Origin of the sequence: Massilia sp. CFBP 13721 (genome assembly GCF_014842025.1) — a bacterium.
In the GTDB taxonomy this organism is placed as follows: domain Bacteria; phylum Pseudomonadota; class Gammaproteobacteria; order Burkholderiales; family Burkholderiaceae_D; genus Telluria.
In genome coordinates this window covers 170,856-227,902 of record NZ_JACYUY010000007.1, presented here as the reverse complement: position 1 = coordinate 227,902, position 57,047 = coordinate 170,856, and the positions used below count along the sequence as shown (strand labels likewise).

Genomic DNA, 57,047 nt, shown 5'->3' with positions numbered 1-57,047 from the left:
CCCGACGATCGTCGCCGCACTACTGTTTCTTATCTGAGGAGTGAGCATGGACGACACCGTATTGGTCGGCAAGACCGGCATCATCGAACGCTGCTGCCGCCGCGCCCGCGAAGAGTACGAAAAGGATCCGACCACCTTCGTGGGCGACCTCACGCGCCAGGACGCGGCCACGCTGAACGTGATCCGCGCCTGGGAAGCGGCGGTCGAGATGGGAGATTATGTGATCGCCATGGCCGACCTGGGCGAGCCGTTCAACGAGCGCGAGGTCATCAGCATTTTGGCCGACAACGGCTGGATCGACGCCACCCTGGCCGAAGACCTGAAACGCACCGGCGAATTCTGCCGCGCCGAATGGGATTACCAGGCCGCGCCGCTGCCGGCCCTGGTCACGATCATCAAGCGCGGACTCGACGATTTCGCGGCCTACAGCCAGGCGCTGGTCGCGGGCGCGGCGACGCTGCCGGATACAGGGCAACCGGATTAACAATCAGAGCCTATCCCAGTAGCCCGGAGTCGCTGCAAGCGCGCCTGACAAGCGGGTGCTGCGTTGCTCGTCGGTTGCATGGCCCACCATGCGTCCTCCTCGCGCCTTGCCCGCGCTTGCCATGCATCGCTTGCAACTTCCCCCGGTCTACTGGGATAGGCTCTTACACAGAAAAGGCTGCCCGAGTCCCGATGCACAGTCTCGCAAAAAAGATCCTGCTCATTAATCCGCCCCATACCGCCATCGGCAGCCGCATTCCGCGCGAACAACTGCCGCCGCTCGGGCTGCTCAGTGTCGGCGGTCCGCTGATCGATGCCGGTTTCGACGTCGAATTGCTCGATGCCGAATTCGGCCCCATGCCTTTTGACCGCATCATCGAACAAGCCCTGGCGAAAATACCCGACCTGGTGATGCTGGGCCATTCCGGCTCCACGTCAGCCCACGACACCATCATGCGTATCGCAGCGGCCCTGAAAGCCGCCAGGCCCGGCCTGACAGTCGTGTATGGCGGCGTGTATCCTACCTACCACTGGGAAGACGTGCTGCGCGCCCATCCGTACATCGATTACATCGTGCGCGGCGAAGGCGAACGCACGGCCACGGAACTGGTGCAGGCATGGGCACGGGGCGATGACATGACAGGCGTCGACGGCATCGCCTTGCGTGTGAACGGCGCCCCGCGCGATACGGCGCCGGCCGAGATGATCCGCAACCTCGACGATTACCGGGTCGGCTGGGAATTGATCGACCACAGCCGCTATTCGTATTGGGGCGGCATGCGTGCCGTCGTCGTCCAGTTTTCGCGCGGCTGCCCTTACCTGTGCAGTTATTGCGGCCAGCGCGGTTTCTGGACCCAGTGGCGCCATCGCGACCCGGTCAAATTTGCCAAGGAACTGGCGCGCCTGCATCGTGAGCATGGCGTGGAACTGATCAATTTTGCCGACGAACTGCCCACCGGATCGCGCAAGGCATGGAAAGCTTTCCTCGAAGCCTTGATCGCCGAAGACGTGAACCTGACACTGGTCGGCTCGACCCGTACCGGCGACATCGTGCGCGACGCCGACATTCTGCACCTGTACAAACAGGCTGGCGTCGTGCGCTTTTTATTGGGAATCGAGAGCTATGACGAAGCCATGCTCAGGACGATCAGGAAAGGCGGCAGCACGAGCGAGGATCAGCAAGCCATTCAATTGATGCGCCAGCATGGCATCATTTCGATGGCGACCTACGTCGTCGGTTTTGAAGAAGAAACCGATGCCGATTACTGGCGTTCGCTCAAACACTTGCTGCGTTACGATCCGGACCAGATCCAGATGCTGTACGTGACGCCGCACCGCTGGACCCCGTATTTCGAAACCGTGCACGAGCGTAAAGTCATCGAAACGAATTCGGCGAAATGGGATTACAAGCACCAGGTGCTGGCGACGGCGCGGGTGCCGCCCTGGCGCATTCTCCTGTGGGTCAAGTCGATCGAGGTCGTCATGCAGATGCGGCCCAAGGCGCTCATGCGGGTAGTATTCGGCAAAGACCGTCATGTCCGGCATGGCATGCGCTGGTATACCCGCATGGGGCGCCGGGTCTGGTTGCACGAAATCGTCGAATTCATCTTCAGCAAGCGTACAACCGACAGCGCCCTCACCCTGCGCCGTTTCTGGGGCGCTTCGCTGGCGGAGAATGAAGCCTCGATGGTCAAGCGCAAGCGGCCGGTGGTGCCAATCAAGGCAGCATGACCGACAACTATTTCTATCGATCTGACCGGGCGGGTAGAAACATGGCGCACATTTTTATGGTGATCGCAGTGCTGTTATTCGCAATCCTCGTCCTGCTCTACGCCGCAGGCGATCGGCCCCTGTTGAATTTCATCGATGACGGCGCCGCGGGACCGGTAGCGTGTATCAACCGCCATGCGGCACGGCGCCTGCTGCTGCCGGTCGCCGTGAACCTGGCATGCGCCCTGGTCGCCGCGCGGCATCCGCAGCTGGCGGTGCCGCTGCTGTTCCTGACGCCGCTGTCGATCCTGGGCGCGGTAGTCTGGATCGCGGCCGGCGTATCGCGCCTGAAAACGGTTGCGGCGAACTGAGGACAAGGAAACCGGACATGGACCAATACAGCGGCGGCTGCCTCTGCGGCGATATCCGCTTCGTGGCGACGGGACGCCCGTACCGGGTCGGCCTGTGCCACTGCCTCGACTGCCGCAAGCACCACGGCGCGCTGTTCTACGCAGCCGCGATTTTCCCGCAAGACGCGGTGACGATCAGTGGAGAGACGCGCGCCTACGCCGGGCGCCATTTCTGCCCGCGCTGCGGCTCGCCCGTGTTCGGGCGCAGCGAGGACGAAATCGAAATCCACCTGGGATCATTGGACGCTCCGAACCAGTTCACGCCAAGCTACGAGAACTGGACCGTCCGGCGCGAATCCTGGCTGCCGCCGTTTCCGCTCGCGCATCATTACATGCACAATCGCGAGACCGCGGGCCGCAGCGAAGAATAAGCACCTGTACCTATTGTATTTATGTTGCCGACAGCAGGATGCAGACCCGTAAGGTGGGCGGCTATACCCGAACATGTGTCTACTCACTGCCTGAATGCCGTCCACGCGTTCACCACACTCTGAAACTTCGCGACGAATCACCCGCTGGTTGAACGCGTGGGCGGCGTGAACATCGCTGGTTCGCAAATTGAAGAGGTGGAGCCGCCCACCTTACGGGTCCACGCATCGTTCTCGAAATGAGTCCGTAGGGTGGACCGGGCGGCGAACCGCTCCGTCCACGCGGTACCACGCCCGCATATCGAAACGCACGGACAAGCGTTGCGGCACACAAGGCACAAGTGTTCAAAGAATCGTTGACCAACGAATCCCACGGTCCGTAGGGTGGACTCCGTCCACGCGGTACCACGCCCGCATGTCGAAACACACGGGCAAGCGTCACGGTATGCAAGGGAACGGCCGTGGCGGAGCCATTCGTGGCCCGGCCCACCTTACGGCATCAGCCCGCAGGCCGCATGTCCGGCGCCGCCACCGTCGAAATCCCCTGCGCGATAGCGGCACGCTCCTGCGCCGCCATCGCGCGCCCGAAACCATCGCGCGTGCGCAGTCGCTCCCAATAGCGCGCTACCTCCGGCGTAAACCGTTCGCTCAACCCCAGGTGCTGCGCCAGCAACAGCGCATAGCCAACCGAGACATCGGCTGCCGTAAACCGGCCGGCGGCCAGGAAGTCGTGTTCGCCGAGACGCGGCTCGAGCGTACGCAGACGCGCCAGAAACCACTTCGCATAATCCTCGGCCACCTGCGGCGCGCGCCGCTCGGGCGATTCGAAATGGGTGTAGCGCAGCACCAGCGTCTGCGGGAAGGTCAGCGTCGCCTCGCCGAAATGCAGGAAGTTCAGGTAGGCCGCGTAATCCTGTTCCCCAGGCTCGACATTCATCGCGGAGCCCGCGCGCACCGCCAGGTACTGGCACATCGCCGCCGATTCCGTCATCCGCACCGCGCCATCGAACAGCGCCGGCACCGTCCCCAGCGGATTCACCGCCAGATACTGCTTGTCGAATGCGCGCGGCGGAAACGGCAGCATCTTTAATTCGTAGGGCGGGCCCAGTTCTTCCAGCATCCACAAAGGGCGGAACGAACGGGCGCTCATGCAATGGTAGAGGGTGATCATCGGCGTGTATTCCTGTTGGACTGCATGGGCAGCGAGGATTTAGTATAAATAGGTACCTGATCATAACAACGACATGGAGACACAGATGCAGCAGAGCCTGAGCTATGTACATGGCGCCCACGACGTCCCCCTCATCGGCGAGACCATCGGCCACTTCCTGGCCAACATCGCCCGTGAATACGGCGACAACGAGGCGCTGGTCGTGCCGCACCAGAACGTGCGCTGGACCTATACCGAATTCGATGCGCGCGTCAGCCGGCTGGCGGCCGGATTGCTGGCGCTGGGATTGCAGCCGGGCGACCGCATCGGCATCTGGTCGCAGAACTGCGCCGAATGGGTGCTGGTGCAATTTGCCACCGCGCGCGCCGGCCTGGTGATGGTCAACATCAATCCGGCCTACCGCCGCTCGGAACTCGAATACGTGCTGGACAAGGTCGGTTGCGCCGCCCTGATCCTCGCCCCTGCTTTCAAATCGAGCGATTACCTCGCGATCCTGCAGGACGTGGTGCCGGAAATTGCGCACAGCGCCGCCGGCAAATTGCAATCGGCGGGTTTGCCGCAGCTGCGCCACGTGATCCGCCTGGGTGCCGATAAAACGCCGGGCATGCACAATTTCGACGACGTGCTGGTGCCCGAAGGCGACCCGCGCCTGGCGCAACTGGCCGAACTCGAAGCGACGCTGCAATTCGACGAGCCGGTGAATATCCAGTTCACCTCGGGCACCACCGGCGCGCCGAAAGGCGCCACGCTCACCCACCACAATATCCTCAACAACGGCTTTTTCGTCGGCGAAGCGATGCGCCTCTCCAGCCGCGACCGGCTCTGCATCCCGGTGCCGCTGTACCACTGCTTCGGCATGGTGCTGGGGAACCTGGCCTGCGTCACGCATGGCGCCACGATGGTCTTCCCCGGCGAGAGCTTCGAGCCGAAAGCGGTGCTGGAGACCGTGCAGATGGAGCGCTGCACCGGCCTGCACGGCGTGCCGACCATGTTCATCACCCTGCTCGACCATCCGGATTTCGCCAACTACGATTTGTCGACGCTACGCACCGGCATCATGGCCGGCTCGCCCTGCCCGGCCGAAGTCATGAGCCGCGTGATCGAGAAGATGCACCTGGGCGAAATCACAATCGCCTACGGCATGACGGAAACCTCGCCGGTCAGTTTCCAGAGTTCGGTCGACGATCCGGTGCCGCTGCGCGTGGCCACCATCGGCCGCGTGCATCCGCACCTGGAAGTGAAAATCGTCGACGCCGACGGCAAGATCGTCCCGCGCGGCGTGAAGGGCGAACTGCTCACGCGCGGCTATTCGGTGATGCTTGGCTACTGGGGCGACGAAGAGAAGACGCGCGAAACGATCGACGCCGCGCGCTGGATGCACACCGGCGACCTGGCCGTGATCGACGAGCAGGGTTTTGCGACGATCGTCGGCCGCGCCAAGGACATGGTGATCCGCGGCGGCGAAAACATCTATCCGCGCGAGATCGAGGAATTCCTGTACCGCCACCCGAAAATTCTCGACGTGCAATGCGTTGGCGTGCCGGATGCGAAATACGGAGAAGAACTGTGCGCCTGCATCGTCCTGCGGCCTGGCATGGAAGCGAGCGAAGACGAGATCCGCGACTTTTGCAAAGGGCAGATCGCGCACTACAAGATTCCGCGCCATATCCGTTTCGTTGCGGGCTTTCCAATGACGGTGACGGGGAAAATCCAGAAATACCTGTTGCGGCAACAGGTGACGACGGAATTGGGATTGGCGGGTTAGGAATGCCCGGCGACACTGTTCGGCTTATCTTCAACAGATAAGAGAACTGGCCAGCGAGAGAAATACCTCAGCTGGCCAGTCGGCTCGAGGAAACGCAGTATTAGTGTTTATCGCGCAAGCGCTGGCGCAGCAGTTCCAGTGGTACGACGCCCTGCTCATTTTTCATTGGCAGCAAATCGATCCCATCGACCTTGGCCCAGGACTTCGGTAGCAACAGGACCTCGTCGCCGGAATAAGTGGCACCGATATAGCTGGCAAATCCCTGCTTGTCGATTTCAGCGACCACCAGCCGCGTTTCCATCGGTATCGTCGGCCGATTGAATTCACCCAATTTCGATTTGCCTACGACAGTCGCACCGAGGTCGGCGCCCGCCAGTGTCTCGATTACCCGCAGATTCACCAACTGGCAATCTCCATGGCGCGACAAGCAAATTCGCGTCACGCCGTTCTCCGTTGTTTCGAGATTCGGACAGGTTACCGGGCAATGCTCCGTGCCCTCCTTGACGAACTCCAGCTTATCGATTGCACCGAGCAGGATCGTCTTCTGGGCCAGCGCAGGACCCGTGCCAAGTAGTGAAAGTAGAGCAACGGCCACCAGATTAATTAATCGCATCAACACCTCCATTTAATTAACGTTGTCAACATAGCAGTTTTTCGATGTCCACAACTAGGTTTTTTTGCCAATGGCTGAAGGCGGCTATTGGGCTCAGCTATTATTCAATTGCTGCACCCAAGTAGTACAACTACCCCACGCGAGGATGAAGTCGTGATGGTTAAAACAAATTAGGTAGGTCGCCTGAGTATCGCAAACGTAAAACTCAAAATGTGGTGTTTCGCGCAAAAATTTCAGCAGTTCTTGGCCGTCTGCAAATCTCCACACTGCGGTGGCTAGGGGTGAGAACACCAAGCACGGTAAGTCACCTACAAACTCCGGTATGAGTTCCCAACCACGTACGTTTTGTATGCCGGCTGGTGCATCTGCAGTGTTCCATGGCATCGACGCCTCAACGTTGACGTTCAGTCGCTCTTCGAGTAATTGAACTATTACATCCCGCTCAGATGGCGCCAACCTAGCAGGAATAACACTCGTCTCGTTAAGGAACTCCGCTATTTCGTCGGTCTCCATTTCGTCCTTGTTGATTATCAAAGTAATGGCCAGACATCCGCTCATGGCCGATTGCCGTCGCTCATAGTACGGCTTCTACCGACCGACCCAAAGCAGAGCCGAACGACAGTCAGGATGAAGGCAATCTACCCGACTCGACTAATAGGAAGATCGAGTTCCCTTCTCGTTCTGGCCCATGTACCAGCGATCGTAGAGAAAGCAGGAAGCCAGCTAGATCCATTGGGTTTGTGTCGAGTGCCTTCCACGGCATGAGTTGCGCCCATTGTGCCCCAGCATCCATTAAGTCCTCTGCCGAAGCCTGCCGAACTGCAGCCTGCAAATGGTCACTGAGTTCAAAAAACGGTTCGATCGACAAAGACACTGGCTTGGTCGCAAACGTTTTGCTTCCGGTAAGTACTTCACTCAACGAACTTAACCCATTAGCGTTTGGGAATGTCATGCCAGTAAATGGGAATCTGTCGCACGCCTCCTCAAAACCGCAGGTAACGATCTGCTCTTTCTTGCATCCAAAAAACCCGACTGAGATCATGAGCGTACCTATACCTCGCAGTAGATGTTTTCCGAAACGGGCCTTCGTTATCGTCGTCTTGCGCCGTTTGGATTGACTGCTTCCAACGGCTCCTGGCCGGACCGGACTGTCGTGCCAGCATAGCAGTTTAACGCGCAGAGAAATCCGCAGAATGTTACGACCGGCTGGAATCTGCCTGAAACCGTCGCTTGTTACCGCTGTCACTATTAGACATCGAAATCAAAACAAAAGATTGCAAAATTACCAATTAACGCTACTATAATAAAATCAATTTCACTTTCCAATCCACAACATGAACGCTGTCGAGCTTGCATCCGTCACCCACCGTTACGGCAAGGTGCAAGCCCTCGACGGCTTGAATCTCACCGTGCGGCAGGGAGAAATGTTCGGCTTCCTCGGCCGGAATGGCGCCGGCAAGACCACTACCCTGAAACTGCTGATGGGCTTGCTACGTCCGGACAGCGGCACCATCACCGTGCTCGGCCGTTCCGTCAAACGCATGCCGGCCGGCCTCAAGCAGCGTATCGGCTATGTCTGCCAGGAGCCGAATTTCTATCCCTGGATGACGGCCGACCAGCTGGGCGCCTTTGTCGGCAGTTTTTATCCGACCTGGGACGGGCCTGAATTCGGGCGCCTGCTGCGCATGCTCGACGTGCCGCGCGACCGGCGCGCGTCGGAGATGTCGGGCGGCACGCGCACCAAGCTGGGCCTGGCGCTGGCGCTGGCGCCGCGGCCCGAACTGCTGCTGCTGGACGAACCGACCGCTGGGCTCGACCCGGTGGCGCGGCGCGAGTTCAACGACCAGCTGCAGGCGCTGCAGCGCGAACAGGGCACGACGGTGATGTTTTCGTCGCACCTGGTGGGGGAAGTCGAGCAGCTGGCGCAGCGCGTCGGCATCGTCCAGGCCGGCACTTGCCGCTTCGAGGGGGAAGTCGGCGCCCTGCGCACGCGGGTGCGCAGGGTTGTCGGCGATACCGCCCAGCCGCCCGGCGAAGGCTTTACGCAACTGCGCGGCGATATCTGGCAGGCCGAACCCGCGCTGTGGAACCAGGCCGGCTGGCCGCCCGGCACCGTCGTCGAGACCCTCTCGCTGGAAGACATTTTCCTGGCCTTTGCCCGTACCGACAGCGTGCCCGCCTGATGCGCGCCCTGCTCTACAAGGAATGGCGCGAACACCGCTGGGTGCTGCTGGCCATGCTGCTGTTGCTGGCGCTGGCCCAGGCCGGGGCGCTGCGCGCCGCGGGGATGATGGGCAGTCCGATGGTGGCCTACCAGAAAATCGTCGTGCTGATGGCGCCCTTGCTGGCGCTGGTGCTGGCCAGCCGCCTGGTCGTGCGCGAATACATGGGGCGTACCCAGCTGTTCCTGGAGACCTTGCCGGTCAGCCGGACCCAGGTGCTTGCGGTCAAATGGCTGCTGGGAGGCGCGCTGCTGTTGCTGTCCATGGCAGCCTGTTTGAGCGCGACCCTGCTCGTTGCGCGCGGCCAGGTCGTGCTGACGCCGCACTACGTCGCCATGGTGGCCATCCGCAGCGCGAGTTTCGTTTTTTTCGCCTACGCCCTCGCCTTTGCGGTCGGATTGACCGGCCGCTACCGGTACGTCATCTGGGGCCTGCTGTTCGTGTGCACGGTGACGGCCAACGCGACCGGCCAGCTGGCCATCGAGAACTGGGCGCCGTTTTACCTGGTGCAGGAATCGATGGTCTACGAACGGCAGACGCTGCCCTTGCCGGCGGTGCTGGTCACCTGCGCCATCGGCGCCGCTCTGGTGGCGGCGACGCTCGTGCTGGCCCTGGCCGCCGAGGGCTCGCTGGTGGTGGCCCTGTCGCGCCGGATGCGTCCGCGCGAAAAATCCGCCGTTACCATCGGCTTCCTGGCGCTGCTCATGGCGTTTACCGTGATCGAAACGCGCAAACCAAAGCCGCCCTTCGAACTGGCGCATGCAGTGCGCAGCGCGCGAGGGCCGGCCGTTGCGGTCGGCCTTGCCGGATCGGCGGATGGGGCGCAGCAGCTGGCCGATGCGCTGGCATCCGACCTGGCGCGCATGCAGGCCTTCCTCGGCCTGCGCAATCCCCCTGCGTTGACGGCCTTGCCCGACGACGCCCTCGATGGCGACGCCTTCCAGCGCGCCGTGTTGCCGAACGCCGATGGCGTGGTGGTGCGCGCGGCCTTCACCGACAGCGCGTTCGACAGCGCCGGCTTCCGGGCCTATGCACTGGCGTCGTGGATGCAGTGGCATTCGCGCGAACGCGCCGCCGAGGAAGAGCGGCGCTGGCTGCTGGACGGCACCGCGCAATGGCTGGTCGCGCGCGATCTGCCGCAGCAGCAGGAGAAGCTGGCGCTGCGGGCGGCCTTTGCGGCGCGCCTGTTGCAGGCCCGGCCGGATGGCGCCCGGCGCGCACTCAACGCGTGGCTGGGCGTGCGCGAGGAGCTCGGCCCCTGCCTGGCCGACGCGCTGGCATGGCGCATGGTCGGGTCGCTGGCGCAGCACATGGGCGAACCCCGCTTCCAGGCGCTGGCGCGCTCCGTGCTGGCCGAGCGCCCGCCCGGCGACGCGCGCGCTTCGCTGCTCGCACCCGGCTTCGCCACGCTGCTGGCTCGACACGGTGCGCCGGACCAAGGCATATTGACGCAGCAGTTCACACAGGTGTTCGGCGCCGAACAGGCGCGCCTGGCGGACACGCTCGACCGCATCGCCATCCCGCAGGTGTACTTCAGTGCGCAGCGCATGGCGGGCAAGGCATTCGAAGTGCATTACCGATTGGGGCCGGCGGCCGGCGAGGTGGCGCCGTTCTCGGTCCTGTACCTCGCCCTGGGGCCGTGGGATGGCGAAATCCGGCCCGAGTCGCTGGCCCGGGTCGACAGCACGCGCGCCGGTGTGCTGCCGGCGTCGTTCGCACGCGGCACGCGCCTGTTCACCGCGGTGGAGCGGCGCGAACCGCTGCTCGGCTGCAGCGTCAGGCTGGCGGCGCGCCGCTGGGAGGTCAAATGAACAGCCCCCTGTTTCGCAAGGAGTTGCGCAGCCTGCGCCCCTTCGTGTTCGTCGTGCTCGCGCTATTGTTGATGGACGTCGTCGACGCCTTCGTGGTCCCCTTCGGTACGCGCGCTTTCCCCGAGCGCATGCAGACCCTGGCCGACGAGCTGGCGAACCTGCAGATCGTTCTCGGCTTCGCCCTCGGCGTCAACCTGCTGGTACGCGAAATCGACGACGGCACCCTGGATTTTCTCGATGGCCTGCCGCTAAGGCGCAGCACCATCTTCGCGGCGAAAATCCAGGCGGCGCTGCTGGTGCTGCTGATCTTCCCCGCCGGCGTCCTGCTGCTGCACGCGGCGCTGCACGCCGCCACGCGCGGCTCGCTCGACCAGGACTTGCGGCCATCCTTGCTGCTGACGATGTTCGGCCTGTGCTGCCTGGCCACGACGGTGGCGCTGACGGCCGGGATGCTGCTGGGCTTCCTGCGTCATGTGGCCTGGCTGGTACTGGTACTGTGCGCGATCGGGGTCCGGCTGCTGCAGTACACGGCGCCATCGGCGGCAGTCCTGGACACGTCCGACCTGCTGACCCTGCGCTTCACCGGGACCGCCTGGCAACTGCCGATGGCGACCATCTGGACCCAGCTGGGCGCGGCCCTGCTGTTCGGTTCACTGGCCTTCGCCCTGTTCTGCAGCGCCGGCAAGGTGCGCGCGCGGGTACAGCGTAGCGGCGCGCTGCGGCGCTGGTTCGCCCGGATCGGCATCGCACTGATGGTGGCGGCGGCACTGGCCGGGATCGCGCTGCTGATCGAGCGCAGCAAGGCAGGCCGGGATGGAAATGACGGCGCCGCCAACGATCGCGCCGACGCCCTCGAGTTCGCACCGATCGCGGGCGCGCATGCCACGACGGGGCACTACAGCTTCAGCTACCCGGCCATGAGCAGCGCGCGCGTGCGCCCCCTGATCGACGAGGCCGACCGTACCTTCGAAGCAGTCGCCGCCCTGCTCGGCATCGACGGCGGGGCGCCGATCGACGTCGACCTGTCCGGCACCATCGAGAACCACGCCGGCACAGCCTATCTCGACCGCATCCGCATGCGCGTGAACGCCGGGGGCGCCAGGGACGCAAGGTCCACCCTGGCGCACGAAACGGCGCACGTGTTCGCCATGCGCCTGGCCGGCGGCGCCCGTGGCCGCCAGCTGGAAGGGATGATGGTATTGAACGAGGGGCTGGCGGCGTGGGTCGAAAACAAACTCGACACGCAGACCGGGGTAACCCAGGAGCAGGAACTGGCGGCGGCCATCGTCTCGGCACGCCGGCTGGTCACGCCGCGCCAGCTGACCGACCAGATCGCCTTCATCGGCGCGGTCGACGAAAACCTCAAGTATCCGCTGGGCACGATCCTGGTCGACCGCCTGGTGCGACGCTACGGCGCGGCGGCGCCGGCAACGCTGCTGCGCACCCTGGCACGCGAGGATTTTCCGCGCGACCTGGAGGGCTACGTGTTGTGGCAGACGGCCTTCCAGCTCGCCCGCTTCGACCTCGACCTGGTGCTGGACGATTATGCGCGCCACCTGAAAGCGCTGGAGTCCACCCATGCGCGCCGCATCGCCCAGTTGCCGCGGCCGCGCGGCAGCCTGGTCGACGAGGACGACGAGTTCGCCATTGCGCTGCGTTTCGACCTGCCCGTCCCCGAAGGCGCCACGCCGCTGGTGCGTTACCGGCCCGGCAAAGTCGGCAATGCGGCCAACTACCGTGTCCGCATTGGCCAGCTGTCCGACTCGGGAACGTATCTCGCCGAGGTGCCCGACAACATCATCACGCGCGGCGAGGTCTGTTTTCAGCCGGGCTTGGTCGTCGATGCGCTGGTCATGTACGAGCCGTGGGTGTGTTTGCCGGTGGATGCGGCCGAAGGCGACTGAAACGCAGATGCCGGTGCTGGCAGTGTCAGTTGGCCACCGGCACCGTGCTGTTTACCCGGTAGCTGCCGTACACCGGCGTGGCGCCGCCGCAGACATGCTTGAAGTCGACCGCCAGGCGCGTGAACGTGCCGTCCGGGGCATAGGCGACTTCGCGCACGTCGTAATAGCCGGCATGTGTCGTGCAGGGCATTGCATACAGGTTGTACAGCGCGATGGCGCCCGGCTGTTCGTAATGGCCCGGCGCCAGCGGCGCGCCACCCTGCGTGGACAGAACCAGGTGGGCGCCGATGCTGGGCGTGAGCGCCACGGTCCTGAAGGTGTATTTGCCCGGCTCGTACAGGGTCGTCAGGAACGGATCGTTCGCAGGAGTATGGAAGTAAGTGGCAGCCGGGAATCGATAGGCCAGGCCGCCTTCGCGCTTGAGGAACAGGAAGACCGGCAGGCTGGCGCCGTCGACCGACACGATGCTCATGCGCGCCGCTTCGGTGTCGCCGGTCGAATCCGTCACCTGCAGCTCGACGACGGCCGCTTCGATGCCGCCTGGCCGGGATGCGCCCCACTGTACCGTCGTCGCTGCCGTATCGGTGGCGCCGAACCGCAAGGGCGTGCCGCTCACCTGGGTCCAGCGGTAGCCGGTGATGCTGCGTCCGTTCTCGAGTTTGACTTTGCTGGACAAATGCAGCAGGTCAGCCGCCGTTGTCAGTTGCGGCCGCATGTCGCTGTCGATCGACGCCAGCAGGCTGCCGGGAGTCTGGAAGTTGCCAAGCGCGCCGTTGTAGAACTTGAACTCGTGGCCCTGGACATCCGCGACCACGATGTCCGGCGCCAGCGTGCCCGGTCCAGTCCAGGTCGTGCCGTCGCGCGACGCCTGGATGACGTAGGTGCGCCCGTGCCCCAGGGCGCGCTCTGGACGCAGCAATAGCAACGCACCGCGCATCTCGGCGCTGGCGCCGATGCTCGGCAGGGCCGGCGGTTCGCCCGGCGTCATGTCGGCGAAGCGGTAGACGAGCTGCGGGAGGACGGGCGGCCGGGTGAACTGCACGCGGAACACGGCATCCGGCAAGGTGACCCGGGCCGGATCCGGCGTGACGAGGTAGTGGATGAAGGTATGGTCGAGATAGTCCACCGGATCGAACACCGGCTGCAGCGTGGACCTGTCGCGCCGCTGGCCATCCCACCACAGGAAGCCGCGGGCGAATATGGACCACGGATTGCTGATGCGCTGGGCCGCGGTCGTCGCGTTTCCGAGCAGCAGATCGATATTCGCCACCGTGGTTCCCGACGTACGCGCGGTCGTTACCACCACCTTGCCGTTTGCGCCCAAAAACTCGACCATCCCCGTCTCGGCAATACGGTTCAGGTATGCGGACAACGGGACCGGTGTCGAGACCAGCACAACGTTGGCGCCGGCCTCGTAGCGCATCGCCAGTGCGACCTGGCCGCGCGCCGCCGCGTAATCGACGCTCTTGGTCAGCACCGGTGCGCGCAGGAAGGTGGCGCTGCCGTTCGGCGGCATGACCTTCAGGTCATCCTTGCTGCTTGCGCTCACGCGCCAGGTCTGGGCGACGACCGACCGCTCCCAGCCGATCGTGAAGGAGCCGCCCAGGCTGATCGGCTGGCGCGCCAGGCTGAAACCGTCGTCGAGCTGGACCAGGGCGGAGAGCTTGTCGCCGCTGACGAGCGTGCCTGCCGGAAGGTCGACGCTCAGCTTGCCGCTGACGATATCGTTGAACGGTCCTTCCTGGCAGTTGCTTGCCTGCGCGCTGATACGGTCGCCGGCGCCGGCAGTGCCGTTGCCGTCGTTGTCGGCGAGGGTCACGACGAGTTGGCCCCCGCCGGGACAGCTGGTCGTCCGGGTCAGGGCAGCGCCACGGGCCTGGAACTGCTGGACCAGCTCGACCGCAAACTGGCCGGCCGCCAGGACGGCGTCGCTGGCGGGCAGGACCTGGTCCGGCAGCGCGTAAAAGTTCACTGTTGACAGGGTCATCGTCGCGCCGGCCGGCGGAGGCGGTGCCGAACCGCCACCCCCGCCGCCGCCGCCGTTACCACCACCTCCACCACCACCGCCACCACAGGCAGTCAGGGCAAGAAGTGTCGTCAACGCGATGTACCTGATCCGATCAAAAGCCAGCATGGTCGCCTTCTATTGCAATTTGAAAAATATCTAGTATGGCGCCGGGTGACCTGAACAGCCAAGCGTTATCGGCAGGGACCAGCAGGACGTATGCATCATGATTACGCCATCGCCTACCCTCGCGCTGGATACATCGCGGGCAAAATCGGCATGCCAGGGTCAGCGTTTATCCGGTGCTATCGCGCCGCCGCGATGGCCTCTACGCAGCCGGCGCCATGCGAAATAGCCGACGCTGCCAGCCAGCGCGAAGGGGATTGTCGAGGCGACGAAGGTAATCAGCACCGCTACGCCTTTCAGGAGATCGTCTCCGAAGTCCTCCAACGCCGCCCTGACCTCCCTGCTGCGCCCCGCCTTGGCGTGTTCGTGGACGGCCACCGTCAGCAGTTCGGTATCCACCCGCCTGCGCAGCTGCGCCTGCGATGTCGCCGCGTTGTCGATTTCGCTTTGCACCTCGGCCAGCTCGCGATGCAGCTTGATCAGCGCGTCCGCATCGAGCGCGCGCTGGCGCGCCAGCGTTTGCAGCTGGTCGCGGTAACCGCTCAGCATGGCCAGCTTGCGTGCGGCATCCTCGATGGGTTCGGCCAGGTCTTCGCCCTTGCTCGATTGTTCGAGTATCTTGCCGCGCCCATCCAGGGCGCCCAGCACCTTGTTGACGCCGGCGGGAATGACGCGCATGCGGACCGTGGCGCCCGCATCGGCGCCGCTGCGGATGCTCGCTTCCAGCAGCGTGCAGCCGCGCTCGGGCAAGGCCGCGCCTGCGAATCTTCTTTTAGCGAGGCTGAGCAGAACAGGACGCTCGGCCATGACCGCGATGCGTCGAAGGTCACCGGCATCGAAGATTAAGCAAGCCAGTGCAATGGGGCCCTGCTCTGTATTTACTATCCAGCTGTCGGACTTAAGTTGCATTAATTCGCAAGGAGAAAGGCGAGCAAGACGGTCAACCTCTTGGTCAACAGCATTCTGATAAATTGCATCCAAATGATCCATTTCGCCTTCGCTATAGATAATGTGATGGATCTCGGAACATCCGCCCCTGATCCAGTTGCTGCTTGTTGTGACTCGCCGTTCTCGTCCCTGACTAGGCATCGCATCGCGCCAGGCCGAAAATCGCTCACTGCTACGACCGGCCGAAATCGGCTCATGGCTCAACGGAGAACAGCCGTCTTCACCTAGTCGCGCGCCACGCGTGCCTCGATTTCCTTCGACAGCCTGTCCAGATAGCCGCGTCCATGCCTTGCTTCGAGCGCCGCCACGGTGGTCCGATTGAACCTTTCCCGAAACATCTCGAACGCTTCAACGTAGACGTCCCCGGTGATCGACCATTCGATACCGTGCCGCGTGTATTCGCTGACGCGCTTCAGGTCCTGCCGGCTTGGCGGCAGCCCGAACACCAGGATCGCGGGCGTCTTGTTCGCCAGGCAGAGCTGTGCCATGGCGGCGCCATCACGGGTAGCCGGACGCTCCCTGGCTTCCATGACCGCCAGCTCGGTGCAGGGAATACGCGCCCGGGCATCGTCGAAATCGGTCAGCTCGACGCAAGCGAGGCGCGCTTCGAAACTTGTGGGGGCACGTGACCAGCATCGCGCTGCGTCAGGACGCTTGGCGAGTCCAGATGCGCCCTTGTCCAGTGCAGCGCCAAGACGCTGCATGGCCGTACGCCGTCCACTGATCGCTGCCCGAAACAACAATTGAATACCTTCGTAGGGCTGGGCTTTCGCTGCGCGCGCATGCGGACCGAGGAGCAAATCGGCCAGGCGCTCCTGCTTTTCCGCATCGCCCGACATGGCTTCGCCACGCCAGGAATGGGCGAGCGTTTTGTAGTCGCCGACGCGGATCAACCAGTTTTCGTAGGCGAGATCGTCGTTTGCAACGGCTGCGCATGACAGGGCACTCGCCAGGACAGCCGTAAACAGTTTCGATCTTGCGCGCATGCGGCGCTCCTTGTTCTGTTCTCCTGGCCGAACCCGACCGTCGGACCCAGCATAGCATCTTGCCAGGCCAGAAAAATCACACACTGTCACGACCAGCCGAAATCGACCCGAAGCCGACCCTGGCCGTCAGAACGTGTGCACCATACCCACGCCATACGTCGACGCCGCACGCGCCGGATACACCTTGCGCGCGAAGTCGGCATACACGCTCGTCCGTTTGGACAGCGCCCGCTTGACGCCCAGCCCCAGCATCTTTTCCTCCCTGACGCCATCGACGTCGACGCGGCCGACGCCCGCCCGGTACGTCATCGGGCCAACATTGACGCTGGCGCCCAGCGTCAGCGCCCTGGCGGTCGACGCGCCGGACTTGCTCAGGTCATACCCGCCCATCACGCTCCATGCCGACCGGATCAGCTTGAGTCCGACGAAACTGACCGTATCGCCGGCACTGTTGCGGCCGCGCGCGATCATGGCGGCGCCGTTGGCGTGCTGGTAGCGCAGCGCCGTCATCAAGGCCTTGTTGCGGTCCCCCGGCGCGGATTCGGGCGAGCCGCTCAGGTGCAGGGTGAATCCGGCCAGGTCGGGCGAATCGTAGAAGATGCCGTTGTTGAGGCGTCCCCAGTCCGGCGTGCCGCCACGGTTGGCGGTCGGGTCGGAGGCGAAATTGCGGCGCCACAGGTCCCAGCCCGGCGAGGCGATGCGGTCGTAGTAGTTCCAGGGGTCGAAGATCCAGTCGTTGGCGTACAGCGCATCCATGCGCCGGCCCACCTGGATCGAACCGAATGCGCCGGTCAGGCCGACCGTAGCCTCGTCGTGCCATAACGGTTTATTCGATTCTTCGAGGGTGCCGGTGTCGGTCTCGAAACGCGTGCTCAGCCTGAAGGTGAAGGCAACGCCGCCGCCCAGGTCCTCGCCCCCGCTGAAGGCGAGATTGCTGCGCTGGATGGGGCCGACCTTCCAGGCCTGGTCGATGTCACGGTAGATGCCGGCGTCGATGAATCCCGACACCTTGACGCCGCCCTGCCCCCAGGCCGCGGCCGGGGCCAGCGCGCATGCCAAGGCAAATGTCCGGGCGAGCGAACGCCGCTGGTTCGTGGTTCTCATGTTGTCTCCATTGTGGTGCCCCACGCGCACAGGCGTGGGTGGCCCCGGCCCTCTCTGGATGGCGGGCTTCAGGACCGGGACGAGGGGCAGCTAAACGCTAGGCGGCGACGCGCTCGGCGCGCTTTGCGCGCGTCGCCAGCCAGCACAGGATGGCGCCGCCGCTCACCATGGCGGCGCCCTGCCAGAAGGCCAGCGAAAGCGGGGCGCGCAGCAGCAGCGCCGACAGCGCCGCGGAAAAGACCGGGATGAAATACGAGGCACCGGCCAGGATCGCGACGTTGCCGTGCAAGATGCCGACGTTCCAGGCGCCGTAACCAAAACCCATGGCGCCGGCGGCCAGCAGCAGGTAGACGATGGCATCGAAGCTGAAGTCCATGGCGCCCCCGCCCTCGAGCAGGTACTTGATCCACAAACTGGCCGATACCAGGATGAAGAACAGCGTCACGCCGTTCTTGCCGCCGGCGATGCGCGCCGTCACCGTGCAATACGCCGCCCAGATCAGCGCCCCCGCAAAGGCCAGGCCATAGCTGAGCGGGTTGTCGCGCACGTTGTCCAGCATGCCGGCCAGGTCGAAGCCCTGTTCGCCGCCCAGCACCCAGCAGATGCCGACGATCGACAGCAGGAAGCCCGGCACGATCAGCAGGTTGGTCTTCTGGCGGTTGAACAGGATCGCCGCGACGATGGTGAAGGTGGGCCACAGGTAATTCACCATGCCCACCTCGATGGCCTGGCGCGCGCTATGGGCGTAGCCGATCGAGAGCGACAGGCACAGTTCGTAGGTCACGAACAGCAGGCTGCCCCAGGCCAAGTAGCGGCGCGGGAAGTCGCGCAGCCTGACGTGGCCGACCGACAGCAGCAGGAAGACCGAGGCCACGCTGTACATCATGGCGGCCCCACCGGTCGGGCTCAGGTGGTCGCTGACGCTGCGGATCAGGCCGACGATCGAGCTCCACAGCAGGACGGCCACCAGGCCGATCATGGTCGCCTTGTTCGTGTTTTTCATGGTTCGGTCAGTTCAGTCAATCAGGTTGCGTCGATCCAGATGGTCTTGATCTCGGTGTACTGGTCGTGCGCCCACTGGGATTTGTCGCGGCCGCCGAAGCCGGACTCCTTGTAGCCGCCGAACGGCGTCGTGACGTCGCCTTCGCCGAAGCAGTTCACCGTGACCACGCCGGCGCGGATCGCGCGCGCCACTTTGATGGCGCTGCGCAGGTCGTCCGTGTACACCGAGGCGGCCAGACCATACACCGAATCGTTGGCCAGGGCGATGGCTTCGTCGACATCGGTGAAGGTCGTCACCGACAGCACCGGGCCGAAGATCTCTTCCTGGAACAGGACGCTGCCCTGCCCGACGCCGTCGACCACGGTCGGCTGTACGTAGACGCCCTCCTCGGTCGCGCCGCCAAAGGCCACCGTCAGCTTTTCCGCCGCGGCCTGATCGAGGTAGGAACGCACCTTGTCGAAATGGGCCTTGCTGACCATGGCGCCGAGGCGGTTGTCCGGGTCGAGTGGATTGCCCATCTTCCATTCGCGCATGGCCGCGCCGACGCGTTCCAGCAGGGACGCCTTGATGCGCTCGTGGACGATCAGGCGCGACGAGGCCGAACAGTTCTGGCCCATGTTCCAGAACGCGCCGGCGACCAGGTGCCGGGCCACCGTGTCGAGGTCCTCCACGTCGTCCAGCACCACGGCCGGGTTCTTGCCGCCGCATTCGAGCACCACGCGCTTGAGGTTGGACTCGGCCGCGTAGTGCAGGAACAGGCGGCCGGTGGCGGTCGAGCCGGTAAAACTGACCATGGCGACGTCGCGGTGGCGGCCCAGCGGCTCGCCCACTTCGCGTCCGCCGCCCGGCAACACGTTGAACACGCCGGCGGGCACGCCGGCCTGGTCCGCCAGTTCGGCCACGCGCAGCGCGGTCAAGGTGGTTTCCTTAGCCGGCTTGACGACGATCGAGCAGCCCGCCGCCAGCGATGGGCCGATCTTCCAGGCCAGCATCAAGAGCGGAAAATTCCACGGCAGGACCAGGCCGACCACGCCGATCGGTTCGCGCACGACCAGCGCCAGCGCGTTGGAGCCGACCGGCGCCGTGGCGTCGTAGATCTTGTCGATCAGTTCCGCATGCCAGCGGATGGTGTGGATCGTTTCGGGCACGTCGGTGAGCTGGCATTCGCGGATCGGCTTGCCGCTGTCGAGGCTTTCCATGACCGCCAATTCGTGCGCGTGCTGCTCGAGCAGGTCGGCAAAGCGCAGCAAGGTCTGCTTGCGCGCGCTTGGGGCCAGATCGCTCCAGCGGCCATCTTCGAAGGCCGCCTTGGCGCGGGTGACGGCCACGTCCACGTCTTCAGGGCCGCAAGCGGCGATCTGCGCCAGTACCTTGCCGGTGGCCGGATTGGTGGTCGCGAAAGTCTCGCCCGACAAGGCGGGGCGGAAGGCGCCATCGACAAAGGCCTGAGTCGGCAGTGCGATGTTGTCGGCGAGGGCCGCGTATGCGGCAGCGCTTAAGAGTTCGGCGGCCATCAGGCGGTCCCTCCGACGATGGCGGCCACGTCGGCCTTGAGCTGGGCGACGACGGCCTGCAATGTCGCGCCCTCGGTTTCATCGAGACCCTGCAGCGGCAGGCGCACGCCGCCCGGACGCAGGCCAGCCAGCGCGCAGCCGTGCTTGATCGACTGCACGAACTTGCCGCCTTCGAGATAATCCATCAGCGGCAGCATGGCCGCCATGATGCGGCGGCCCTTGTCGAAATCCTTGTCGATGGCGCAGGCCTGGTACAGGGCGACGTGCTCGCGCGGCAGGAAATTCGAGCCGGCGCAGACCCAGCTGCGCGCGCCCCAGGCGAAGAATTCGAGGGCCATGTCGTCCCAGCCGCACGAGAGACCAATGCCGGGGAATTCGCGCGCCAGCATGTGCAGTTGCGCGGTCGATCCCGAGCTTTCCTTGATCGCGACGAAGTTGTCGGACGCCGCCGTGACGATGCGGAAGAATTCGCGGCCCATCGACATGCCCATGCGGCCCGGATAGTTGTACAGCATGACCGGCAGGCCGGCAGCCTGATCGATCGCCAGCGCGTGCGCCGCATTTTCCTGCTCGGTCGGCAGCGCGTAGGGCGGCGTACCCACCAGGATGGCGTCGGCCCGGATCTCTCGCGCCAGTTTTGCGTACTCCACTGATTCTTCGGTACGGACTGCGCCGGTGCCGACGATAAGCTGCGAACGGGTGCCGATCACCTGCTTGGCATAGCTGGCAAGTTCGATACGTTCCTGCGTGGTGTGGGCGTAATACTCGCCGGTCGAACCCGCGATGATGATGCCGTGGATGCCTTGCTCGATCAGGTATTCCAGCACGTCGGCGAATGCCGCCTTGTCGATGGCGCCGTTGGCGTCGAGGGGCGTGATCGCGGGGGTATAGATGCCTTCGAATGTCATGATGATCTCTCTGATGTGGATTGAAGATGAATTAGCGCTTGAGCGAGGCCGCCTGTTCCAGGCTCATGCCGCGCGTTTCGGGCGCCAGCAGGATCGAGGCGACCAGGCCGACGATCGACACCGCGGCGGCGGCGTACATGGTGTTGCCGATGCCGATGTTGAGGAGGGACACCGGCACCAGCCAGGTGCCGATGGCGGAACCGACGCGGGTCATCGACGAGCCGATGCCGACGGCGAAGGCGCGGATCTCGGTCGGGAACAGTTCGTTCGGGTAGACCAGTTCCAGCACCTGGGCGCCGCCGATGAAGAGCGCATAGGCGCCGAACATCAGCAGCACCGGAATCTCCGAACCGTTCGAAAAGGCGCCCAGGCCCAGCAGCGCCAGGCTCGACCACAGGAAGCTGTGGATGACGAGCGGGCGGCGGCCCATGGTGTCGATCAGGCGGGTGGCGATCACGCAGCCGACCACGAACAGCAGGGTAATGAGCACCGAGCCGTAGGCGGCCCAGTTGCCCTTCAGGTTCAACGCCTGCAAGACGACCGGCGCGAAGGAATACACGGCGAACATCGGCACCACGGCGGCGGTCCAGAACACGATCACGAACAGCATGCGCTTGCCGTACCGGGAGTGCAGCAAGTCACCCAGCGACACCTTCTTGTCCGCACCCTGCGGCGGCAGGTTGGCGATCGAAAACGTGGGACCATACACCTTCTTGATGACGCGGTCGGCCTCGGCATGGCGCCCCTTGCTCACCAGCCAGCGCGGGGATTCGGGCGTTCCCAGACGGACCAGCAACAGCAGCACGCCGAGCACCGCGGAACTGGCCAGCACCAGGCGCCAGGCATCGTCGCCACCGCGCGCCAGGATGAAATTGCCGACCATGTAAGACAGCGCGGCGCCGATGAACCACAGGATGGTCAGTCCGGCCAGGCGCGGCCCCCGGTTCTTTTGCGGCAGGAATTCGGTCAGCAGCGAACCGGCCACCGGGTATTCGAGGCCGACGCCCATGCCGACCAGGAAGCGCAGGATGAACAAGGCCATGCCGGACTCGACCCAGAGCGAGCCGACCGAACCGGCAATGAACAGGATGGGACCGACGAAAAACAGGCGCCGCCGTCCGACCTTGTCGGTCAGCCAGCCACCGAGGAAACCGCTGCAGAAAGTGCCCAGCATGGCCGACGCGGCCACCATGCCCTGCCAGAACGAGTCGAATTTCAGATAATCGGAAAACTGCACGATGGCGACGCCGATAATACTCAGGATATAACCATCGAGAATCCATCCGCCGCCCGCGCGCAAGGTCATCAATTGGTGGAATCCATTGAGTGGCACGTCTTCGATGTATATGCGCGGACTATTATTAACTGGTATATCGTTGTTCGTCATGGCAGATGTCTCCTGTTATATGAATGATTCCGCATGCCCCAAAAGTCTTTTCGAATCACGGGTGTAATTCGACAAGCTCTTAATTATTTATAATGGCTGGTGGCGCGCAGACGGTTTACTGCTTGGTTTGGATAATCAACATCAGCTTTCCTGGCCGGCCTTGCGCTGCCCCCACCAGAGCGTGGCATTCACGCCGGCGGACAGGAAGGGTTCCGGAGGCAGCCGGTTGGGGCCGGAACTGGACAACAGAAAATCGATCAATTCATGGCGTTCGCCGGCAATCATGTCTGCCAGCAAGGTGCCGGTGACCGTGCCGCGGGTGATGCCCAGGCCGTTGCAGAACAGCGCGCCATACACGTTCGGCGCCAGCTGGCCGAAGAAGCCGTTGTGGTTCTGGGTAAGCGCCAGCGAGCCGCTCCAGGTGTAGTCGAAGCCGACGTCCGGCAGCATCGGGAAGCGCCGCTGGAAGGACAGGCGGTGCTTGCGCGCAAAGCGTTCCAGGCAATACGGCTTCGATTGCTGGTCCGGGTTGAAGCTGAAGCTGTTGCGCACCAGGATGCGGTTGTCGTGGGTACGGCGCACCGTACTGCCGAAGGGGTCGGCGGGGATCACGCCCCAGAACGGCTTGCCGCCCAGCTGCGCCTGTTCGGCTTCGGTGAGCGGGCGCGACAGGCTGGCGTAGAGATACATCGGCAGCACCGTTTGCTTCAGGAAGCCGAAGCGGGCGCCAAAGGCGTTATTCGCCAATACCAGCTTGTCGGTAACGATGCGGCCGCGGGCGTGGCCGAGGGTCACCTTGTCGCCGTAGTCCACCGTGGTGATCGCCGTGTTTTCGTACAGCGTGACGTTGGCCGACAGGCTGTCGGCCAGGCCCTTGACCAGGGCGGAGGGCTGGAGCAGCATGGTGCCCGGCGTGAACAGCCCTTGGCGGTAGAACGACGTGCCGATGTGTTCGGGCAAATCCTTGCCGTCAATGACCTCATACGGTTCGCCCAGCTTGTCCAGGCCGCGCCGGTAGGCGTCGAGCACGGCAATGCCGCGCGGCTCGACGGCGGCCTGGTATTTGCCGCTGGGGCGCATGTGGCAATCGATCGCGTGCTGTTCGACCAGGCCATGGAGAATGGTCTGCCCGAGCCGGTTGAGCTTGAGGGTGCTGCGGGCGATGGCAATGTCGCCGATATAGTCGTCGGCGCCGATATCGTGCGGCAGGTCGATGGCGAAGCCGGCATTGCGGCCCGAGGTGCCGAAGCCGACTTCCTGGGCGTCGACCAGCACGATTTCATCGTCCGGATAATGCAAAGCCAATTGGCGCGCAGCGGCCAGGCCGGTGAATCCGGCGCCCACGACTGCCCAGCGCGCCGTTTTCTCGCCGCTGTGTGCCGGCTTGGCCTGGCGTGCGGGGGCGGTGTGATACCAGCCGCACATCGCATCGTCTTTGGGCGTGGTGTTAAACTTGATCATGTTTGTCTCCTCTACTGCTTTTGAATATGGATAAAGCGCTGGACAATTGGCTATCAATTCCAATTGTCTAAATTCACCATCCTTCAGGCTATTTTCATCTCATTTAAAAATGGATGAAAATAATCGGGTGGTGAATGGAGACGCTCTTCTTATAATTTTTTTATTTGCAGTGAGTCTAAATTTGCGGGCAAATGCGCACAACCGACTTTTCAGCCCGAAAATTGATAACATGGCGTTATGAACAAGCCTCCCTCGACCGATCAGACCCTGCTCAAGATGCCTTCGCTGCGGGCAGTCAAATGCTTCGTGGCGGCGGCGCGCTACCAGAGCTTTACCCGCGCCGCCGAAGCCCTGTGCGTTACGCAAGCGGCGATCAGCCGCCAGATCCGCGAACTGGAAGAACACCTCGGCACGATGCTGTTCGAGCGCGTCGGACGCTCGGTGAAACTGACGCCGGCCGGGTCCATCTTCTTCGAGGCGGCCCAGCTGTCGTTCATTAACATCGCCCAGGCTGCGACGCGGGTGCGCAAGGACTACGGCAACAGCGCCCGGCGTACGCTGACGCTGTGCTGCTCGCCCGCCTTTTCGGCCTTGTGGATGGCGCACCGGCTGCCCAGCTTCTTCAGCGCCAATCCCGACATCGACCTCGACCTGGTCACCACGCAGAACTTCCTGTCACTCGAACCCGGTATCCACCCGGACATCTTCATTACCAAGATGGCGCGCGTGCGCGATGGCTATGTGAGCGTGCCGCTGTTCCACGACCGCATCTATCCGGTCTGCACCCCGGCTTACCTGGACGCGCATCCCGAGATCCGCAGCCTGGAAGGCCTGAGCAACGGCGTGCTGCTGAACCTGAGTCCGTACGGGCGCTCCCAGGTGGCCGAGCACGTCGATTGGGGCGTGTGGCTGGCCATTCACCGGCTGGACATGGAAGACCGCCCGCACAACGGGGCGCACTACTTCAATGCCAACGACTACAACCTGCTGATCCAGATGGTGCTCAACGACCAGGGCGTGGCCCTCGGGTTCGACCACCTGGTCAGCCCGCTGATCGACAAGGGGCAGCTGACCCGGCCGGTCGGGCAGGAGCTGGTGCTGGAAGAGACCCGGCATTACTTCGCCTATCGCGAGGAGAAGGCGGACGACAGCGCATTGGGGCGGTTTCGCAGCTGGTTCCTGGGCCAGAGCGGGGTGCCGGGTAGCTAGTCCGGCGTCGCGGACCCGTAAGGTGGGCGGCTATACCCTGGTGCGTGTCTGCCCGCGGCGTGGATGCCGCCCACGCGTTCAACCACACGTCGAAACGTCGCGACGGATCACCGGCTGGTTGAACGCGTGGGCGGCGCAAATGGCGCTGATCCGCAAACTGAACAGGTATAGCCGCCCACCTTACGAGTCTGTGCATCGCTCACGAAACCAGGCGCGTGCGCAGGCTGTCTGGAACGCCGTGTAAGATCTGCATATCCCTTTCAACCCAAGCACACCATGACCGCCAATTCGTCCCCTGCCCTGCGCCACGTCGTCCTGTTCGCCTTCAAGGACGACGCCACTTCCGAACAGATCGATACCGTCGTCAGCGACTTCGGCGCCCTCGCCCAGGCCGTGCCCGGCAACGTGGCCTACGAATGGGGCACGAACGTCAGCCCGGAAGGCCTGAACGACGGTTTCACGCACTGCTTCACGCTCACCTTCGGCAGCAACGAAGACCGCGACGTCTACCTGGGCCATCCGGCGCACACCGCCTTTGTCGCCACGCTGGGCGTCTGCCTGGCGCGATCGCTCGTCGTCGATTATTGGGCAAAATAATTGGGCAAAAAAAAGAGCGGGCATGCCCGCTCTTTCCAAGATACAGCCGCCGCCATTCAGACTTTCGCGGCGCGCTTGCGGGTCGCCATTCCCGCGCCCAGCAAGGCGATGCCGAACAATGCCAGCGAACCCGGCTCCGGCACTTCGGACAATTTGAACTGGCCGTTATTGCTGACGAAGAAATAGGACGAGGTATTCGCGTAGGCCGTGCCATTGCAGCCATTGCCGGAGAACTGGGCGAATTCGCAGGCGACTTCGCTCACCAGGGTGGTGGTCGGCTCGGCGACGGTGTTCGCGTTGGTAAAGGCGAATGCCATGATCGTTTCCAGCGCCAGGTCTTCGCCGTTTTCGCGGAAGAAATATCCGGAATCCACAGAGCCTGCGCTTGCCCTTGCCATCACGGTGACCTGGCCGTTATTGACTGGCGATCCGCTTGCATCGACCATGCCGCCCCCGCCCGCCATCACGGTAAAGGTGGCGAACTCGTTGCCAAGATTGGCGCCGTAGATGCCGTTCGAGCTGCCGTACTGACCGGGTGTCGGATTCTGGAACATGCGGATGGTGCCGCCGGTGAAGGTGAACGCGCCGCCGAAAGTGCCGGTACCGGTCGCATCGAACATCGCGGTAATGTTGCCGGTCGGGTAATTCACAGGGAACAGCTGGAAGTTGCTGTCAGCCTGGGCAATGTTGAACACCGCGTGTTCGGTGAACGAAAAGCTCGTGCCGCCTCCAGGGGTAAGCTGGATAAACGCATTGCCGTTCACGTCCAGATATTCGTTGATCCGCTGGCCGCCGGCGAAACCGCCGCCAGTCGGATTGAATACCCAGTTGTTCAGCACCGATTCCGCATGGGCAACGCCCATCGACGTTGCAAGCACGGCGGCACACACCATTTTCTTCAAAAGTTTCATGACTGAATCCTCTTAAGTGGTTGATCAGGCACAGCACGCAACTACAAGCAACCGGCATACCAGCGTATTTACATCATTTAAAATCAATCACTTGCGGATTATTGTTAACTCAGCAGTTAAAAAAATGTAAAGAAAATCGACGCGACAGGCGGCTTTCATTCCTTCTTGCCGGCCTGGCTCGGCCAGCATGGCGATTGCAAAAAAACCTGGCCCGATGTCGAATATGCGGGGATGTATTCGTCGTACTGCCAGAGGGACGTCCTCTGCCTTTTCATAAGGAACCGATCATGTCCACGAATACCGTCGAACTGCACCGCGTGCTCAAGTCGACCGCGGACCGCGTCTACCGCGCCTTTACCACCCCGGATGCCTTTGCCAAATGGCTGCCGCCGCATGACTATTTCGCCACCGTGCATGCCATCGACGTTCAGCCAGGCGGGCGCTACCGTATGTCGTTCACGAATCTCACCACCGGCCACAACGAGGTGTTCGGCGGCGAGTACCTGGAACTTGAACCCGGCAAGCGCCTGCGCTACACGGCCGAGTTCGACGACCCGAACTTGCCGGGCCGGATGCAGACCACGGTGACCCTGCGCGACGTGTTCTGCGGCGTCGAGCTGCACATCCGCCAGGAAGGCATTCCGGCGGTGATCCCGGCCGAAGCCTGCTATCTCGGCTGGCAGGAATCGCTGCAGCAGCTCGGGCAACTGGTGGAAGCCGAGATCAAGGATTGAGTTCTGCCCTGTCCTGAATTAACCAAAACAAGGAGATACACCATGACCAGCAAAAACACGATCTGCCTCTGGTTCGACGGCACTGCGCTCGACGCCGCCCGCTTCTATGCCGAAACCTTTCCCGACAGCGCCGTCACGGCCGTACACCACGCGCCGGGCGACTTCCCGTCCGGCAAAGAGGGCGACGTCCTGACGGTCCAGTTCAGCGTGCTCGGCATCCCCTGCCTCGGCCTGAACGGCGGCCCGCTCTTCCCGCATACCGAAGCGTTTTCGTTCCAGGTCGCCACCGACGACCAGGCCGAGACCGACCGCCTGTGGAACGCGATCGTCGGCAACGGCGGCCAGGAAAGCGCCTGTGGCTGGTGCAAGGACAAGTGGGGGCTCAACTGGCAGATCACGCCGCGCGTCCTCACCGACGCCATTGCCAACCCCGACAAGGCGGTGGCCAAGCGCGCGTTCGAAGCGATGATGACGATGCGGAAGATCGACATCGCCGCGATCGAAGCGGCGCTGCGCGGCTGAGATTTTTCCTTCCTGCCTGCACGGCCGCTTTGGGCGGAAGCGGCCTGCTTGCCAATCAGGCATTGCATTCCTCATCTCGGGCAGCATATGGAGGAGAACGCCGGTTGCCGCGCAGCCGCCGTGCGCGTGCCGCCCTGTGGTCAAACTGGTATCATTCGCGTTTGTCCGGACCCAGGCTCCGACGCTCCCTACCACTACAGAACATCAAGAATGAGCACACCGACCCAACTGCCCTCTTTCTGGAGCCGGCTCTCCCTCGCCTTCGGCACCTTTTTCAAGACCGTCGGCGACGCCGAATTCGCCGCGCGCGTGCGCGATGACCAGGTCGGCCCGGTCTCCGCACCGCCGCCTGCGCCCGTCGTGACGCCAGCCCCAGCCCCGACGCCTGTCCCGGCCGCCGCGCCCGCCCCGGTCCCGGTCCAGCTGCGCGAAGCCACCCCGGACGCCGCCCTGCAACTGCTGACCCTGCTGCAACGCGAAGCGCGCCTGATCGACTTCGCCCACGAAAACCTGGCGGCCTATGCCGACGCCGACATCGGCGCCGCCGCCCGCGTCGTCCACGAAGGCTGCGCGCGCGTCCTGAAAGACCACTTCACGATCGCCCCCGTGCGCGGCGAAGCCGAAGGTGCGCGCGTCACGCTCGAAGAAGGTTTCGATGCTGCCAGCGTGCGCCTGACCGGCAACGTGGTCGGCAAGGCGCCGTTCAAGGGCACGCTCTCCCACCGCGGCTGGAAAGCCACCGAAGTACGCCTGCCGCAACTGGCGAAAGAACACGACGCCAACGTGCTGGCGCCGGCGGAGGTGGAACTGTGAGCGCCCCGATGAACGCTCGTTACGCTATCGGCATCGACCTGGGCACCACGCACAGCGCCTTGTCGTACGTCGACCTGGAAGCGAGCGACGGCGAAAACACCGCGCACGGCGTGCTGCCGATCCCGCAACTGAGCGCGCCCGGCACCGTCGAGGCGCTGCCGCTGCTGCCCTCCTTCCTCTACCTGCCGCACCCGGACGAACTGGCGCCGGGCGAACTGGCGCTGCCGTGGAACAGCGATGGCGACACGACAGTCGCCGGCGAAATGGCGCGCAGCCGCGGCGCCACCACGCCGATCCGCCTGGTGTCCTCGGCCAAGAGCTGGCTGTCGCACCCGAGCGTCGACCGCCGCGCCGCCATCCTGCCGTCGGACGCGCCGGAAGAAGTCACGCGCGTCTCGCCGCTGGACGCCTCCACGCGTTACCTGCAGCACCTGCGCCGCGCCTGGGACAACGCTCATCCGGAAGCGCCGTTCGACCAGCAGCAAGTCACGGTGACAATTCCCGCCTCGTTCGACCCGGGCGCGCGCGAACTGACCGCGGAAGCGGCCCGTAACGCCGGCTATGCTTCCGCTACGCTGCTCGAAGAACCGCAGGCGGCCCTGTACAGCTGGATCCAGGGCAGCAACGGCGCCTGGCGCAAGCAGGTGAAAGCCGGCGACATTGTGCTGGTGGTCGACGTCGGCGGCGGCACCAGCGACTTCTCGCTGATCGCCATCCTCGAACGCGACGGCAAGCTGGAACCGCACCGCGTGGCCGTGGGCGACCACATCCTGCTCGGCGGCGACAACATGGACCTGGCCCTGGCGCACCTGGTGGCGCGCAAGCTCGCCGCCAACGGTACCCAGCTGGACGCCTGGCAGATGCGCGCGCTGACCTATGGCTGCCGCGGCGCCAAGGAACACCTGCTGGCCGACGCGCAAGCCACCACCTGGCCGATCGTGGTGCCGAGCCGCGGCTCGAAACTGATCGGCGGTTCGATCCGCACCGAACTCACGCGCGAGGAAGTCACGGCCTTCATCACCGACGGCTTCTTCCCGCGCGTGGAAGCGTCGGCACGTCCCGCCGTGCGTACCCGCGCCGGCCTGACGCAACTGGGCCTGCCGTATGCGCAGGATGCGGCCGTGACGCGCCACCTGGCCGCTTTCCTGGCGCGCCAGGCCGGCGCCACCGCCGAACTCGAAGGTTTTGCAGGCCGCGTCAGTAGCGAACACACGTTCCTGCATCCGAGCGCGGTGCTGTTCAACGGCGGCGTCTTCAAATCCGAGCTTCTCGCCCGGCGCGTGATGGACACCATCAACGACTGGCTCTACATGGAAGGCGCGGAACCGGCGCGCATGTTAGAGGGTGCCGACCTCGACCTGGCCGTCGCCCGTGGCGCCGCCTACTACAGCTATGCGCGGCGCGGCGGCGGCGTGCGCATCCGCGGCGGTACGGCGCGTTCGTACTACGTCGGCGTCGAATCGTCGATGCCGGCGATTCCCGGCATGGAGCCGCCGATCCGGGCGCTGTGCGTGGCGCCCTTCGGCATGGAAGAAGGCAGCGAACTCGAACTGCCGGGCCAGGAATTCGGCCTGGTGGTGGGCGAACCGGTCCACTTCCGCTTCTTCGGTTCGACCACGCGCCGCCAGGATGAAATCGGCGAGGTGCTCGACTTCTGGGGCCCGGACGAGCTGCAGGAGCAGAACGAGATCCAGGCGACGCTGCCGGCCGATGGCCGTACGCCGGGCGACGTGGTGCAAGTCAAGCTGCATGCGCTGGCGACCGAAGCCGGCACCCTGGAACTGGCGGCGGTGGCGCGTGACGGCCAGCGCTGGAAAGTCGAATTCGACGTTCGCACCACGACCGAACAGTGACACCCTACCTGGTCAGTATCGACCTCGGCACCACCAATACGGTGCTGGCGTATGCCGCACCGGGTGCGGCGGAGGTCGAACTGTTCCCGATCGACCAGTTGGTGGCGCCCGGCGAAGTCGCCGGCGCGCCGCTGCTGCCGTCGAACCGCTACCACCCTGCGCCTGAAGAACTCGGGCCGGGCCAGTTGCAGCTGCCCTGGCAGTTGGGCGACGTGGCTGGCCTGGAGCGCGTCGCCATTGGCCGCCTGGCGCGCAGCCTCGGTGCGGCGACGCCGGGCCGGCTGGTGGCCAGCGCCAAGAGCTGGCTGTCGCATCCCGGCGTCGACCGCATGGCGCCGATCCTGCCCTGGGGCACCGAACCCGAGGTGCCGAAAGTCTCGCCGGTGGCCGCCAGCGCCAGCTATTTATCGCACCTGCGCGCCAACTGGAATATCCGTTTTCCCGGCCAGCCGCTGGAACAGCAGGAAGTCGTGCTCACCGTGCCCGCCTCTTTCGACGAGGGCGCGCGCGCGCTGACGCTGGAAGCGGCGCGGCTGGCCGGCCTGCCGCGCCTGCGCCTGCTGGAAGAACCGCAAGCCGCCCTCTACGACTGGCTGTACCGCCACCGCGCCACCCTGGCCGACGACCTGGCCGATACAAAGCTGGTACTGGTGGCCGACGTCGGCGGCGGCACCACCGATTTCAGCCTGGTCAAGGTCGAACTCGTCGACGGCCAGCCGCAGCTGACGCGCATCGGTGTCGGCAACCACCTGATCCTCGGCGGCGACAACATGGACCTGGCACTGGCGCACCTGGTCGAGGCGCGCATGGCCGAACAGGATGGCGCGCAAGTGCCGGCGCGCCTGTCGGCCGCGCGCCTGGCCCAGCTGACCGAACGCTGCCGCGCCGCCAAGGAACAGCTGCTGGCGAGCGACGCACCGGAACAGGTGACCGTCACGCTGCTGGGTTCCGGCTCGCGCCTGATCGGCGCCAGCCGCAAGGCCGAACTGCGCCGCGCCGACATCGAACGCGTGGTGCTGGACGGCTTCTTCCCCCTGAACGAAACGCAGGAAAGCGCGCGCCGCGCACGCGCCGGCATCGTCGAATTCGGCCTGCCTTACGCCAGCGACCCGGCCGTCACGCGCCACCTGGCCAGCTTCCTGCGCCAGCACGCGGCGGCGGCGCGCGCCGCGCTCGGCCTGGCCGATGACGCCACGCTTCCCGTGCCTGACACCCTGCTGCTCAACGGCGGCGTGTTCCGCGGCGCCGCCCTGGCCGAGCGCCTGGCCACGACGCTGGAGAATTGGCGCGGACAGCCGCTGCGCATCTTGCACAACCGCGATCCGGACGTCGCCGTCGCCCGTGGCGGCGTCGCTTATTCACTGGCGCGCCAGGGCGCCGCGCCCGCCATCGAGAGCGGCGCGGCGCGCAGCTACTACCTGCTGCTCGAAGGCGAACGCGCACAAAGCGGCTTGCGCGCCGTCTGCCTGCTCCCGCGCGGCACGCCGGCCACCACCGAAGTGCGCCTGCACGAACGCAGCTTCGCCCTGCGCCTGGGACGGCCGGTGCGCTTCCACCTGGTGTCGACGGTGGCCGACACCGGCCAGGTGCCGCAGCCCGGCGCACTGGTCGACCTGGCGCCGGAAGACGTCGTGCGCCTGCCGCCGATCGCCACCGTGCTGCGCGCCGCGCCCGGTGCGGCGCCGCGCAGCGAGATCGCGGTGCAGCTGGTGGCGTCGCTGAGCGAAGTCGGATCGCTGGAGGTGCATTGCGTGGCCGAGGATGGCAGTGGACGCTGGCAGCTCGCGTTCGAACTGCGCGCCGCCGAGGGTGAGGAAGACGCGGTCGAGACCGAGGTGCTGCCGCCGCAGCTCGATGCCGCAATCGAGAAAATCGAGCGCGTCTTCGGCACCCGCTCGAAAGCCGTCGACACCAAAGAGGTGCGCCAGCTGCGCGCCAGCCTCGAACACCTGCTCGGGCGGCGCGAAGGCTGGGCGACGCCGTTGTTGCGGCGCCTGTTCGACGCGTTGATGGAGCGATCGAAGGGACGGCGCCGGTCGGCCGAGCACGAACGCGCCTGGCTCAACCTGGCCGGCTTTTGCCTGCGCCCCGGCTTCGGCCATCCGCTCGACAGCTGGCGCATCGAGCAATTGTGGGCGATGTTCGAGACAGGCGTGCAGTACCACAAGGACACGCAGGTGCGTGCCGAATGGTGGACGCTGTGGCGCCGCGTGGCCGGTGGCCTGGACACCGAAGCGCAGCTGCGCCTGCTCGACGATTTCGCCTTCAATTTGCAGGCCGACGCGTCCGAGCGCGGCAAGCGCCCGATCACCCTGGTCGACGGCAGCGAGGACGACATGCTGCGCCTGGGCGCTTCGCTGGAACGCATTCCGGCGGCCTACAAGGCGGAGATCGGCAACTGGATGATGGAGCAGATCGCGGCGATTTCCACCGGCGCCGCCAAGCTCGACGCCAAGACCGCAGCCACCTACGCGCGCTACCTGTGGGCGTTTGGCCGCGTCGGCGCGCGCCAGTCCTTCCACGCCAGCGCGCACGAAGTCGCGCCGCGCGAAGTGGCCGAGGCATGGCTGGGCCAGTTGCTGCTGCTCGACTGGAAGAAGATCGAGCCGGCCGGTTTTGCCGCCACCCACATCGCGCGCATGACCGGCGACCGCTCGCGCGACATCGACGACGCCGTGCGCGCCGAAGTGCTGCGCCGTTTGAGCGCGATCGGCGCGCCGGCCGCCTGGACGGCGCTGGTGCGCGAAGTGGTGGAGCTGGACCAGGCGAGCGAAACGCGCATGTTGGGCGAGGCGCTGCCGCCGGGCCTGAAGCTGCTTCGTTAAAAATAGTTTGACGCGATGACCCTGCTGTTTGACCTGATGAACGCCGTCCCGCGCGGCCTGATCCTTCCCCCCGCCAACCTGTTCCTGCTCATCGCCGTCGGCCTGGCGATGTCGCGCCGCTGGCCGCGCACCGGGCATGCTGTCGCCGCTTGCGCGCTCCTGCTCATGTTCCTGCTGTCGAGCACCGGGGGCGCACGGCTCCTGGTGGCGCCGCTGGAACGGATGACCACGCCGCTACTGGCGCCCGAGCGCGCCGGCGCACAGGCGATCGTCGTGCTGTCGTCCGGGCGCCTGCAGCGTGCCCCCGAATACGGCGGCCGCGACATTCCCGACTATATCGCCCTGGCGCGCCTGCGCTATGCGGCCCACCTGCAGCGGCGCACCGGGCTGCCCGTCCTCGTCAGCGGCGGCCTCGGGAACGAGGGCGCTGCCTCCCTGGCCGATGGCATGGCGGCGGCATTGCGCGAGGACTTCGGCGTCCCCGTGAAGTGGCTGGAGGCGCGCTCGCGTGACACCGGAGAAAATGCGGCCTACAGCGCCGCGCTGCTGCGTTCCGAAGGCGTCAAGCGCATCCTGCTCGTCACCGATGCGATGCACATGCCGCGCTCGCGCGCCGCTTTCGAGCGTGCCGGGCTCGAAGTGGTCAGCGCGCCGACCGTCTTCTTCAGCCGGCAACCGCAACCGCTCGGCGCCTGGGTGCCCAGCACCGAGGGCATGCGCCGCTCGTCGTATGCGCTGTACGAACTGATCGGCATGGCGTGGTACAGGGTGCGTTCGGCGGGGGCGGGGTGAGTTCCTGCCAGCGCCGCGTGGGTGCGGGCGTTACGCGTGGGCGGCGCAATCGGCGCGTGTTCGCGTCGTTGCGGGTGTAGCCGACCACCCTACATCCTGATCAGACCCGTAGGGTGGGCGGGTCTCCCGCCCACGCGGTGATAGTTGGCGGCAAGATCATCGAGCACGCGTTAGAACCGATAACGATCACCGCGTGGGCGGGGAACCCGCCCACGCTACGGGTCTGTGCCTTGTTCCTGGTACTGGCGGTGGCAACGCTGGCCACGCTACCAAGACGCCACCCTACTCCACCCTGACCGCCAGATCGCGTCCTTCAAGCGCCACCTGCCCCGCGTAATCCGCCGCATAAATGCGCAGGATGTAATCCCCCGGCGCCAGCGCCCCCACCTGCCAGTTGCCCGGCGCCACCCGCCCATTCTGCAGCGTGTTATTGACCGCATACGCAAAGCGCGTCGCCTTGCTGCCGTAGACCGTGATGCCGCTGTCGGGCGCATACAGCAGTTTTACCGCTTCGCGCTCGCGCGGCAGGCGGTCGTAGACTTGCGTGATCAACGGCTGCTCGAAGCCCGGCAGCGCGCTGCCGTCAGGGCGCAGCAGCTGGTAACCGAGCTTGTACAGCCCGAGGCGGCGCCGCGCCAGGTTGCCGTCCATCTGGTCGTAGCCGTCGGCCACGATCGACACCTGGCCCAGCGCGCGCTCGATGCGTACCGGCTGGCCCTTCTTCGCAGGCAGGCGCTTGCCCGCAGCGTCGTACAGGGCCACGCCTTGCAGGCGCGGCGCGATGGTATCGACCACGCCGGGGAACGGCAGCGTCAAGGGATTGACCAGCGCGCCGCCCGGATAGTAATCGAGGTGGACGTGGGCCATGGCGTTGATGGTGCCGAGCGCGTCACCCACCGCGAAGCGCGTGCCGCGCGGTACCCGCACGCGCTCCGGCTTCCCGCGCGCATCGGTGAGTACCTGGAAGCGTGCGTCGAAGGGTTTGTCGCGGCCGTCGCGGCCGACGCGCATGTGGATGTACGACAGCGGTCCGATGGCGATGCCTTCGCTGAGCGAACCGAAACCCCAGTTCGCAAAGGGGTCGCTCACCTTGGCGGGCACGATCGCCAGCACGCGCGATCCGACGTCGGCGCGCACATCGAGGCCGGCATGGAAATGGTCGCGGCTTTCGCCGTCATAGCTGCCGCGCACCTCGCCCATCAGGCCGACCACCTCGTGCGGCATGTCTTGCGGCCCGACCGGCCAGGGCATCGGCGCAGTACGTGGGGCCTGCGCCGGCGGCGCGATAATCGGTGCGGCCTCGCCCTCCTTCGGCGGCGCCAGGCGCAGCACGCGCAGCGCCAGCGCGTCGGCCACGACCAGGCTGCCGCTCCTCTCCACGGCGATGCCGTGCGGCGCGAACAGGTGCACCTTGCCGTCGGCGCCAAAGCTTGACTGCGGCGGGCGGTCGGCATCGTCCAGGGCATGGATCTCGCCACCGGGCTGCAATGCGAGCTGCAAGGCCAGTTGCAAAATGCGCCCGCCGCCGCCGGCGATATACAGGTAACCGTCGTGGGTCAGCGCCAGGCCGGTGGGGCGGCGCAGCAGCGGCTGGCGTTCTCCCGCCAGCGGCGCGACCAGCGTCGAGACGATGCCATCCGCGCCGATGCGGCGGATCGCGTTGTTGCCGGTATCGGCAACATACAGCGTGCCGTCCTTGTCGACCGCGATCGCGCTCGGCGTGTCGAAGGCGGCAGCAGCGCCGGGACCGTCGGCATTGCCGGGCCGGGCGCCGCCGGCCAGCGTGGTCACGACGCCGTCGGGCGCGATGCGGCGGATGCGGTCGTTGTAGGTGTCGGCGACGTACACGTTGCCGCGCGCGTCCACCGCCACCCCGACCGGCGCGTGGAAGCGCGCGGCGCGTCCCTGCCCATCGGCGTCGCCCGGCTGGCCGTCGCCGGCCAGCGTGGTGACGCTGCCGTCGGGTGCGATCTTGCGGATGGCGTGGTTGCCGGTATCTGCCACGTACAGGTTGCCGAAGCGGTCGCTCGCCAATGCCGAGGGCGTGTGGAAGGCAGCTGCGGCGCCGGCGCCGTCGGCGAAGCCTTCGCGCGCGCCGGCAAAGGTGGAGACGGTACCGCTGCGGTCGATGCGGCGGATGCGGTTGCTGTCGCCGCCGTCGGACACATAGACGTTGCCGTGGGCGTCGAGGGCGACGCCGAAGGGATCGCTGAAGCGGCCCTGCGCCTGCGCGCCATCGACGACGCCATCCTGGCCATCGCCCGCCAGCGGCATCACGCGCGCCGCCCAGGACGGCTTTGTTGCCGCCGGCGCCGCCAGCAGCATGGCGCCGGCGCCGGGTGCGGCCGGCTCGCGCTGGCCTGCGATGTAATAGCCCGCCAGCGCCGCCGCCAGTACGCCGGCGCCCGCCAGGGACGCGATCTTCGTTGTTCGGTTCACTGCCCCGCCCATCCTGATGCAAAGCGCAAGTCTAACCGATCAGTTCGCCGCGCACGAGAGGCCGATCGTCCCGTATGCCGCGTGTTCCGGATCATCGCTACCATCGGGACAGCCACTGTCGGCCACCACTTTCCTCTTTCAGGAGCACCATGGACTCGAACGATCAAGATCCGGCGCCGTCGCGCCGCCGTTTCGTCGGCACGGTTGCCGGCGGCCTTGCCGCTGCGGCGGCGGCCGTACCCGCCGCTGCCCAGCAACCAGCCGACCCGGCGCCGGGCCAGCCGCCCGCCGGCCGCGCGCGCGAAGCGGCCAGCCGCTATCCGCGCCCGCCCTTCCAGAACCAGTCGCAGCCCTGGCCGGGACTGGCGGGCAAGATGACGCCGCGGCCCGACCACGGCGAAACCACCTACCGCGGCAGCGGACGCCTGGCCGGGCGCAAGGCGCTGGTGACCGGCGGCGACTCGGGCATCGGCCGCGCCGCCGTGATCGCGTTCGCGCGCGAAGGGGCCGACGTCGCCATCAATTACCTGCCGGCCGAGGAAGCCGATGCGCGCGAAGTGGTGAAACTGATCCAGGACGCCGGCCGCAAGGCGGTGGCCCTGCCCGGCGACATCCGCGACGAAGCCTTTTGCCGCAAGCTCGTCGCCGAAGCCGTGCGCCAGCTGGGCGGCCTCGACATTCTCGTCAACAACGCCGGCCGCCAGCATTCGACCGACTCGATCCTCGACCTGACGACCGAGCAGTTCGACTGGACCTTCAAGACGAATGTGTATGCGATGTTCTGGATCACCAAGGCGGCGGTGCCGCACCTGAAGGCGGGCAGCTGCATCATCAATACGGCCTCGGTACAGGCCTATGACCCGTCACCGAACCTGCTCGATTACGCGCAGACCAAGGCGGCGGAAGTCGCGTTCACCAAGGCGCTGGCCAAGCAGCTGGGCAAGCAGGGCATCCGCGTGAACGCGATCGCGCCGGGGCCGGTCTGGACGCCGTTGCAGGTGTCGGGCGGGCAGACGCAAGAGAATCTGAAGAAGTTCGGCGCGGATTCGCCGCTGGGTCGTCCGGGCCAGCCGGCCGAGCTGGCGCTGGCGTTTGTGACGCTGGCGGCGGACGAGTCGAGTTATACGACCGGGCAGGTGTATGGCGTGGCTGGCGGGGCGGGCAATCCTTGACGTGCTTCCACCCTGCGTTGGCTGTCGCGCAATGTAGGGTGGGCTCTCGAGCCCACGCGGTCGTACGTTAATGAACCGCACGTTTAAAAGGTAACGAATACGCCTGCGTCGCAGGTGTTTTCATGCGCTTCGACACGCATATGCTCTACCGCGTGGGCACCAGTGCCCACCCTACAAAAGCATGCTGATGTATCAGCGCTTGCGCAGCAGGCGCGCGAATAAAGAGGTGATCGACACGGTCCGAATCCGTTTGGCCAGCGGGCCGGGATGGTTGCAGCGCGAGGTGATGGTCATGTTGTAGTCTCCGAAACACTGCTTGTCAGGATAATCACAAAGCCGAGCTCGCTCTGTGCGCCATTTCGCATTGCTGAGCTATTCTGTCATGCGCCGATGACGCGCGCGTGACAAGCGCGCGCACCCCTGCCCGATTGAGTCATATCATGGGCGCAGCGAGGCCTCGGCCTATCTTTGGAACTGGCTTTGCACCGACGCAAACACAGACAGGGAGAACGACATGGGCTATGCAGACCGCGACAAATACGGCATCTACAAAAACAGGAGCCACGCCGGTCCCGGGCCGGCGCTGATGGGCGCCGACACGCTGATCGGCGACGGCGTCGTCAATGGGGCCGAAGAAGACCTGGGCGACATCAAGGAAATCATGCTCGACATGAACACCGGCCAGGTGGCCTATGCCGTGCTGGCTTTCGGCGGCTTCCTCGGCATGCACGAGAAACTCTTCGCCGTGCCCTGGCAGGCCTTGCACCTGGACACCGTCAACCACCGCTTCGTGCTGAACGTCGAGAAAGAGCGCCTGAAAAAGGCGCCCGGCTTCAACAAGGATGCCTGGCCCGACATGGCGGACGTCACCTGGGCGACGGAGATCCACAGCTTCTATGGCACCGACCTGAACCGCGGCGGCGCGCCGACGATCGGCGCCGGCGTCGGCGTGGAGCGGGGCGGCATGGGCAATACGGAAGGGGCGGTGCACGGCTCCGGGTCGAGCGTCGATCCGCGACCGGGCAACCTGGGCGACGACAAGGACATCAGCAGGATCCGGGGCAGTAATATCGGCTGATACCGGCACCAGTTACGAGTCCGAAAACGGAGTATTCATACTCCGTTTTCGGAGTGCCATTCTGACTCGCCGCAGTGCGTCAGGATTTGTATTTCACGGCGCAGCCATACGGCCGCGTCGTCGCCTGCACGACGTTTTCGCCTTTCAGCACCGATTGCAGCGCGGTCTTGAAGTAGGGATCGGCTTTTTCGATATCGGCCGGCTTGGCCGTCGCGATGCTGTCGATCCCGCCGGCATAGCGCAGGATGCCTTTGGCGTCGATGACGTACATGTGCGGCGTGGTGCGCGCGTCATAGGCCTTGCCGATCTCGCCTTGCGGATCGAGCAGCACGGCGGTCGGCTGCGCGTTGCGGCTGGCCGTCAGCTCGTCCGCTTTGGCGCCGGTGACGTGGCCCTGCTCGCCCGGCGCCGACGAAATTACGCTCAGCCACACCACGCCCGCCCCTGTCGCCTGCTTCTGCAGGTTTTGCATGTTGGCGGCGCCGTAGTGCTTCTTCACGTAAGGGCACTCGTTGTTCGTCCATTCGAGCACGACGACTTTCCCCTTCAGGTCGGCCAGCTTGTGCTGCTGCCCCTTGCTGTCGAGCGCCGTGAAGGCGGGCGCCGGCTGGCCGATCGTGGGCGCAGCCATGGCCGGTGTGGTAAGCAGCAGGCTGGCGCTGGCCAGTGCGGCCGTGCATGCAGTCATGCGCAGCAAGGCGCGGCGTGGGGAGCGGTTCATGAAATCCTCCTTTGAAAACGTGGCTAAAGTTCGATGACGACGATGTTTATTGCCTGGCTACCGCGACTGCATTGTTACCTGATTGCTGCGCGAATGCCTCCATCACGATCGCCTGCGTCAGCACCGGCGGCAGCACCGCCGGCTCCTTGCCGGGCGCATAGAACACATAGAACGGCAAGCCATCGCGCCCGAACGCGCGCAGGAATGCCGTGATGGCGGGATCGCGATTGGTCCAGTCGCCCTTCAGGTAGACCACCTCGTGCGCGCGCATGGCTTGCTGCACGGCGGCAGTGGACAGGGTCGTGCGTTCGTTGACCAGGCAGGTGATGCACCAGGCGGCGGTCATGTTGACGAACACCGGCTTGCCCGCGGCGCGCAAGGCGGCGAGGCGTTCGGCGCTGTACGGTTCGGCGTTCTTCGCTTGCTGGCTGCTTGGCGCTTGCGGCGGCTTGGCGACATGCAGGTTGGCCATCAAGCCAACCAGTCCCGCCAGGGACACCAGCGCCAGGCCACGCGGCCACCACGACTTGCCGCCCCCGTGCTCGTGCTGGTGCAGGCCGACGAGCCATGTCACCAGGCCGACCAGCACGGTACCGGCCAGGGCCATGCGCAAGCCCGCTTCGCCCGCCTGCTGGGCCAGCACCCACAGCAGCCAGGCCGCCGTCGCATACATCGGAAAGGCCATCGCCTGGCGCAGCCGCACCATCCACAGGCCTGGCCGCGGCAGGCGTTGCGCCACCGCCGGGAACAGTCCCAGCAACAGGAACGGCAGCGCCAGGCCCAGGCCCATCATCGCGAACACCAGCAGGCTGACCGCGGCCGGCGCCACCAGCGCCGAGCCGATTGCCGCGCCCATGAAGGGCGCGGTGCAAGGCGTCGCCACCACCACGGCCAGCAAGCCGGTGAAGAAACTGCCCGCGTGGCCCTTGCGCTCCACCAGCCCCTGCCCCGCCCCGGCGAGCGAGCCGCCCACCTCGAATACGCCCGACAGGTTCAGGCCGATCGCCAGCATCAGCCAGCACATGGCCGCGACGAACAGGGGCGACTGGAACTGGAAGCCCCAGCCGACCGCGCTGCCGCCGGCGCGCACCGCCAGCAGGGCCAGGGCCAGCGCCATGAATGCGGCCAGCACGCCCATGGTGTAGAACACGCCGGACAGACGCACCTCGCGGCGATCGCCGCCGGACATGCCGGCCACCGCCGTGGCTTTGATCGCCAGGACAGGAAACACGCAAGGCATCAGGTTCAGGACCAGGCCACCGAGGAAGGCGAACACCGCCATTTGCCACAGCGGCAAGGTGGAAGGCGTCGGGGCGGTGCTTGCAGCCATACTTGTGGCTGCGCTTGCGACCGGCAAGGCCAGCGTGAACCAGCGTTTCTGGCCGCCGCCATCCGTCACCGCCAGCAGTCCCGCCGCGGGCTTGGACGTATAGCCCTGGCCTTTTCGCAGCGTCAGGGTCAAGGCGCCCTGCTCCACCTTCAGGGTCTGCGCGGCGGCGTGATCGACCACGCCCCAGGGTTCCGGGAAGTACAGCGCCGATTGCACGGACTGCGGCGAGATGCCTGCGCCTGCGACGCGCAGCTGCAGCATGGGCTCGTCGGCGCTGACCGAGGCCTTCCAGGGCGCCGCTTGCGGCCGGCGCGCATCGGCAATCGCGAACGCCGCGCGCACGGCGGCGCTCCCCAAGCGCGCCGCCGCTTCCACCGGCAAGTCCAGGCGGAACTGCCCTTCTTCGGGAATGCATTCCTTCTCGCACACCACCCAATCGGCATTCGCCTCGACCACCAGCCGGCTGCCGGGCTGCGCATCCGCCGGTACCGCCAGGGTCATCGGGAAGACGATCTCGTTTTCGTAGCCATAGCTGGCGACCGGCCCGATGAGGAAGCGGTCCGGCCCGGGCCAGGCGATCTCGCCGACGCTCACGCCTTGAGGTAACTTGAATTCGATATTCGGCGGCGAGCCCGCATCGCCGGGATTCTTCCAGTAGGTGTGCCAGTGCGGCGCCAGGCGCTGGCGCAGGCCGATGCGTACCTGTTGCCCGGGGCTGACGGCGGCGTGTTCGCTCACCAGCGACACCGTCGCGCGCGGGCTGCGCTGCAGCTTGCTCTCTTCGGCCAATGCGAGCGCCGGGATCAGCAAGGCCAGCGCCAGCATGAGTATTGCGCTCAGGTCACGCCAATCGATGCGCGCGGCAAACGGGAAGGATGGGTGCATGCGAGTGTCGAGGAAGGTGGGTCGGCAGTCGCATGCAAATTAACACGTTGGGTATCGTCGAGCAATCGAATTGGACGCTGCGCTGTCATGGGGTCGTCATGTATGCGGTTTACGCTGGCGCAGTCCTCAGCCATATCGGCATGGGCACAACCCGGCCACACGCGTTGCAGACGCGCGTCCTCCCAACGTTCTCACATAAAACGTTATGACCTCACGACGAAGTTTCTTGCGAAACAGTGCCCGCGCAGGTATCGCGGCCGGCACGTATGCCGCTTTCCCGCCGGCGATCCAGCGCGCGCTTGCCATCCCCGCCAACAACGTGACGGGTACCATTCGCGACGTCGAGCACGTAGTAATCCTGATGCAGGAGAACCGCGCGTTCGACCATTATTTCGGCACGCTCGCCGGCGTGCGCGGATTCGGGGACCGCTTCCCCATCCCCCTGCCGGAAGGCCGCAACGTGTGGCAACAGCGCATGGCGAACGGCAATCTGATGATGCCCTTCCACCTGGACGGCAGCGTCGGCAACGCGCAGCGCGCCAACGGTACGCCGCATGACTGGAACGACAGCCAGCAAGCCTGGGACAACGGCCGCATGGACCAATGGCCGCGCTACAAGAATCCCATCTCGATGGGCCACTTCAAGGAAGCCGAAATTCCCTTCCATTTCGCGTTGGCCAATGCTTTTACGGTGTGCGATGCCTACCACTGCTCGATGCACACGGGGACCGATGCGAACCGCTCGTTCTTCCTGACCGGCACCAACGGCGCGGTACCCACCGGCACGGCGTTCGTCAGCAACGAATGGGATGCCATCGACGGCCTGCCCAGCGGCGTGAACACAGGCTATACCTGGACCACCTATGCCGAACGCCTCGAGGCGGCCGGCGTGCGCTGGATCAGTTACCAGAACATGCCCGATGAATGGGGCGACAACATGCTGGGCGCGTTCCGCCAGTTCAAGCGCGCCAACATCGCGTCGGGCTACCCCGTCTCCAGCGGCGGTGCACCAGGCCAGCCCTATACCAACACCGGCCAGGTCCTGCCCTACCACGCCTACGATGCGGCGACCGACAACGCCAACAACCCGCTGTACAAGGGCATCGCCAACACCTTGCCGGGCACCCAGCCCGAGCAGTACCTGGACGCGTTCAAGCGCGACATCCGCGAGGGCAAGCTGCCGCAGGTGTCGTGGATGAACGCACCGTCGATCTACTGCGAGCATCCTGGCCCATCGAGCCCGGTGCAGGGCTCCTGGTTCCTGCAGGAGGTCATCGACGCATTGACGGCCAACCCCGAGGTCTGGAGCAAGACTGTGCTGATCGTCAACTTCGACGAGAACGACGGCTATTTCGACCACGTGCCGTCGCCCTCCGCCCCTTCACCCGACGGCAAGGGCGGCTACGCCGGCAAGACCACGCTGGCGCAGGCGGATATGGGACCCGAGTACTACACGCATCCCCGGCCTCAAGGGAGCACCAGGCAGCCGGCTGCGGATGGCCGCGTCTACGGGCCCGGTCCGCGGGTGCCGATGTATGTGATTTCGCCATGGAGCCGCGGCGGCTGGGTCAATTCGCAGGTGTTCGACCACACGTCGGTGCTGCGTTTCCTGGAGGCGCGTTTCGGTGTGCGCGAGCCGAACATCAGCCCATTCCGCCGCGCGGTCTGCGGCGACCTCACCAGCGCGTTCAACTTTGCAACGCCGAACAGCGAGGTATTGCCGGTATTGCAGGGGCGCAGAACCCGCAGCCAGGCCGACGCCCTGCGTGCCGCACAGCAGCGCCTGGCGCAGATTGCGCCGCCCGCTGCGCCGAAGCTGCCGGTGCAGGCCGTGGGCACGCGGCCGTCGCGCGCGCTGCCGTATGAACTGGCGACCACCTGCGAAGTGCAGCCCGGCGCCACGATGGCGTCCGTGCGGGTGGCGCTGAACTTCATCAATACCGGCCGCCAGGGCGCCGTGTTCCATGTGTACGACCGCAAGAACCTGGCGGCCATACCGCGCCGTTACACCGTCGAATCGGGCAAATCGCTGTCGGACAGCTGGACGCCCGCAGTCGGCGGCGCCTACGATTTGTGGGTGCTGGGGCCGAACGGCTATCACCGTCACTTCACCGGCAGCGCCCTGCGCGCCGTCGCGGCCGGCCAGCCACGTCCGGAGGTGCAAGTGCGGTCCGACGCCAGTAACGGCGAATTGCTGCTGCGCCTGGTGAACACCGGTAGCGCGCCTTGTACCTTCAGCCTGGCCGCGAATGCCTACACGCCGCTGAGGCAGCTCCACACGCTTGCGCCACGCAGCGAACTGGTCGTGCGCATTCCGGTGGCGAGCAATGGCTATTGGTACGACCTCAGCGCCACGGTCTCCAGCCAGCCCGACTACCTGCGGCGCTTCGCCGGCCGCGTCGAAACCGGCCGCCATACGGTCAGCGACCCGGCCCTGGGCCAGGCCTGACCATGAAGACGCAGCCGGCGCAAAGCCGGCTACCGCCTTTCCAATCACATAGTCAAAGGAATGTCATGCATCCGAATATTCGCAACTTCGTCCGCAGCTTTGCCGCGGGCGTCGCCCTTGCGCTGTGCGCACCCTTCGCCTCGGCAACCGTGTTGACCTTCGACGACATCGTCGGCCCGGACGAATTTTCTTCCGTACCTGGCAACTACGGTGGACTGGACTGGTCGAGCTCGGGCCTGTCCGTCTTCACCAGCGAACAGGCGCCGTTCACGGCGCATTCCGGCCAGGGACGCGTGACCACGGACTGGATCGACGGCGGACCGGCCGCCAGCACCATCCGTTTTCTCGTGCCCACCGTCTTCAACGGCGCCTGGTTTTCCGGTTACAGCGACAGCAGCGTGCGTTTCGACTTGTATGCCGCCGGCCAGCTGGTCGCCAGTTCGGCTGCGCTGCAACTGTCGGACGCGCCCGCTTACCTTTCTGCCGGCTGGGGCAGCGCGATCGATGCGATCGTCGTGTCCAGCGGCTTCCAGGCATCGTACGCGATGGACGACCTGAGCTTCGAGGGCGCGGCAGAGGTGCCGGAACCGGGATCGCTGGCCCTGCTGCTGGCCGGGTTCGGACTCGCCGGCGCGGTGCGGCTGCGCCGGCCCAACCCCAGGTGATGTCATTGCCCTGACATCTTCACCGGTTACAGTGCAGTGTCTCCGATGTAGTTTCCAACGTGTTTATCCGTCAACGTCCAGTTGACGGATTTTTTTCAAGACGCAAGACTCCAGGAAAATTGTCAAAGCCGGGAGACATCGATGTATTACCTGATCCTGACCATGGCGCTTTGGCGGCAAGAGCCGGCCGGTGGCGACGTGTCGTCGTCGATGCAGACGCTCGAATTCCGTGACGAATTGGCGTGCCGGCGCGCTGCCGCGGCCTGGAAGGCCGATGTCCTGGCAGCCCGCCCGAAGCTTGAAAACATGGGACCGCAACCCTTGTATTCCCTGTCGGCCGTGTGCGTTCCGAGTGATAGCACGTCAAGGATCAAATAAGGAATAACGTAACGCGCCTCGCCCCGAAGCTCGCGCGCAGGCGCAATCGGTCTTTACCGAATCATCGACTCCCACACCTTCTGCAGCCGCTTGGCCGACACCGGCATCGGCGTGCGCAACTCCTGGGCAAACAGCGAGACGCGCAGTTCTTCCAGCATCCAGCGGAACTCGGTCATGCGCGGGTCGTTGACCTTGCCGGCCTGCTTCGAAATCCGCTGCCACTGGCTGGCGGCATTCTGCCATTCGGCCATCAGCTGCGCATCGCGCGATGGATTGCCGCGCAACTTTTCCAGGCGCACGTTCATCGCCTTCAGATAACGCGGGAAGTGCGCCAGCTGGCTGTACTCGTTGTCGGCGATGAAGCGTTTATGGACCAGTCCCGCCAGCTGCGCCTGCATGTCAGCCGCGACCGGCGCCGCCAGACCGTTCAGGCGCTTGGGCATGCCGTGGAATTCGGACAGGATCGAACCGACCAGGCGCGCGATCTCGTTGATGAGCAGACCAATGCGGCCCTTGCCCTCGTCCTTGCGCTTGTTGAACGAGGCGGCGTCATGCGGCAGCGGATCCTGCAGGCACGCGATGTCGATCGCCTTTTGCACGATCTGGTCGCGCAGCTCTTCCTGCGAGCCGACCGTCATGAACTGCATGCCCATGCCCTGCAGGCCGGGGATGTTCTTTTCCGCGAATTTGAGTTGATCTTTCAGCTGCAGCGCGAACAGGCGGCGCAGGCCGATACGGTGGGTGCGCGCCGCCACATTCGGGTCGTCGAAGACTTCGAGGTCGCAGTGCGTGCCCTTGTCGACCAGGGCCGGGAAACCGATCAGGGTCAGCTTGCCCTGGTTGATCTCCAACAGCTCGGGCAGTTCGCCGAAGGTCCAGCTGGTGAGATTGGTGTGCTGGCTGACGGCAGGTGCTGGAGCCTGCGGCGCAGGTGCACCTTTCCCCTTCGCCCCCGGTGCAGCCACGGCGATCGGCGCAGCGTTCCTGCCTGCGCCCCATGCCGCGGGCGTGGCCACGTTCGCGCGTAGGGTCCCCACTGCCGCCGGCGTCGCCTCCGCCATCTTCTGGAAGCTCTCGCGCGCCTGGCTGCCGAGTTCCGCCTGCAGGCCGGCCAGGTTGCGCCCCATCTCGAGCTGGCGCCCGTGTTCGTCGATGATCTTGAAATTCATGAACAAGTGGGTCGGCAGCGTCTCCAGCTTGAAGTCGCCCGTCAGTACGTTCACGCCGGTCTGCGCGCGCACGTCGAGGATCAGCACGTCGACCAGGTCGCCGCGCCCGAAAGCATTCGCCGCGTGGATGCGCTCAACGAAACGCGCCGCGTAGTCCGGCAGCGGCACGCAGTGGCGGCGCAGCTTTTGCGGCAGGGACTTGAGCATCAGGTGCACTTTTTCCTTCAGCATGCCCGGCACCAGCCAGGCCGCGCGCTCTTGCGGGATCTGGTTCAACGCGAACAGCGGCACGGATAGCGTCACGCCATCGCGCGGACTGCCCGGCTCGAAGTGGTACGACAGCCCCATCTCGATGCCGGTGACGTTCATCGTCTTCGGGAACAGTTCCGTCGTGACGCCCGCCGCCTCGTGCCGCATCAGCTCTTCGCGGTTCAGGAACAGCAGCTTCGGGTTGTCGCGCGCCGCGTCCTTGTACCACTTCTCGAAGCCGGCGCCGTTCACCACATCGTGCGGGATCTCGGCGTCATAAAAGGCGGCGATCAGCTGGTCGTCGACCAGCACGTCCTGGCGGCGCGACTTGTGCTCGAGGTTCTCGATCTCTTTTACGAGCTTGTGGTTGTGCGCATAAAACTGCTGGCGCGTCTCGTAGTCGCCGGCCACCAGCGCATCGCGAATGAAGATCTCGCGCGCTTCAATCGGGTTGTGCAGCGCGTGGTTGATGCGGCGCCCGCTGTAGACGACGATGCCGTACAGGGTCGCGCGTTCCAGCGCCGATACCTGCGCCGGTTTCTTTTCCCAGCGCGGCTCGCCCCAGGATTTTTTCAAGAGGTGTGCGCCCACCTTTTCGACCCATTCGGGCTGGATCTGCGCGATACAGCGCGCGTACAGGCGCGTGGTCTCGACCAGTTCCGCCGCCATGATCCAGCGCCCCGGCTTCTTGGTCAGCGAAGAGCCCGGCCAGATGTGGAACTTGATGCCGCGCGCGCCCAGATAGGCGCCGCCCGGTTCGTCCTCGGCCTTGAAGCCGATGTTCCCCAGCAGGCCGGTCAACAGCGCCAGGTGCAGCTGGTCGTAAGTCGCGGGCGATTCGTTCAGGCGCCAGCCCTGCTCGCGCACGATGGTCAAGAGTTGCGAATGCACGTCGCGCCACTCGCGCAGGCGCACCTGCGACAGGAAGTTGGCGCGGCAGTTTTCCTGCAGCAGGCGGTTGGTTTTCTTGTGTTCGATCGCGTCCTCGAACCAGTTCCAGATCTTGATAAAGCTGAGGAACTCGGACTTCTCGTCGGCGAATTTTTTATGCTTTTCGTCGGCCTGCTGCTGGTATTCCATCGGCCGGTCGCGCGGATCCTGTACCGACAGCGCCGAGGCGATGATCAGCATCTCGGTGAGGCAGTTGTTGTCCAGCGACGCGAGGATCATGCGGCCCACGCGCGGGTCGAGCGGCAGTCTCGCCAGCTTGCGGCCCAGCGGCGTCAGTTCGTTGGTCTCGTCGACCGCGCCGACTTCCTGCAGCAATTGATAACCGTCGGCGATCGCGCGGCCCTGCGGCGGCTCGATGAAGGGGAAGGTCTCGACGTCGGTCAGGTGCAGCGACTTCATGCGCAGGATGACGGCCGCCAGCGAGGAGCGCAGGATCTCGGGATCGGTGAACTTCGGACGCTGGTTGAAATCGTCTTCTTCGTACAGGCGGATGCAGACGCCGTCGGCGACGCGGCCGCAACGGCCGGCGCGCTGGTTCGCCGCCGACTGCGCGATCGGTTCCACCTGCAGCTGCTCGACCTTGTTGCGGAAGCTGTAGCGTTTGACGCGCGCCAGGCCGGCATCGACCACGTAGCGGATGCCCGGCACCGTCAGCGAAGTTTCGGCCACGTTCGTCGCCAGCACGATGCGGCGCGCGTTGGTCGTGCGGAACACGCGGTCCTGCTCTTCGACCGACAGTCGCGCAAACAGCGGCAGGATCTCGACGTGCGGCGGATGGTGTTTTCTCAATGCTTCGGCGCAGTCGCGGATTTCGCGCTCGCCCGGCAGGAAGACCAGCACGTCGCCCTGGCCCAGGCGGCACAGTTCATCGACGCCGTCGACCACGGCGTCCATCAGGTCGCGTTTTTCGCGCGCTTGCTGGGCTTTCGGGAGTGGCTTGTTGTCGACACCACTGCCCACGATGACCGGGTCGCGGTCGACCGGACGATAACGGACTTCGACCTTGTACAGGCGGCCCGAGACCTCGATCACCGGCGCCGGCTTGCCGTCCGCGCGCGCAAAATGGCGTGCGAAGCGTTCGGCGTCGATCGTCGCCGAAGTGATGATCACCTTCAGGTCGGGGCGGCGCGGCAGCAGCTGCTTCAGGTAGCCGAGCAGGAAGTCGATGTTCAGGCTGCGTTCGTGGGCCTCGTCGATGATGATCGTATCGTAGGCCTTGAGCAGCGGGTCGGTCTGGGTTTCGGCCAGCAGGATACCGTCGGTCATCAGCTTGATCGAAGCGCCCGGCTGCAGCGTGTCGTTGAAGCGCACCTTGTAGCCGACGTGTTCGCCCAGCGGCGTGCCGATCTCCTGCGCGATGCGTTTCGCAGTGGACGATGCGGCGATACGGCGCGGCTGGGTGTGGCCGATCAGGCCCTTTTCGCCGCGGCCCAGCTGCAGGCAGATCTTCGGCAGCTGCGTGGTCTTGCCGGAGCCGGTTTCGCCGGAGACGATGATGACCTGGTTCTCGACCAGCGCCTTGGCGATCTCTTCGCGCCGGCCTGAGACCGGTAAATCTTCGGGATAGGTAATCGGCGGCAGCGGCGTCTGTACGCGCGGCGCACGTGGCGCCCTGCTCTCGTCGCGCGGCTTGCGTTCGCGCGGCGCGCGTTCGCCCGTGGCCCGCTCACCCTGCTGGCGCGCCGCATCGCCCTCGCCTTGCGGACGCGGTGCACGCGCTGCGCGCTGCGCAGCTTCGCCCGGGGCACGATCGCCCGAAACGCGCTCGCCTTGTGGCTGCTGGCCCCGTTGCCCACGCGGGCCTCTTTCGCCGGCATGGCGCTGCTCGCGTTTCGCGCCTAATTCCGGCGTTTGCGTCATCGGCGCACGCAGCTCTCCGCGCTCACGCGGCTGCTGATCTTGACTGGCTGGGACTGCTGCGCGCGCCGCGCTCGGCGCAGGCTTGTTACTCTGTTCTGACATTGATTTTTACGAGGTATTTGGTGCGCAAGTCGCGCAGCGAATTATAATGCGGCAAATGGAAAACCCTACCCAATTCGTCCAGTGGCTGCGCTCTGTCGCGCCGTATATTCATGCCTTTGGCGGCAAGACATTTGTCGTTGCTTTTCCCGGCGAACTGGTCGCCGCCGGCGCCTTGCCGGTACTCGCGCAAGACCTGTCCCTGCTCGTCGCACTCGGCATCCGCATCGTGCTGGTGCATGGCTCGCGTCCGCAAGTGGCCGAGCAGCTTGGCCTGCGTAACGTCGAAGGACGCTTCCATAACGGCGTGCGCATTACCGACACCGCGGCCATGGAATGCGCCAAGGAAGCAGCCGGCGAACTGCGCCTCGATATCGAAGCCGCGTTCAGCCAGGGCTTGCCGAACACGCCGATGTCGAATGCCCAGATCAGCATTGTGTCCGGTAATTTCGTGGTGGCGCGTCCGCTTGGCGTGATCGACGGCGTCGATTACGAATTGACGGGCGTGACGCGCAAGATCTCGGCCGAGAAGATCGCGCCGATCCTGCAGACCGAAGACAATCTGGTGCTGCTCTCCCCGCTCGGCTTTTCGCCGACCGGCGAAGTGTTCAACCTGACGATGGAAGACGTGGCCGCCGCCGCCGCGATCGCCCTCCATGCCGACAAGCTGATCTACATTACCGAAACGCCGATGATGTCGGACGCCGCCGGCACCGAGATCCGCGAACTGTCGTCGCACCAGGCCGAGGCCGTACTGCAGGCGAACTTCCTGCCGCCCGACGCCGCCTTCTACCTGCGCCATGCGATCAAGGCCTGCAACAGCGGCGTCGACCGCGCCCACATCGTGCCCTTCGAGATGGATGGCTCGGCCCTGCTCGAACTGTTCACCCACGACGGCGTGGGCACGATGATCAGCCACGAGAACCTGGAAAGCCTGAGACAAGCCACAATTGAGGACGTCGGCGGAATTATCAAGCTGATCGAGCCATTGGAAGCCGACGGCACGCTGGTCTATCGCGGGCGCGAGCTGATCGAACGCGAGATCGAGCAGTTCTCGGTGATCGAACACGACGGCGTGATCTTCGGCTGCGCCGCGCTCTATCCCTTCCCCGACGCGAAAATGGGCGAGATGGCCTGCCTGACCGTGAATCCGGACGTGCAGGCGCAGGGCGACGGCGAACGCATCTTGAAACACATGGAAAACCGCGCGCGCGCCGCCGGCCTCACCAAACTGTTCGTGCTGACCACGCGCACCGCGCACTGGTTCAAGAAGCGCGGTTTCCAGCCAGCCACCGTGGACGACCTGCCGAAGGACCGCCAGCACATGTATAACTGGCAGCGCAAGTCACAGGTCTTCATCAAGTCTTTATAATCTCGCCTTTACCCAATACCGAATCAGGAGCAACAACATGGCCCGTACCGTCCACTGCGTCAAACTCAACAAGGAAGCCGAAGGACTCGATTTCCCGCCCGTGCCGGGTGAAATGGGCAAGAAGCTGTACCTGTCGGTGTCGAAGGAAGCCTGGCAGGGCTGGCTCAAGCACCAGACCATGCTGATCAACGAGAACCGCCTGAACCTGGCCGACGACCGCGCGCGCAAATACCTGGCGACGCAAATGGAAAAGCATTTCTTCGGCNTAGGGTGGGCGCCCTGGGCCCACGCGGAATGATGCCAACTTGATGCTTACGTCACGCGTGGGCACAGGGCGCCCACCCTACAAATTCACTCCTCAGCACTCCTCTTCCCCTGCCTCCTCTGGCGGATACAAATCGATGCATTCTTCGATCGGCCGGTTCGAATGGCCGATGGCGCGGACAATTCCGTGTTCGCTCTACAACTCCCACTGAAGAAATCGCATTCCCGCGCCGATGAGGCTTGGCCGGCGCCGCGGAGGCCGTCGTAGAATGGATGGGTCCCCTACTCGGCTCCCATAACAAGATGAACAAGCTCGCCGCATTCGACAACCTGCTGCTGGACGACCGGCCGCGCGACTTGAGCAACCTGCGCCGCGGCCTGGTCGAATTCCTGTATTTCGGCTTCAAGAACGCGCGCTCCTGCCTGTTTGTGTTCACCTTCATGGCGACCGTGCTGGTGATGCCGCGCGCCGGCCTGTTCGGCATTCCGCGCTACGACCTGTTGTTGCTGGTCGCCCTCGGCATCCAGTGTTGGATGGTGTACGCCAAACTGGAAACCTGGGACGAACTGAAGGCGGTCTGCCTGTTCCACGTGGTAGGGTTCGCGCTGGAAGCGTTCAAGGTATCGGGCGGTATCCAGTCCTGGGCCTATCCGGATTTCGCCTACACCAAGGTGCTGGGCGTGCCGTTGTTCGCCGGCTTCATGTACGCCTCGGTCGGCAGCTACATCGTGCAGGCCTGGCGCATGTTCGACCTGCGCATCCGCCACCATCCGCCCTACTGGATGGCGGCGCTGATCGCGCTGCTCATCTATGCCAACTTCTTTACCCACCACTACATCGGCGACTACCGCTGGTACCTGGCGGCTTGCGCGCTGGGACTGTATTCGCGCACGACCGTCATCTACCGCCCGCTCGACCGCGACCGCCAGATGCCGCTGATGCTGGGCTTCGTGCTGATCGGCTTCTTCATCTGGCTGGCCGAGAACATGGGGACCTTCTGGGGCGTATGGCGCTACCCGAACCAGCTGGGCGCCTGGTCGATCGTTCACATCAGCAAATGGAGTTCGTGGTCGCTGCTGGTTATCATGACGTTTACGATCGTGGCCAGCCTCAAGCACATCAAGCGCAAGATTCACATCGCCGAGGCATGAAGATGAACAGGAACATAAACAGAAATAACGCGCGCAGCAAGGCTGTTATCGTGGCGAAATGGGTGCTGCTCGCGCTGATGGTGCTGTTCCTGGTGACGCGCGTCATCCGCTACTTCCTGCAATAGCAACGACAACGCCCGCGCACCTTGCGGCGGGCGGGTTGTCGAAAAGCAGCCGGCTGCACTGCAGCCGGCTTGATGGCGTTCGGATTACTTCGAAGCGTCCTGCATCTTTTCGCCGGCGCGCTCCAGGCCCTTGCCGGCCTTGTCGGTCAGGTTGGCTGCGCCTTCCTTGACGTTGGCGGCGGCTTCTTTCGATTCCTGGCGCACTTCGGCGCCGGCTTCCTTCATGTTGGCGGCAGCGCGGTCGGTTGCGGCATCGACGTTGGCGGCGGCGCGCTCGGCCCCTGCTTCGACGTTCTCGGCAGCGCGTTCAGTCGCTGCGCCAACGGCGGCGCCGGCTTCACGGGTTTCCTGGGCGGCGTTGGCAGCGGTATTGTCGATGGCCGCGCCGGCTTCCTGGGCTGGGCCCGTCGTTGGATCGGCATCTTTCTTGCAACCGGTGGCGAGGACGGCGACGGCAAGCATCAGGGCGGAAATGGCGGTCTTGTTCATGGCGAGCTCCTTATCGAATTGTTAATACAAGATTACACGTTTCGACCGGGAGGGGCCGCACGTTACAGTTGTTACAAGTACATTATTTATGCATGGCCCGGCGCTCCTTCGTGGCATGATGGATGCCCCCGTATGAATGGAAGCGCCGTGACACCTGCCATCAACCCCGCCGAAGTCGAATTCATCGCCATCCGTGCCCAGGGCCCCGGCGGCCAGAACGTCAACAAGGTCTCGTGCGCCGTGCATGCGCGCTTCGACATCGGCGCCTCGTCGCTGCCGGCCTGGATCAAGGAGCGCCTGCTCGACATGCGCGACACCCGCATCACGCGCGACGGCGTGCTGGTGCTGAAAGCCCAGCAATCGCGCAGCCTGGAGCAGAACAAGGAAGACGCGCTGCAGCGCCTGCAGGCGCTGGTGGCGCAGGCGGCCGACGTGCCGCCGGTGCGCCGCGCAACCAAGCCGACGCGCGGCTCGCAGCGGCGCCGGCTCGACGAAAAGACGCGCAGCGGCCAGATCAAGGCGCTGCGCGGCAGGGTCAGCGAATAGATTCGGGCGTTGCAGCTTCTTCCGCACCGGCCTTGCCGGCACGGCCGGGCTGGCCGGCTGGCGTGGTTTCGCGCAAGACCCTGGCCTGGGCAGCGAGCAGTGCCAGGTAACCGACCAGTTCCACCAGTTCTTCGTAGGCTTCGCCCTGCTCGAGCACGACATCCTTGAATGGATACAAATGCCCTTCGGCGAAGGTCGAGGCGCACATGACGGCCACGATGGTGAGGATCGGCAGCCAGGGGAAGCGCCGGCGCGCCATGACCTGCCTGAGCGGGCGGTCGAGCCGCTGGCGCCAGGCCACGATCAGCACGATGACCAGGACGATGGCGGCGAATGCCGGCACCAGCGGCCGGTACCAGAGCACGCGCGAGGTATAGATTGGCCCGCCAGCATCGAAGCCGTGCGGTGGAAGAAACACCGCCCCCCAGCTCAGCTCGCGTCCGGCGAGCAGCAGCCAGACCGGCACCGCGCAACGCGCGATCAGGGCGGCGGCATGCGGACGCAGGCGCCGCCAGGCCAGCCAGGCCAGCACGGCGCCCACGACCAGCGCGAGCGCCTGCGCATTTTCGACGACGCCGTTTTCCCACGCCCAGGACGGCGGCATGATACGCGACAGCGGATAGCAGGAGAGGAAGGCCAGCAACAGGGCCCATTGAAAAATACGGGAATCCAGGAGGCGGGTGACTGTATGCATTCTTGTTATTGGTAATGGATTGACCGGCGTCCGGTGGACAGGTAATCGACAGAGAGCACTGTCGATTCGTCAATAGTACTAAATGACCAACACCTTATTTAGAGCATTCGTTCGAATAGTACCGGGTCCTCTCCGGGCCGCCCGATTCGCTTGAACGGAAATTCGCTTGCACATATGCCCACGATGGGTAAAATATAAATGAGAATGATTATCATTCATATTTTAGCCTTGTCTGCCATGAGGATTGCCAATGTGTGACAAACATGCCTTATCTCTTCCGACCTCGGCCGCCGCCCAAGGTTCACGCCGGCGGCGCTTGTGGGAACTCTCCCCTACCTGCCATTGCCCGCTGATCGGCGTCGGCCTGTCGATGGGGGGCTTGCGCAAGCTGGCCGAAAAATCCATTGGCAATCAACTGGGACTCGACGATTACGAACTGCATGTGGGTGTCGTCAACGAATGCACGGCGCGCAAGACCTTGTCCGAGGCGCTGCAGAAGGAGCTCGAGCGCCGCTATGCCGCCGAGGTCGCGCGCTTCCACAAAGCCAGGACCACGGACGAGGTGCAGGCCTTGTGGAAGGCAGCGGTCGCCGCGGGCAACATCGCCGGTGCGTACTGGGCCGGCCTCACCCACCCGCGCTGCACGCCGGCGCTGGAAGAGCAAATGACGCGCGACATCCACATGGTGCAGCACCAGGCCGGCGCCGGCGCCCGCGTCGACCTGGACAAGTACAACAAGCTGGTGCTCGACAACGCCAGGCTGGAACGCGAGCTGTCGAAAATGCAGGAACGCTGCAACGCGCTGGTGCAGGAGAAGGCAGCGACGGCGCGCGAGCACGACGCCGCGCTGATGGGTTTGCGCGCGCTGGCGATCGGCAAGGAGACCGAACTCGGACAGGCGCGCGCCGAACTGACGGCGCTGCGCGCGACGGTCCCGGAACTGGAAACGCGCAAGCGCCTCGCCAACCGCCTGGCCCAGGTGGAGGCGCGCGAAGGGAACTTGCGGGCGCAGCTGGCAGCGTTGAAGGAGGCGCAGGCGCCTGCGCTTCCGGTATCAGCGCCCGAGCCGCAGCCGGCGCCGCCTGTCGCCCAGCCTGTCCGCCTGGTCAACCGCAGCATCCTGTGCGTTGGCGGGCGCAGCGGCAACGTGCCGGTCTACCGCAGCATGATCGAACAGGTCGGCGCCCAGTTCGCGCACCATGACGGCGGCCTGGAAGACAGCAGCGGCCTGTTGGATGCCAGCCTGGCGGCCGCGGACCTGGTCATCTGCCAGACCGGGTGCATCAGCCATGGTGCGTACTGGCGGGTAAAGGATCACTGCAAGCGCACGGGGACGCAGTGCGTGTTCGTGGATAACCCGAGCGCGTCCAGTTTGGCGCGGACCTTGCGGGAAGTGGAGACGGCGTCGTGAGGTGATCGTTGAGGGCGCGTCCGTTCATGCGGTGAGCGGTGAGCATGCCCACCCTACGGTAATTGAGAGCACGTTTGTTCACGCGTTGAACCGCGTGGGCTCGGAGAGCCCACCCTACGGTGCACCGCTGCCCGTAGCAAGTTCATGGAACCATTGTGCACCGTAGGGTGGACTCCTGAGTCCACGCGTTCGTGCCCATGCATACCGCAACGTTCCCGATTACACGATTGGTCGCCTACATCTTGCGGCACTGCCGCAACTCGCAGCGCGCCATGAACACCTTGCCGTCGCTGCACTGCAGCCGGTACACCTCGACCGGCCCCGGCTCGGTGATCAGCCCGGCGCCCTGCCCGCTGCAGGCGTGCTGGCGCGCCAGCTGCTCGACCGTCACCGAGGAGACGCCGACGCGGTAAGGAACCCGCTCGACCGGCACATTAACTGACTGCGCGGCTTTGACAGATGCCGCAGCAACCGGCGCCGCAGGCATCGGCGAATTGAACATCGCGCAGCCGCTCAGGGCGGCCGCCACCATCAGCGCCAGCAATGTCCGCATCGCCGCTCCTTCAGAAGGTCAGGGTCTTCACGCCGTCGGCCATGCCGAGCAGGCAGACGTTGGCGCCGCGTTGCGCGAACAGGCCGACCGCGATCACGCCGACGATGCCGTTGATCTGCGTTTCCAGCGCCACCGGATCGGCGATCTGCAGGCCGACCACGTCGACGATCTCGCCGCCGTTGTCGGTGATGAAGGGCTCAATCCCGCCGGCCTTGGTGCGCAGGCGCGGCTGGCCGCCGAGGGCGGCGAGCTGGCGCATGACGGCGGCGCGCGCCATCGGAATCACTTCCACCGGCAGCGGGAAGCTACCCAGCGATGCGACCAGCTTCGAACCGTCGGCGATGCACACGAATTGCTTCGAGACCGAGGCCACGATTTTCTCGCGCGTCAGCGCCGCGCCGCCGCCCTTGATCATCGCGCCAGTGTCCGTGATCTCGTCGGCGCCATCGATGTAGACGGCGATCGACTCGACCTCGTTCAGGTCGAACACGGGAATGCCGTGGCCGCGCAGGCGCGCCGCGGTGGCTTCCGAGGAAGCGACGGTGCCCTTGATGCGGTCCTTGATCGTTGCCAGTTCGTCGATGAAGAAATTGGCGGTCGAGCCGGTGCCGACGCCGATGATTTCGCCGTCGACCACGTAATCGATGGCGGCGCGTGCCACGGCTTGCTTGAGTTCGTCTTGGGTCATGATGTCTGCAATGGTAAAGAGGAATGTCGCCATTTTAGCGGATCGCCACCGTCGCCTCGCCCGCCATATTCTCATTTGCCACATGCATATCCAATTCCAGTCCATATGCATCCAAATTGCATTGCCGAAAACACAAAAATCACAGACACTCAA

At 65.0% G+C, this 57,047-nt stretch carries 48 protein-coding genes and 1 pseudogene (1 of these 49 only partly in view); 28 read left to right on the top strand and 21 right to left on the bottom strand.

Translation table 11 applies throughout. The features are described from left to right. The 5 genes from IFT60_RS09470 to IFT60_RS09450 all read left to right on the top strand — a co-directional run. Positions 1-37: the final stretch of a putative Na+/H+ antiporter gene (locus IFT60_RS09470; protein ID WP_192051701.1), read on the top strand. 1,202 nt of this gene lie to the left of the window's left edge; 37 of the gene's 1,239 nt are visible here — the last part of the coding sequence; its start codon lies off the left edge, out of view; the stop codon is at positions 35-37. 9 nt (positions 38-46) lie between these two features. Next, entirely contained in the window at positions 47-484 is a 438-nt protein-coding gene (hepT, locus tag IFT60_RS09465; RefSeq protein WP_192051700.1) for a type VII toxin-antitoxin system HepT family RNase toxin, read from the top strand. Between the two features lie 191 nt (positions 485-675). Then, entirely contained in the window at positions 676-2,214 is a 1,539-nt protein-coding gene (gene bchE, locus IFT60_RS09460; RefSeq protein ID WP_192051699.1) for a magnesium-protoporphyrin IX monomethyl ester anaerobic oxidative cyclase, read from the top strand. A gap of 68 nt (positions 2,215-2,282) precedes the next feature. Next, positions 2,283-2,564, top strand: coding sequence for a hypothetical protein (locus IFT60_RS09455; protein ID WP_192051698.1), 282 nt, complete (start codon positions 2,283-2,285; stop codon positions 2,562-2,564). A 17-nt stretch (positions 2,565-2,581) separates the two neighbouring features. Further along, positions 2,582-2,974: a GFA family protein gene (locus IFT60_RS09450; RefSeq protein ID WP_192051697.1), complete on the top strand. Its 393-nt coding sequence runs from the start codon at positions 2,582-2,584 to the stop codon at positions 2,972-2,974. 496 nt (positions 2,975-3,470) lie between these two features. Here IFT60_RS09450 and IFT60_RS09445 read toward each other — a convergent pair whose 3' ends face one another. Continuing rightward, positions 3,471-4,142 (bottom strand): glutathione S-transferase family protein, encoded by a 672-nt coding sequence (locus tag IFT60_RS09445; protein ID WP_192051696.1) that lies wholly within the window; start codon positions 4,140-4,142, stop codon positions 3,471-3,473. An 85-nt stretch (positions 4,143-4,227) separates the two neighbouring features. On the opposite strand from IFT60_RS09445, the gene IFT60_RS09440 reads away from it, so the two are divergent. Beyond that, a complete protein-coding gene (locus IFT60_RS09440; protein WP_192051695.1) occupies positions 4,228-5,907 on the top strand; it encodes an AMP-binding protein in 1,680 nt (559 codons plus the stop codon). A 100-nt stretch (positions 5,908-6,007) separates the two neighbouring features. Here the strand turns inward: IFT60_RS09440 and IFT60_RS09435 are convergent, their stop codons facing one another. Then, a complete protein-coding gene (locus IFT60_RS09435; protein WP_192051694.1) occupies positions 6,008-6,520 on the bottom strand; it encodes a hypothetical protein in 513 nt (170 codons plus the stop codon). A 93-nt stretch (positions 6,521-6,613) separates the two neighbouring features. Beyond that, on the bottom strand, positions 6,614-7,078 hold the full coding sequence (locus tag IFT60_RS09430) for a hypothetical protein (RefSeq protein ID WP_192051693.1): 465 nt from the start codon (positions 7,076-7,078) through the stop codon (positions 6,614-6,616). A 776-nt stretch (positions 7,079-7,854) separates the two neighbouring features. Between IFT60_RS09430 and IFT60_RS09425 the strand changes: the two genes are divergently transcribed. Genes IFT60_RS09425 through IFT60_RS09415 form a run of 3 tightly spaced genes read left to right on the top strand, consistent with a single transcriptional unit; the run spans position 7,855 to position 12,457 of the window. Continuing rightward, positions 7,855-8,703 (top strand): ABC transporter ATP-binding protein, encoded by an 849-nt coding sequence (locus tag IFT60_RS09425; RefSeq protein WP_192051692.1) that lies wholly within the window; start codon positions 7,855-7,857, stop codon positions 8,701-8,703. Next, on the top strand, positions 8,703-10,553 hold the full coding sequence (locus IFT60_RS09420; protein ID WP_192051691.1) for an ABC transporter permease subunit: 1,851 nt from the start codon (positions 8,703-8,705) through the stop codon (positions 10,551-10,553). Before IFT60_RS09425 ends, IFT60_RS09420 begins: the two co-directional genes overlap by 1 nt. Then, positions 10,550-12,457, top strand: a complete 1,908-nt coding sequence (locus IFT60_RS09415) for an ABC transporter permease (RefSeq protein WP_192051690.1) — start codon at positions 10,550-10,552, stop codon at positions 12,455-12,457. Before IFT60_RS09420 ends, IFT60_RS09415 begins: the two co-directional genes overlap by 4 nt. Before the next feature lie 25 nt (positions 12,458-12,482). On the opposite strand, the gene IFT60_RS09410 is transcribed toward IFT60_RS09415, so the two are convergent. The 9 genes from IFT60_RS09410 to IFT60_RS09370 all read right to left on the bottom strand — a co-directional run bounded on the left by IFT60_RS09410 (position 12,483) and on the right by IFT60_RS09370 (position 23,899). Continuing rightward, on the bottom strand, positions 12,483-14,444 hold the full coding sequence (locus IFT60_RS09410) for a hypothetical protein (protein WP_192051689.1): 1,962 nt from the start codon (positions 14,442-14,444) through the stop codon (positions 12,483-12,485). A 306-nt stretch (positions 14,445-14,750) separates the two neighbouring features. Next, positions 14,751-15,395, bottom strand: coding sequence for a DUF4349 domain-containing protein (locus IFT60_RS09405; protein ID WP_192051688.1), 645 nt, complete (start codon positions 15,393-15,395; stop codon positions 14,751-14,753). 365 nt (positions 15,396-15,760) lie between these two features. Beyond that, the gene (locus IFT60_RS09400; protein ID WP_192051687.1) at positions 15,761-16,522 is read right to left on the bottom strand and encodes a hypothetical protein; all 762 of its coding nucleotides are present in this window, start codon (positions 16,520-16,522) and stop codon (positions 15,761-15,763) included. A gap of 126 nt (positions 16,523-16,648) precedes the next feature. Further along, positions 16,649-17,626, bottom strand: a complete 978-nt coding sequence (locus IFT60_RS09395; RefSeq protein WP_192051686.1) for a porin — start codon at positions 17,624-17,626, stop codon at positions 16,649-16,651. Between the two features lie 97 nt (positions 17,627-17,723). Next, positions 17,724-18,629 carry an aromatic amino acid DMT transporter YddG gene (yddG, locus tag IFT60_RS09390; RefSeq protein WP_192051685.1) on the bottom strand — a complete coding sequence of 302 codons (906 nt, stop codon included), beginning with the start codon at positions 18,627-18,629 and terminating at the stop codon, positions 17,724-17,726. 20 nt (positions 18,630-18,649) lie between these two features. Continuing rightward, positions 18,650-20,143, bottom strand: coding sequence for an aldehyde dehydrogenase (locus IFT60_RS09385; RefSeq protein WP_192051684.1), 1,494 nt, complete (start codon positions 20,141-20,143; stop codon positions 18,650-18,652). Beyond that, a complete protein-coding gene (locus tag IFT60_RS09380) occupies positions 20,143-21,051 on the bottom strand; it encodes a dihydrodipicolinate synthase family protein (RefSeq protein WP_192051683.1) in 909 nt (302 codons plus the stop codon). Before IFT60_RS09380 ends, IFT60_RS09385 begins: the two co-directional genes overlap by 1 nt. 31 nt (positions 21,052-21,082) lie before the next feature. After that, a complete protein-coding gene (locus tag IFT60_RS09375) occupies positions 21,083-22,357 on the bottom strand; it encodes an MFS transporter (RefSeq protein WP_229510762.1) in 1,275 nt (424 codons plus the stop codon). Between the two features lie 222 nt (positions 22,358-22,579). Beyond that, the gene (locus IFT60_RS09370; RefSeq protein WP_192051681.1) at positions 22,580-23,899 is read right to left on the bottom strand and encodes an NAD(P)/FAD-dependent oxidoreductase; all 1,320 of its coding nucleotides are present in this window, start codon (positions 23,897-23,899) and stop codon (positions 22,580-22,582) included. Between the two features lie 237 nt (positions 23,900-24,136). On the opposite strand from IFT60_RS09370, the gene IFT60_RS09365 reads away from it, so the two are divergent. Both IFT60_RS09365 and IFT60_RS09360 read left to right on the top strand, forming a co-directional pair. Next, the gene (locus tag IFT60_RS09365) at positions 24,137-25,108 is read left to right on the top strand and encodes a LysR family transcriptional regulator (protein ID WP_192051680.1); all 972 of its coding nucleotides are present in this window, start codon (positions 24,137-24,139) and stop codon (positions 25,106-25,108) included. Between the two features lie 276 nt (positions 25,109-25,384). After that, a complete protein-coding gene (locus tag IFT60_RS09360; protein ID WP_192051679.1) occupies positions 25,385-25,705 on the top strand; it encodes a Dabb family protein in 321 nt (106 codons plus the stop codon). A 56-nt stretch (positions 25,706-25,761) separates the two neighbouring features. On the opposite strand, the gene pepA is transcribed toward IFT60_RS09360, so the two are convergent. Beyond that, on the bottom strand, positions 25,762-26,616 hold the full coding sequence (gene pepA, locus IFT60_RS09355; protein WP_192051678.1) for a flocculation-associated PEP-CTERM protein PepA: 855 nt from the start codon (positions 26,614-26,616) through the stop codon (positions 25,762-25,764). A 287-nt stretch (positions 26,617-26,903) separates the two neighbouring features. Here pepA and IFT60_RS09350 point away from each other — a divergent pair, with 287 nt between their 5' ends. The 6 genes from IFT60_RS09350 (at position 26,904) to IFT60_RS09325 (ending at position 34,155) form a co-directional block, all read left to right on the top strand. Then, positions 26,904-27,350, top strand: coding sequence for an SRPBCC family protein (locus IFT60_RS09350; RefSeq protein ID WP_192051677.1), 447 nt, complete (start codon positions 26,904-26,906; stop codon positions 27,348-27,350). Positions 27,351-27,392: 42 nt separating this feature from the next. Then, complete coding sequence (locus IFT60_RS09345; protein ID WP_192051676.1) at positions 27,393-27,872, top strand: VOC family protein; 480 nt, start codon at positions 27,393-27,395, stop codon at positions 27,870-27,872. A gap of 210 nt (positions 27,873-28,082) precedes the next feature. Next, positions 28,083-28,685: a DUF2760 domain-containing protein gene (locus IFT60_RS09340; protein ID WP_192051675.1), complete on the top strand. Its 603-nt coding sequence runs from the start codon at positions 28,083-28,085 to the stop codon at positions 28,683-28,685. An 8-nt stretch (positions 28,686-28,693) separates the two neighbouring features. Beyond that, positions 28,694-30,538, top strand: a complete 1,845-nt coding sequence (locus IFT60_RS09335; protein ID WP_192051674.1) for an Hsp70 family protein — start codon at positions 28,694-28,696, stop codon at positions 30,536-30,538. Beyond that, complete coding sequence (locus IFT60_RS09330; protein ID WP_192051673.1) at positions 30,535-33,363, top strand: Hsp70 family protein; 2,829 nt, start codon at positions 30,535-30,537, stop codon at positions 33,361-33,363. Before IFT60_RS09335 ends, IFT60_RS09330 begins: the two co-directional genes overlap by 4 nt. Before the next feature lie 15 nt (positions 33,364-33,378). After that, positions 33,379-34,155: a YdcF family protein gene (locus IFT60_RS09325; protein WP_229510761.1), complete on the top strand. Its 777-nt coding sequence runs from the start codon at positions 33,379-33,381 to the stop codon at positions 34,153-34,155. A 282-nt stretch (positions 34,156-34,437) separates the two neighbouring features. Here IFT60_RS09325 and IFT60_RS09320 read toward each other — a convergent pair whose 3' ends face one another. Further along, positions 34,438-36,594 carry an NHL repeat-containing protein gene (locus IFT60_RS09320; RefSeq protein ID WP_192051672.1) on the bottom strand — a complete coding sequence of 719 codons (2,157 nt, stop codon included), beginning with the start codon at positions 36,592-36,594 and terminating at the stop codon, positions 34,438-34,440. A 149-nt stretch (positions 36,595-36,743) separates the two neighbouring features. Between IFT60_RS09320 and IFT60_RS09315 the strand changes: the two genes are divergently transcribed. Both IFT60_RS09315 and IFT60_RS09310 read left to right on the top strand, forming a co-directional pair. Then, positions 36,744-37,766: an SDR family oxidoreductase gene (locus tag IFT60_RS09315; protein ID WP_192051671.1), complete on the top strand. Its 1,023-nt coding sequence runs from the start codon at positions 36,744-36,746 to the stop codon at positions 37,764-37,766. Between the two features lie 514 nt (positions 37,767-38,280). Then, the gene (locus IFT60_RS09310) at positions 38,281-38,844 is read left to right on the top strand and encodes a PRC-barrel domain-containing protein (protein WP_192051670.1); all 564 of its coding nucleotides are present in this window, start codon (positions 38,281-38,283) and stop codon (positions 38,842-38,844) included. Between the two features lie 79 nt (positions 38,845-38,923). Here the strand turns inward: IFT60_RS09310 and IFT60_RS09305 are convergent, their stop codons facing one another. Beyond that, positions 38,924-39,565 carry a redoxin domain-containing protein gene (locus IFT60_RS09305; RefSeq protein ID WP_192051669.1) on the bottom strand — a complete coding sequence of 214 codons (642 nt, stop codon included), beginning with the start codon at positions 39,563-39,565 and terminating at the stop codon, positions 38,924-38,926. A gap of 46 nt (positions 39,566-39,611) precedes the next feature. Then, on the bottom strand, positions 39,612-41,780 hold the full coding sequence (locus tag IFT60_RS09300) for a protein-disulfide reductase DsbD family protein (protein ID WP_192051668.1): 2,169 nt from the start codon (positions 41,778-41,780) through the stop codon (positions 39,612-39,614). Positions 41,781-41,985: 205 nt separating this feature from the next. Between IFT60_RS09300 and IFT60_RS09295 the strand changes: the two genes are divergently transcribed. The 3 genes from IFT60_RS09295 to IFT60_RS09285 all read left to right on the top strand — a co-directional run bounded on the left by IFT60_RS09295 (position 41,986) and on the right by IFT60_RS09285 (position 45,272). Further along, positions 41,986-44,229: a phosphocholine-specific phospholipase C gene (locus IFT60_RS09295; RefSeq protein WP_192051667.1), complete on the top strand. Its 2,244-nt coding sequence runs from the start codon at positions 41,986-41,988 to the stop codon at positions 44,227-44,229. 65 nt (positions 44,230-44,294) lie between these two features. After that, entirely contained in the window at positions 44,295-44,894 is a 600-nt protein-coding gene (locus tag IFT60_RS09290) for a PEP-CTERM sorting domain-containing protein (protein ID WP_192051666.1), read from the top strand. 141 nt (positions 44,895-45,035) lie between these two features. Next, positions 45,036-45,272 (top strand): hypothetical protein, encoded by a 237-nt coding sequence (locus IFT60_RS09285; RefSeq protein WP_192051665.1) that lies wholly within the window; start codon positions 45,036-45,038, stop codon positions 45,270-45,272. Between the two features lie 53 nt (positions 45,273-45,325). On the opposite strand, the gene hrpA is transcribed toward IFT60_RS09285, so the two are convergent. Beyond that, the gene (gene hrpA, locus IFT60_RS09280; RefSeq protein WP_374000343.1) at positions 45,326-49,603 is read right to left on the bottom strand and encodes an ATP-dependent RNA helicase HrpA; all 4,278 of its coding nucleotides are present in this window, start codon (positions 49,601-49,603) and stop codon (positions 45,326-45,328) included. Positions 49,604-49,658: 55 nt separating this feature from the next. Here hrpA and argA point away from each other — a divergent pair, with 55 nt between their 5' ends. The 4 genes and pseudogenes from argA to IFT60_RS26785 all read left to right on the top strand — a co-directional run bounded on the left by argA (position 49,659) and on the right by IFT60_RS26785 (position 52,513). After that, positions 49,659-50,972 (top strand): amino-acid N-acetyltransferase, encoded by a 1,314-nt coding sequence (gene argA, locus IFT60_RS09275; RefSeq protein WP_192051664.1) that lies wholly within the window; start codon positions 49,659-49,661, stop codon positions 50,970-50,972. 37 nt (positions 50,973-51,009) lie between these two features. Further along, positions 51,010-51,237, top strand: a pseudogene (locus IFT60_RS09270) (oxidative damage protection protein); the annotation flags it as partial. A 272-nt stretch (positions 51,238-51,509) separates the two neighbouring features. Beyond that, entirely contained in the window at positions 51,510-52,388 is an 879-nt protein-coding gene (locus IFT60_RS09265) for a DUF817 domain-containing protein (protein WP_229510760.1), read from the top strand. Positions 52,389-52,390: 2 nt separating this feature from the next. Then, positions 52,391-52,513, top strand: coding sequence for a hypothetical protein (locus IFT60_RS26785; protein ID WP_267874551.1), 123 nt, complete (start codon positions 52,391-52,393; stop codon positions 52,511-52,513). A gap of 84 nt (positions 52,514-52,597) precedes the next feature. Here IFT60_RS26785 and IFT60_RS09260 read toward each other — a convergent pair whose 3' ends face one another. After that, on the bottom strand, positions 52,598-53,002 hold the full coding sequence (locus IFT60_RS09260; RefSeq protein ID WP_229510759.1) for a hypothetical protein: 405 nt from the start codon (positions 53,000-53,002) through the stop codon (positions 52,598-52,600). Positions 53,003-53,134: 132 nt separating this feature from the next. On the opposite strand from IFT60_RS09260, the gene arfB reads away from it, so the two are divergent. Further along, positions 53,135-53,548, top strand: coding sequence for an alternative ribosome rescue aminoacyl-tRNA hydrolase ArfB (gene arfB / locus IFT60_RS09255; RefSeq protein ID WP_192051662.1), 414 nt, complete (start codon positions 53,135-53,137; stop codon positions 53,546-53,548). On the opposite strand, the gene IFT60_RS09250 is transcribed toward arfB, so the two are convergent. Continuing rightward, positions 53,538-54,242 (bottom strand): hypothetical protein, encoded by a 705-nt coding sequence (locus tag IFT60_RS09250; protein WP_192051661.1) that lies wholly within the window; start codon positions 54,240-54,242, stop codon positions 53,538-53,540. The genes arfB and IFT60_RS09250 overlap by 11 nt on opposite strands. A gap of 250 nt (positions 54,243-54,492) precedes the next feature. Between IFT60_RS09250 and IFT60_RS09245 the strand changes: the two genes are divergently transcribed. After that, entirely contained in the window at positions 54,493-55,653 is a 1,161-nt protein-coding gene (locus tag IFT60_RS09245; protein WP_192051660.1) for a DUF2325 domain-containing protein, read from the top strand. A gap of 235 nt (positions 55,654-55,888) precedes the next feature. Here IFT60_RS09245 and IFT60_RS09240 read toward each other — a convergent pair whose 3' ends face one another. Next, positions 55,889-56,206: a hypothetical protein gene (locus IFT60_RS09240; RefSeq protein ID WP_192051659.1), complete on the bottom strand. Its 318-nt coding sequence runs from the start codon at positions 56,204-56,206 to the stop codon at positions 55,889-55,891. Positions 56,207-56,216: 10 nt separating this feature from the next. After that, positions 56,217-56,894, bottom strand: coding sequence for a ribose-5-phosphate isomerase RpiA (rpiA, locus tag IFT60_RS09235; RefSeq protein WP_192051658.1), 678 nt, complete (start codon positions 56,892-56,894; stop codon positions 56,217-56,219). Positions 56,895-57,047 lie beyond the last annotated feature (153 nt).

What these genes read in the sequence shown, in the direction of transcription:
- hepT (WP_192051700.1), top strand. Translation starts at nt 47, where the DNA reads ATGGACGACACCGTATTGGTCGGCAAGACCGGCATCATCGAACGCTGC.
- bchE (WP_192051699.1), top strand. Translation starts at nt 676, where the DNA reads ATGCACAGTCTCGCAAAAAAGATCCTGCTCATTAATCCGCCCCATACC.
- IFT60_RS09450 (WP_192051697.1), top strand. Translation starts at nt 2,582, where the DNA reads ATGGACCAATACAGCGGCGGCTGCCTCTGCGGCGATATCCGCTTCGTG.
- IFT60_RS09445 (WP_192051696.1), bottom strand. Translation starts at nt 4,142, where the DNA reads ATGATCACCCTCTACCATTGCATGAGCGCCCGTTCGTTCCGCCCTTTG.
- IFT60_RS09440 (WP_192051695.1), top strand. Translation starts at nt 4,228, where the DNA reads ATGCAGCAGAGCCTGAGCTATGTACATGGCGCCCACGACGTCCCCCTC.
- IFT60_RS09435 (WP_192051694.1), bottom strand. Translation starts at nt 6,520, where the DNA reads ATGCGATTAATTAATCTGGTGGCCGTTGCTCTACTTTCACTACTTGGC.
- IFT60_RS09430 (WP_192051693.1), bottom strand. Translation starts at nt 7,078, where the DNA reads ATGAGCGGATGTCTGGCCATTACTTTGATAATCAACAAGGACGAAATG.
- IFT60_RS09425 (WP_192051692.1), top strand. Translation starts at nt 7,855, where the DNA reads ATGAACGCTGTCGAGCTTGCATCCGTCACCCACCGTTACGGCAAGGTG.
- IFT60_RS09420 (WP_192051691.1), top strand. Translation starts at nt 8,703, where the DNA reads ATGCGCGCCCTGCTCTACAAGGAATGGCGCGAACACCGCTGGGTGCTG.
- IFT60_RS09415 (WP_192051690.1), top strand. Translation starts at nt 10,550, where the DNA reads ATGAACAGCCCCCTGTTTCGCAAGGAGTTGCGCAGCCTGCGCCCCTTC.
- IFT60_RS09410 (WP_192051689.1), bottom strand. Translation starts at nt 14,444, where the DNA reads ATGACCCTGTCAACAGTGAACTTTTACGCGCTGCCGGACCAGGTCCTG.
- IFT60_RS09405 (WP_192051688.1), bottom strand. Translation starts at nt 15,395, where the DNA reads ATGGCCGAGCGTCCTGTTCTGCTCAGCCTCGCTAAAAGAAGATTCGCA.
- IFT60_RS09400 (WP_192051687.1), bottom strand. Translation starts at nt 16,522, where the DNA reads ATGCGCGCAAGATCGAAACTGTTTACGGCTGTCCTGGCGAGTGCCCTG.
- IFT60_RS09395 (WP_192051686.1), bottom strand. Translation starts at nt 17,626, where the DNA reads ATGAGAACCACGAACCAGCGGCGTTCGCTCGCCCGGACATTTGCCTTG.
- yddG (WP_192051685.1), bottom strand. Translation starts at nt 18,629, where the DNA reads ATGAAAAACACGAACAAGGCGACCATGATCGGCCTGGTGGCCGTCCTG.
- IFT60_RS09385 (WP_192051684.1), bottom strand. Translation starts at nt 20,143, where the DNA reads ATGGCCGCCGAACTCTTAAGCGCTGCCGCATACGCGGCCCTCGCCGAC.
- IFT60_RS09380 (WP_192051683.1), bottom strand. Translation starts at nt 21,051, where the DNA reads ATGACATTCGAAGGCATCTATACCCCCGCGATCACGCCCCTCGACGCC.
- IFT60_RS09375 (WP_229510762.1), bottom strand. Translation starts at nt 22,357, where the DNA reads ATGACCTTGCGCGCGGGCGGCGGATGGATTCTCGATGGTTATATCCTG.
- IFT60_RS09370 (WP_192051681.1), bottom strand. Translation starts at nt 23,899, where the DNA reads ATGATCAAGTTTAACACCACGCCCAAAGACGATGCGATGTGCGGCTGG.
- IFT60_RS09365 (WP_192051680.1), top strand. Translation starts at nt 24,137, where the DNA reads ATGAACAAGCCTCCCTCGACCGATCAGACCCTGCTCAAGATGCCTTCG.
- IFT60_RS09360 (WP_192051679.1), top strand. Translation starts at nt 25,385, where the DNA reads ATGACCGCCAATTCGTCCCCTGCCCTGCGCCACGTCGTCCTGTTCGCC.
- pepA (WP_192051678.1), bottom strand. Translation starts at nt 26,616, where the DNA reads ATGAAACTTTTGAAGAAAATGGTGTGTGCCGCCGTGCTTGCAACGTCG.
- IFT60_RS09350 (WP_192051677.1), top strand. Translation starts at nt 26,904, where the DNA reads ATGTCCACGAATACCGTCGAACTGCACCGCGTGCTCAAGTCGACCGCG.
- IFT60_RS09345 (WP_192051676.1), top strand. Translation starts at nt 27,393, where the DNA reads ATGACCAGCAAAAACACGATCTGCCTCTGGTTCGACGGCACTGCGCTC.
- IFT60_RS09340 (WP_192051675.1), top strand. Translation starts at nt 28,083, where the DNA reads ATGAGCACACCGACCCAACTGCCCTCTTTCTGGAGCCGGCTCTCCCTC.
- IFT60_RS09335 (WP_192051674.1), top strand. Translation starts at nt 28,694, where the DNA reads ATGAACGCTCGTTACGCTATCGGCATCGACCTGGGCACCACGCACAGC.
- IFT60_RS09325 (WP_229510761.1), top strand. Translation starts at nt 33,379, where the DNA reads ATGACCCTGCTGTTTGACCTGATGAACGCCGTCCCGCGCGGCCTGATC.
- IFT60_RS09315 (WP_192051671.1), top strand. Translation starts at nt 36,744, where the DNA reads ATGGACTCGAACGATCAAGATCCGGCGCCGTCGCGCCGCCGTTTCGTC.
- IFT60_RS09310 (WP_192051670.1), top strand. Translation starts at nt 38,281, where the DNA reads ATGGGCTATGCAGACCGCGACAAATACGGCATCTACAAAAACAGGAGC.
- IFT60_RS09305 (WP_192051669.1), bottom strand. Translation starts at nt 39,565, where the DNA reads ATGAACCGCTCCCCACGCCGCGCCTTGCTGCGCATGACTGCATGCACG.
- IFT60_RS09300 (WP_192051668.1), bottom strand. Translation starts at nt 41,780, where the DNA reads ATGCACCCATCCTTCCCGTTTGCCGCGCGCATCGATTGGCGTGACCTG.
- IFT60_RS09295 (WP_192051667.1), top strand. Translation starts at nt 41,986, where the DNA reads ATGACCTCACGACGAAGTTTCTTGCGAAACAGTGCCCGCGCAGGTATC.
- IFT60_RS09290 (WP_192051666.1), top strand. Translation starts at nt 44,295, where the DNA reads ATGCATCCGAATATTCGCAACTTCGTCCGCAGCTTTGCCGCGGGCGTC.
- IFT60_RS09285 (WP_192051665.1), top strand. Translation starts at nt 45,036, where the DNA reads ATGTATTACCTGATCCTGACCATGGCGCTTTGGCGGCAAGAGCCGGCC.
- hrpA (WP_374000343.1), bottom strand. Translation starts at nt 49,603, where the DNA reads ATGTCAGAACAGAGTAACAAGCCTGCGCCGAGCGCGGCGCGCGCAGCA.
- argA (WP_192051664.1), top strand. Translation starts at nt 49,659, where the DNA reads ATGGAAAACCCTACCCAATTCGTCCAGTGGCTGCGCTCTGTCGCGCCG.
- IFT60_RS09265 (WP_229510760.1), top strand. Translation starts at nt 51,510, where the DNA reads ATGGGTCCCCTACTCGGCTCCCATAACAAGATGAACAAGCTCGCCGCA.
- IFT60_RS26785 (WP_267874551.1), top strand. Translation starts at nt 52,391, where the DNA reads ATGAACAGGAACATAAACAGAAATAACGCGCGCAGCAAGGCTGTTATC.
- IFT60_RS09260 (WP_229510759.1), bottom strand. Translation starts at nt 53,002, where the DNA reads ATGAACAAGACCGCCATTTCCGCCCTGATGCTTGCCGTCGCCGTCCTC.
- arfB (WP_192051662.1), top strand. Translation starts at nt 53,135, where the DNA reads ATGAATGGAAGCGCCGTGACACCTGCCATCAACCCCGCCGAAGTCGAA.
- IFT60_RS09250 (WP_192051661.1), bottom strand. Translation starts at nt 54,242, where the DNA reads ATGCATACAGTCACCCGCCTCCTGGATTCCCGTATTTTTCAATGGGCC.
- IFT60_RS09245 (WP_192051660.1), top strand. Translation starts at nt 54,493, where the DNA reads ATGTGTGACAAACATGCCTTATCTCTTCCGACCTCGGCCGCCGCCCAA.
- IFT60_RS09240 (WP_192051659.1), bottom strand. Translation starts at nt 56,206, where the DNA reads ATGCGGACATTGCTGGCGCTGATGGTGGCGGCCGCCCTGAGCGGCTGC.
- rpiA (WP_192051658.1), bottom strand. Translation starts at nt 56,894, where the DNA reads ATGACCCAAGACGAACTCAAGCAAGCCGTGGCACGCGCCGCCATCGAT.